Genomic DNA, 55,478 nt, shown 5'->3' with positions numbered 1-55,478 from the left:
ATCGCGAATCCGCTGAAGACCGCCATGCCCACCGCCGCCGAGTGATCCGGCGAGAAGGTGATCATGATCGCCGCCAGGGCCGCGAACGCGGCGCGCGCCAATTGCACGTGGCGCACCTCGAAGGTGCGGGATGCGGCTGCTGACGACACGGCGGGACTCAAGGGGCTGATCGAGCGCGAAAAGGGGATGCCACCAGTCTAGGTCGTGGCATCGGCGGGACCGGCCGGGGGACGTCTGGCATCGAGCATCGGATGCCCGGTGTCAGAGCGTGGCGAGCGCGTCCTCGAGATCCTGGATGAGGTCGTCGACGCTCTCGATTCCGACCGACAGGCGGACGACATCGTCGGGGACCGCCAGTTCGGTCCCGCGCACCGACGCATGGGTCATCTCGTCGGGGTAGTTGACGAGGGACTCCACCCCGCCGAGCGACTCGGCGAGCTGGAACAGTCGTGTCGACTCCGCGAATCGTCGTGCCGACGCCGCGTCACCGAGCGCGATCGAGACGATTCCGCCGAACGCCGACATCTGGGCGGCCGCGATGTCATGCCCCGGATGACCCGGCAGACCGGGGTAGTAGACCGTTTCGACCGCTCCATGCCCGGAGAGGAATGAAGCGATCGCCCCCGCGTTCTCGCTGTGCCGCTGCATCCGAAGGGCGAGGGTCTTGATTCCTCGGGTCGTGAGCCACGCATCGAGCGGACCCGATACCGCGCCCACCGCGAACTGGAAGAACTTCGCCTTCTCGTACACGGTGTCGTCGGCGAACACGAGAGCGCCGCCGACGACGTCGGAGTGCCCGCCGAGGTACTTCGTGKTCGAATGCACGACGACGTCCGCTCCGAGCGCGAGTGGGCGCTGCAGGGCGGGCGAGGCGAAGGTGTTGTCCACCACCACGAGGGCGCCCGCGGCGTGGCCGAGCCGCGCCAATCCGGCGATGTCGGTGATCCGCAGGAGCGGATTGCTGGGTGTCTCGACCCAGACGATGCGGGCAGGGCGGTCCTCGAGAGCCGCGGCGACGGCATCCAGATCGCTCATGTCGACGATGCGCAGGCCGACCCCCCATGGCCCGAGGATGCGGGCGATGAGCCGATACGTGCCGCCGTAGACGTCACTCCCGAGCAGCACCTCATCGCCTGGTCGCAGCGCGGAACGCAGCAGAGCGTCCTCTGCGGCGAGGCCGGAGGCGAACGACAGCGCCTGTGCACCGCCCTCGATCGCCGCGAGCTGGGTCTCGAGGGCGGATCGGGTGGGATTGCCGCTTCGCCCGTACTCGAACCCACGGCGGAGTCCGCCTATGCCATCCTGCGCATACGTCGTGGAGAAATGCACCGGCGGGATGACGGCTCCGGTCGTCGGGTCGAACGCCTGGCCGGCGTGCACCGCCAGACTGTCGAATCCTCGAGCCGGCAGCGGGTGGTCATCGGTCATGCGGTTCGTCTCCCGGTGGGTCGGTCGTGTCGTAGCCGTGGGCGGTCATCCAGTCGTCGTCGAAGAGCTTGCTCAGGTAGCCGCGGCCGTGATCGGGCAGGAGCACGACGACGACGGCGTCCGCCGGCAGCTCGGACGCGACCCGCAGCGCGCCGACGACGGCCATGCCGCTGGAGCCCCCGACGAGCAGGCCCTCCTCGCGGGCCAGGCGCCTGGTCATCGCGAACGACTCCGCGTCGGAGATCCGGTGGATCTCGTCGACGACCGAAGGGTCGTAGGCGGCCGGCCAGAAGTCCTCGCCGACGCCCTCGACGTCGTACGTGTGCACCGGGCCGCCGGAGTAGATCGACCCCACCGGATCGACCGCGACGATCCGGACGGCGCCTTCGGACGCCTCCTTGAGGTAACGGCCCGCGCCGGTGATCGTGCCACCGGTGCCGACACCGGCCACGAAGTGCGTGACGAGGCCGTCGGTGTCGCGCCAGATCTCGGGGCCGGTCGATTCGTAGTGGCTGCGCGGCCCGTTCGGGTTGGCGTACTGGTTGGGCTTGAACGCTCCGGGGGTCTCGGCGACGAGCCGATCTGAGACGCTGTAATACGAGCGTGGGTCGTCCGGCTCGACGGAGGTGGGCGCCACCACGACCTCCGCGCCGTACGCGCGAAGCACCGCCCGTTTGTCTTCGGCGACCTTGTCGGGAACGACGAAGATGCACCGATAGCCGCGCTGCTGCGCGATGAGCGCGAGCCCGACCCCGGTATTGCCGCTCGTCGGCTCGACGATGGTGCCGCCGGGCCGCAGCAGTCCGTCCCGCTCAGCCGCGTCGATGATGTTCGACGCGATGCGATCTTTGCTCGACCCGCCGGGGTTGAAGTACTCCACCTTCGCGAGCACGGTCGCACGAATGCCGTCGGTGACGCGATTGAGCTGCACGAGGGGCGTGCCGCCGATGAGATCGGCGACGCTGCGGGCGTATCGCAAGGTGTGTCCTGTTCGGCGTGTCCGGTTCCCGGCCCACGGTACCTCGGACGGTGCGCGGCGTCGATGGGGGCCGCGACCGCGGGCTCGGGCGCGGCGCTACAGCGCCCGCAGCCGCGGCGCGAGGTCGCGTTCGAAGAGGTGCATGAACCGCTCCTGGTCGTGCCCGGGGGCGTGGAACACGAGGTGCGTGAACCCCCAGTCGACATATTCCGCGACGGCGGCCACGATCTCGTCCGGGTCGGTCCCGACGATCCAGCGCTTCGCGATCTGCTCGATCGGCAGCGCGTCGGCGGCACGCTCCATCTCGCTGGGGTCGGTGATGTCGTGCTTCTGCTCCGCCGACAGCGAGAGCGGCGACCAGAACCGGGTGTTGTTCAACGCGGGCTCGCGCGACTCCTCGTAGGAGATCTTGATCTCGATCATCCGCTCGATGGTGGAGGCGTCCCGACCGGCGGCCGCAGCGCCCTCGGCGACCGCCGGGATCAGCTTGTCGACGTAAAGCTCGCGCCCCTTGCCGGAGGTGCAGATGAAACCGTCCCCAGCCCGTCCCGCGTACTTCGCCACGACCGGACCGCCGGCGGCGATGAAGATCGGGATGCCGTCGGCCGGGACGTCGTAGATGGATGCCTCGTGGGTCGAGTAGTACTCGCCGTCGAAGCTCACCCGGTGCCCTGCCCAGAGCTCCCGCATGAGGCGCACCGCTTCGCGGAGGCGGGCGAAGCGCTCCTTGAAGTCGGGCCAGTCCTGGGGACCTGCGCCGCGGAAGCCGGTGGCCACCTCGTTCAGGGCCTCGCCGGTGCCGACGCCGAGGAAGACCCGGTCGGGGTAGAGGCATCCGAGTGTCGCGAAAGCCTGAGCGACGACCGCGGGGTTGTACCGGAACGTCGGGGTCATGACGCTCGTGCCGATGCGGATGTGCGACGTCCGCTCGCCGACGGCGGCCATCCAGGCGAGAGAGAACGGGGCGTGACCGCCGGTGTTGCGCCACGGCTGGAAGTGATCGCTCACCGCAACCGACTCGAAGCCGTGCCGCTCGGCGGCGACCGCGATCTCGACGAGCTCGCGCGGGGCGAACTGCTCGGCTGATGCCTTGTATCCGAGTGTGAGAGTCATGACTCACTCCTTCTCTTCCGCGCGGAGCGCGGCCCGGGCGGCTGCGCCGCCCGCTTCGAATCCTGCTTCATAGCCCTGCCGGTGGGCCTCGTCGCTGCCCAGATGGAACATGTCCCGATCGCTCGCGCGGACGATGCTGCGGGCCCCCGGCAGGTCGAGGTCGCCGAGGTGGGCGCCGAGGCCCCGGACCACGGCGACCGGCGAACCCGACGTCTTGCCCTTGACGAGGTCGCCGGCGGCGGCGATCTCGTCGGCGAGGCACGGGCGGGTCACGATGAGCGGCCGGCCATGGCTGTCGGCGGTGCCGCCGAGCTCGTCGAACACGTGCACACCGGCAGCGCCGATCGCGATGTCGGTCTGACCCTCGCGCCACGGCCTGCCGAGGGTGTCGCTGACGATCACGCCGAGGCGTGCGCCGGTGCGCCGACGGAGGGCGCCGGCCAGCGCGACGGCTGACGCGTCGGGGTCGAGCGGCAGCAGGAGCACCGTGCCGTCCGGGGTGTTGGAGGCGTCCACCCCTGCGGCGGCCCCCACGATGCCGAGCCGGTTCTCGACGATGCGGGTCGGGTGCGCGCCTGGCCCTGGGCGGGTCGCAACGACCCGCACGGTCTCCTGCGTGATGGCGTCCTCGCGGTCGGCCGCAGCCATCATCCGACCCTCCGCCTTTGAGACGATCTTCGAGGTGACCACGAGGATGTCGCCGTCGACGAGCGGGATGCCGACCTGCGAGACGGACTCCAGGATCAGCGTCGCCAGATCGTCTCCGACCGCGACCTCCGGCATCCCCGTCAAGGCCCAGATCTGCAGCGGCCCGGCCATGAATCTCCCTCGCTGCGGCGAACTCGCCGTGTGGACGACGACGGCGCTGCGGGCACCGACGTTCAGATCCAGTATCGACGCCCCCGGACGTGCGGGACCAATCGAGTCGGTATCCGGTCAGTGTGCGGGAACCTCCGTGTGGACCCGCTCCCGGATGCTGCGCGCCGCCGTGCGGAACTTCCCCGGCGTGAGCCGCACGGCGACGACGGCCACCTGCTCGTCAAAGGCCACCCATGAGCCGCCTTCCTCCGGAATGGTGGCCGCGAACTGTGCGGCGGACACCGCATTGGACTCGGAGACCTGGCCGCCGAGGAACTTCGACCACAGCAGCGGGCACCGCTGCCGGAGAGTCTCGGCGTGGACGGCGCGCTTCCGGAGGGTCGTCTCGTCCATGCGCAGGCGCACCGCGATGTCCGCGACCGCGGCTCGAACCGCCAACGCTTGGCGGTCGCGACGGATCGCCTCGATGCCGCGGCCCCGCACATCGCTCCAGGCTGGATCGAGCGTCGGGTCAGGACCGACCCAGGGGTCCGGCATCGCCTCGGCGTCGCGGACGATCTCGGCCATCAACCTGTACTGCTCGGCGACGAGCGCCCGCAACGCGACCGAAAACCCCTCGATGACGTCCATCTCCCGGTCATGCTCCGCGGCGGGACCCGGCTTCCACCAGCCCTCATCACCGGCGCCGTCGGCGAGGTCCGCCTCGTCGATCCACTCGACGGACTCCGCATCTTCGGCGCGTGCGCCGATCGTCTTCAACGCATCATTTCCCGCCGGCATCGAATGAAACTCCATGACTTGAAGGTACGAATGCCCACCGACATTCGATTATCCAGTCGTTTTCGACGCCTCCGTCGCGCTCGAAAACGATCGAGCAGGATCGGAGAAGCGCCCCGCCGCCACACTGCCTAGCCTGAAGGAGGCGCCAGAAAGACGCGGCGCCCAGTGACTCAGACCGAAGGAGACCGAAATGGCCAAGACCGAGACATCCGCCGGGCTGTCCGATGACGAGCGTGAGGCCGTCAAGCAGCGCGCCAAGGAGCTTCGCGAGCAGGCGAAGGCCGGCAAGAACCGCGAAGCCGGCGACAAGTCGGTGCGCGATGCCATTGCGAAGCTCGACGACCCCGACAAGGCGATCGCCCAGGGCCTGTACGACGTCGTGACCGCGGTGGCACCCCACCTCGTGCCCAAGACGTACTACAGCATGCCGGGATTCGCGAACGACGAGGGCAAGATGGTCGTCTTCGTGCAGCCGGCCGGCAAGTTCAAGACCCGCTACTCGACCATCGGCTTCGAAGACCGCGCCCAGCTCGACGACGGCGACATCTGGCCGACCGCCTTCGCGGTGAACAGCTGGACGCCTGCCGTCGAGAAGCGCATCACCGATGCTGTGACGAAGGCCGTCGGCTGACAGCTCTGCTCCGCATCTCGGATGCCGCGAACCCGGCCGGGTCGCGGCATCCGTCGTTCATCACTCACGTCCGGACGATCACATCTTTCTGCGGCGCGTAATGCAGAGGTGAGGCGATGAAGATCGCCACCGCCAGCAGCCCGAGCGCCGTCCCGATCACCAGGATCCGCATCATGAGCACGGAGGTCCTCGCCCCGAATCGGCGTTGGGCAAGCGCCAGCAGCCCGAGCCCCGCGAGGCCTCCGGCCGTGTTGACGATCACGTCGGTGGTGTCGAAGCTGCCGATGGAGAGCACGTGCTCGATGATCTCCAGCACCAGGCTCGCTCCGACGAGCACGCCGGTCACGGCGAACCACTTCCACGTCGGCACGAGCAGCCCGAGATAGAGGCCGAACGGGATGAACAGCAGGAAGTTGAACACCACCTCGAGCGGCGCGCTGGCGTCGGCGTCGCCGTCAGGCACGAACGGGATCAGCTTGATGGGACGCGGGAGCAGCGCCGCCTCCCCGATCCACGGAACCTCGAGTTTCCAGAGCACGATCCAAGCGAGCAGGACGAGGTAGATCACGAAGAGGACGGGCAACAGCCAGCCGCGAGGTTCGCTCTTCGGATCAGACACCCTGCCATGATTCCCCATCTGCGGGTCGCCGCTCGCGTGCAAGGCAGCAAGATTGAACTCGAACCAGACGGAAGGGAGCGACCATGACATACCGCGTCGGATACTTCGTGGGCAGCCTGTCCTCGACCTCGATCAATCGGATCCTCGCGAAGGCGCTGATCGGGCTGGCACCCGACGACCTGGAGTTCACCGAGATCCCGATCCGCGACCTGCCGCTGTATAGCCCCGACTACGACGCGGACTTCCCTCCGGCAGCGCGCGCACTGAAGCAGGCGATCAGTGAGACGGATGCCGTGCTCTTCGTCACCCCGGAATACAACCGCTCCATCCCCGGCGCGCTGAAGAACGCCATCGACTGGGCATCGCGGCCGACGAGACCGACCTCGTTCGACCACATCCCGGCCGCGGTGATCGGGGCCTCCAGGGGGCCTATCGGCACCGCCCTCGCGCAGCAGAGCCTGCGCGGCGTGCTGAGCTTCTGCAACGCGCGTCAGATGACCGCACCCGAGGCGTACATCAGCTTCTCGCACGACGACTTCGCCGAGGACGGCACGGTCACCAACCCTCAGATGGAAGCCCGCCTGCGGACGTTCATGGCCGAATTCCGCGAGCACATCCAGCGGGTGCTCACCGTGCTGCCCCGGCAGGAGCAGGCACTCTCCTGACCCAGGCCGTCGACGGCCCCTTCCCCAGTCAGGTGCCGCAGTAGGTGCGATGCCGCGGTGCGCCGTCGGGGGCCGGCCGCGCGAAGCGTCGGTACTCGCTTCCGGAGCGCTCCGTGTAGGGATCGCGCAGCAGGTCGACCAGCTGCTCGAAGGGCGCGAGGTCGCCCTCGGTCGCGGCCGAAAGCACCTCCTCGACGATGTGGTTGCGGGCGATGTAGACGGGGTTCACGGCCCGGATGGCCGCGGCATCCGGTGCAAGCGCCGACCACCGGACCAGCCACGCGTCGAGCTCAGGGACCGATCCGAGGAAGCGTCCGCGCAGTGGCCGCTCATCACCCTCTGCGGCAGCGGCGAGATCTCGCCAGAAGCCTGTGAAGTCGACCCCGTGATCGGCGAGCAGGTCGAGAGCGGCGTGCGCGAGCTCGGCGGCGACCGAGGGGTCGACCCGGTCGTCGAGGCCCAGCTTCGCGCGGAACGCCGCGGCCCAGTGCGACCGATAGCGGGCGTCGAACCCGTCGACCAGCTCCGCGGCGATCTGCTGAGCCGTCGACGGGGCGTCGGCCAAGAGCGGCGAAAGCGCATGGCCGAGGTGCTCGAGGTTCCAGCGCATGATCGAGGGCTGCTGGTCGTAGGCGTAGCGGCCGAATCGGTCGATCGAGCTGAAGTACGCGCCTGGCTCGTACGCATCCAGGAATGCGCATGGACCGTAGTCGATGGTCTCCGCCGACACCAGGACGTTGTCGGTGCTGAGCACGCCGTGGACGAACCCGGTGCGCATCCAGTCGGCGGTGAGCGCTGCCACCGCGTCCACGACTTCGGCGAGCAGCGCGCGGTAAGGGTGCTCAGCGGCGGCCGCACGCGGGTAGTGGCGGGCGATCACGTGATCGGCGAGGCGGGCGAGCAGCGCCGGATCATCCTGCGCGCGCACGTACTCGAAAGAGCCGAACCGCACATGGCTGGTCGCGGTGCGCGCCAGCACCGCGCCCGGCAGCGTCTGCCCGCCGTGCTCGCGCGGGGCGCCGGTGCCCACGACGGCGAGCGCCCGGGTGGTGGGAACGCGGAGTGCCTGCATCGCCTCGCCCATCAGGAACTCGCGGAGCATCGGCCCGACCACGGCGAAGCCGTCGACCCGCGACATCGAGGTGGGTCCGATCCCCTTCAGATGCACGTCGCGCAGGCGTCCGGCGCGGTCGCGTCGCTCGCCGAGAAGCGCGGCGCGGCCGTCGCCGAGGATCGGCTGGAAGACCCCCCACTGGTGGCCGGCGTACACCTGCGCGACCGGGCTGGAACCCTCCCTGAACGACTCGCCGGTGAGGAAGCGGATGCCTGCGCGCGACCGCAGGTAATCGGGGTCGAGCCCGAGATCCCGGGCGACCTCCTCGTTCAGCGTGAGAAGCTGCGGCTGCGGTGTGCGGACGGGCGAGACGCGGTGGGAGAGCTCCGGGAGGTTCTCCGCCCACACGCGTTCGAGCACCGGTGGTTCCTGAGCATCGACGAGGGCGCCGCGAGCGCCGGGTCGCGTGACAAGATCCGCCGCGTCAGCCATGGAGGCAGTATTGCCGTCCGCGCCGCGATGACGCCGGAATGTGACGCCGCGGGACGTGCTGGCACCGCGGACGACGCGCTACTGACCGGGGCAGGTGCCTGGGTTCGGGACGTCAGTCCTCGGGGATCCGCCCGGAGGCACATCTGGGAACGTGACGTAGAGCACGTATCGGGTAGTGCCGTAGTTGACGACCTGATCCACTTCGCCGGGTCGTTCGATGAACGCCTGCCCCGCGCGGTAAGTCTCGATCTCGCAATGGTTGCCGACCGATTCGTAGACGGTGAGCTCGCCTTCCTTGACGACGATGATCGCGCCGCCCGGATGCGAGTGCCAGCCGGAGGAACCGCCCGGTTCAACGGTGATCGTCGCCATGGCGACATCTGTTCCGACGTGCAGTGGGATGGTTCCGTTCGACACGTTCGTCCCCCGCGTCAAGAGAGTCTGCGTCAGCTGTGATGGCGGCGTGGCGTGGACGGCTCCAGCTGACAGGGCGACGCCGGTGAGGCCGAGCAGCACGGCCAGAGCCCATCGTGATTTCACTCTTCCCCCAACCGTGGCGGACTTGGTCGTGCGGCGAATATTCGTTTCCATGTCACTCTCCCCCTAGGTGAGCGCGGAGCCGACCGGCGAGGATGTCTTCCTTGACCCCGTGGGCGCCGTCGCATTTGCGCTGACCATGCACCCGGTCGGTATCAGACGGATATCAGCGAACGCGGGCGGGTTCTGCGCCCGATAACGTCGGGCTATGAGCGATGTACTCCCCTTGAGCCCCGACGAACTGCTGACGACGACGCGCTCCGTGCGGCGTCGGCTCGACCTCGAGCGACCCGTCCCGGTCGACGTCGTCCGAGAAGCGCTCGAGGTCGCGCTCCAGGCGCCGACCGGGAGCAACGCCCAGACGTGGCACTGGATCATCGTCACCGACCCTGAGAAGCGCCACGCCATCGCCTCGCTGTACGCGCGATCGTTCGCCCGGTATCGCGCGTCCGGTGGCCGGACGTACGCCGACCCGACGCGCCAGGCGGTGCAGCAGCGGGTCTCATCGAGCGCCGACTACCTGGCGGAGCACATGGGCGACGTCCCCGTCCTCGTGATCGGCGCGATCTTCACGGGCGCCGAGGAGTTCGAGCCTGGAAGTCAGGCCGGCCTGTGGGGGTCGCTTCTGCCTGCCGCCTGGAGTCTGCAGCTCGCGCTGCGGGCGCGTGGCCTCGGAAGCGCCTGGACGACCCTGCATCTCGCGTACGAGCGTGAGATCGCAGAGCTCCTCGGCATCCCGCCGACCGTGCGCCAAGGCGTACTGCTGCCCGTCGCCTACACCGTGGGAACGGACTTCCGACCCGCGCACCGTGCGCCGCTCGACGACGTCCTGCACATCGACGGCTGGTGAGGGTCAGCGCGTCGATCCCTCGCGCGCCGAACGCGGGCCGTGGACAGTGACGGGACAGCCGGCGAGCTCGGGTGGGCCAGTCGTGTTCTCAGGCCGCGAGGGGCACCGGATCCGCGACGATCGCACGCACGGCCTCGCGGCCGGCACGGTTCGCGCCGACGGTGGACTGCGAAGGCCCGTACCCGATCAGGAAGAGACGCGGCTCGTCCGTCGCGCGCGTGTTCGCGACGCGGATTCCGCCGTCCGGTGTGCGCAGCCGCAGGGGCGCCAAATGGTCCAGCGCTGGACGGAAGCCGGTCGCCCACAGGATGACGTCCGCCTCGACGAGCGATCCGTCCGGCATGCGCACGCCGTTCTCCTCGATCGAGGAGAACATCGGATGCCGCACCAGCACTCCGCGCGCCTCGGCGGCGCGGGCCCACGGCGTCCAGTGCATCCCGGTCACCGAGATGACGCTCCCCGGCGGAAGCCCGCGACGCACGCGATCCTCGACGCCCGCGATCGCGGCGACCCGGGCAGGAATGTCGAAGGCCTCCTCGGACCACTCCGGCTCGCTTCGCGTCACCCAGAACGTTTCGGCGACGCGCGAGATCTCGTCGAGCAGCTGAACCGCCGATATCCCGGCGCCCACGATCACCACCCGCTTGCCGGCGAACTCCTCGGCCGAGACGTAATCCGCGACATGCAGTTGGCGCCCTCGGAAGCGACCCTGGCCGGGGTAGTGCGGCCAGAACGGGCGGGTCCAGGTGCCCGTCGCGTTGATGACGTACCGGGCTTTCCACACGCCGTGATCGGTTTCGACGACGAGTCGATCGTCGTCGCGTCGGACGGCGGTGACACGCACCGGGCGTCGCACGTCCAGGGCGAATTCCGCCTCGTACGCGGCGAAGTACGGTGGCAGCACATCCCGGCTCGCCGCGTGCGCATCGGCCGGCGGCACCGCGAATCCGGGCAGCTCATGGATGCCGTTGACCGTCGCCATCTTCAGCGAGGCCCAGCGGTGCTGCCACGCTCCTCCGGGCTCGCTGTTCGCGTCGAGCACGACGTACGTCTGATCTGCTCCGGTCGCGCGTTCGCTCGAAACGAATCCGCGTCGCGCGAGGTGGTAGGCAGCGGACAATCCGGCCTGACCCGCACCGATCACCACGACGTCGACAGGAGCGGGGTGCACATCGAGACCGAACGCCCATCGCCGCGGCCGGATTCCCAAGCCGCAGCTCGGACCTCATCGCGCCTGCATGGCCGGTGCGCGGCTAGTAGCCCGGCGGTCGTTTCTGGGGCGGGTCGTCTCCGTCGACATCCTCGTCATCGTCGGCGGCCAGCACCGCGATCGGCGGGATACCCATGACGAGGGCGACAAACTTCCCCCACGGCCCAACTGGACGCGCGGATTCCTCGGGCATCATCACTCCTCTGTCGAGGGACTGAAACTCAAGTTACCGCGTCGGTTCTCTGGCTGCGACGTCTCCGCGCAGATGCCGGAGCGAAGTCCCCTCGCCACTCGGCGGTCTGTGCGGCACGATGGAACCATGGCGACTGCCGCACGCGTGATCTCGGTGAGCCGCGACGATCAACATCGCTTCACGAAGCCGGCCCGGGAATCCATCACGCTTGTCGCCGGCCTCGGTGTGCAAGGCGACGCGCACTTCGGCGCGACAGTGCAGCATCTCTCACGGGTGCGACGCGATCCGACGCAGCCGAATCTCCGGCAGGTTCACCTCATCCATGCGGAATTGTTCGACGAGGTGACCGCCGAGGTCGCCCCGGGTGAGCTTGGCGAGAACATCACCACGGAAGGGGTCGACCTGCTGGGACTTCCTCGCGGAACGCGTCTGCGACTGGGCCTCGATGCTGTTGTGGAACTCACGGGTCTGCGCAACCCGTGCGTGCAGATCGATCGATTCGAACCGGGCTTGCTCAAGCAAGTCGTCGGCACGGATGCCGAGGGTCGCACGATCCGGAAGGCGGGAGTGATGGCGGTGGTGATAGCTGGCGGGGTGGTGAGGCCAGGTGATCCGATCGGGGTGGAGATCCCGCCCGCACCGTTCGAACCGCTCTTCCCGGTCTGACCCCAGGCGTCATTCAGCGGTCCCCCACGGTCCGCGTGCAGGGCCTCCGCCCGGCGGGTTCACTTGGCGAGGACCCGGCGCATCACTGGACGACTGGGGTAGGTGCGTCCGAGCTCGTGGAAGCCGGCAGCCGTGAACATCGCGAGAGTGCCGGTGAAGAGGGACGCGGGCGACGGATTCCCTGTGAGCCGGTCCTTGTCGACGGGGTGTCCGTCCACGACCGTGGCGCCGTGCGCGCGGGCGTGATCAACGGCTGCTTTCAGGAGCTCGGCCCCGATTCCGCGGCCACGTGCTTCTCGGCGCAGGTTGACACAGGTGACCCACCACGCGTCCGCGTCGTCTTCCAGCAAGCGCCGCAGCTCGGTCAGTCGCCAACTCAATTCGAACGGCCATGCGCTGATTCTCCTCAGTGGCGACGCCCGTCCGAAAGCCGGTCGGTGTGCGTGCTGCTCACTTGTCGTGGTGCACGATGTTGAACACGTTGCCATCGGGGGCACGGACGAAGAATCGATGCACGCCCCAGGGTTCGTGAGTCAGCGGGTACACGATCTCGTATCCGCGCTGCTTGACCTCTTCGTAGGCCGCGGTGACGTCCGGCGTCAGGATCGACGCGACGGGATCCAGCGGAGCGGATGCGTCCCGCGTGACGAGTTGGATATGTACGGTCTGGTCGTAAGTACTGGGCTCGGGGGCGGAGAATCGCGCGACCCAGCCCAGATTGAAGTCCTCCGCGCTGAGTCCGAGAAACTCCGTGTAGAAATCCCGTGCGGGCGGAATGTCAGCGACATGCAGATCGGCGATAACGCGAATGACTTCCATGCCGCCATGCTCGTCGCAGGCGGGATTCCTGTCGAGTCCGCAACACGGTCACTTCGGGCTCTCAGTCGGTCGGGTATAGGAGGTCAGCTCGCTCCCTTGGGCCGAAGTTGGCCTCGAAGTCGCGTTCGTTCGGGACCCACACGTCGTCCCAGAGACGTGAGTGGTCTCGACCGAGGTCGGCGTCACGTTTGATTCCTCGGGCTCGAGCGGTAGCCAGATCGAGGTCGCACCAGATGGTCAAGTCGAGCGCGCCGACCGCTTCCGGGTGGAAGAGGCCGATGAGGTAACCCTAGATAGCCCGCGGTGCCCCACCTGGCCGCATTCAACACACCGACCGTACGAGGGTCCCTCGATGGTCCCCCTCTGTGTTCGAAGAGCTGCTCGTGCGGCGCAGGTCAGCTCTGATCGGCGCTCGTCTGAATCGTCGAGCGCACGGCCCGCCGCAGCGCAGTCGCGTTGTCTCGGAGCCACTGCGCACGGCGGAGGATGCGGTCGCCGACACCTTCTTCCCACATGCGCTGCCAGCCTCCGCCGAACATCTCAGCGCGCGACTTCATGAGGAACCAGGAACGGTCGGCGCCGTTGATCGAGATCTCCACAAGGGTCGACCGGGCCGCGACATCCAGCCCATACGTCTCCACAATCAGCGAGCCTGTCTCGATCGGATCGAGATGCCGCGAGGCGACCTCTCGGTCCGGCTCCGGCATCCAACCACCCCACCACAGCAGCAGGTTCGCGACCTCCTCCGCACGACTGGCGGGGCGGATCATGTCGAAGTCGATCAGAGCCGCAGCGCGCGCGTCACGGAAGACGACGTTCTCCGGAGTGATGTCAAGGTGTGCGACCAGCGTCGGTGCCTCAGCGATCGAGGCAGGCATCCCGAGAACATCTGGCTGTCGCAGTCCAGTCGCCCAGCTGGGCACACCGAGCGGCTCCATCGCATCATCGAACGCGCGCACCAGCCGTGCCACGCTCGCGATACGCGCCGGATCCGCGACCCAGGCAGGCCAGGGACGGCCTGCGACCTGACCGTCGATGAAATCGAGGATGTCGCGGCCTTTCGCATCGACACCGTGAAACCGAGGAGCACCAGCGAACCGCACGGACTCGAGGTGCCCGAGGACCTGACGGACGGACTCCGATACCCCGCTCACCGGGCGGCGCACTGTGTCACCGACCCGCACCACGCCCTCCGTGACGTCGCCACCGGCCAGCGGTTCCTCGACGTCGTTCCCGCGTACCGTCACAACCCAAACCTAGAGAACGAACCGTTCTCCCATTGCCGTTCAGTTCGGTGATTCTCGGCGGATAGCCATGACGTCGCCCGCACGCGGTATGTTCGACGCCTCAGGAGGCGATGCGATGTCGACGACCCTCAGTTCAGAACCGAAACCGGCATCTGAGGGTGGGGACGCCCGTCGCCGTCGCGCGAAGATCGTAAAGCGCGGGTCGCTGTCGATTCTGGTGCTCACGATCGCCGGCTTCGTGATCGGCGCTCTCGTGATGTTCGGGTGGATGGTCAACGAAGCGCACTTCGACCGCCCGACTCAGGAGTTCGACGATTTCGAAAAACAGGTCGAGAGCCTCCCCGGCGTGGACGGCGTCGACAAAGAGCGATGGGTCGAAGCGCCGGCTTTCTCGAACCCGACGTCATGGATGTCCGTCGCCGTGGACGATGCTGGACTTCCAGTCCTGCTCGAAACGGCGTGCTCGACCGACTATCCCGACCCCGTCACGTGGTCGATTCGTGTAAGTACGCCCGCCGGAGCGGAGGTGCTGCTGCACGCAGTACCAACAGACCCCGACGCTGCCGACGGCGACGTGCGGTGTCCTGACTTCGGGCTCGACGCGGTGCCGCTCGTCGCTGAACTCGATCGGGTGGCTCCGGGTCTCGCTATCCAGCCTGCGCTCTGGGAGGACGACAGATTCGCCCTCGTCGCGCTGGAAGAGCAAGTTCCGGCGGGGTTCACTCACCTTCTGCCGCTCATCGAGCACGCCGACGATCTGCTCGCCGCCGCCGGTCTGGATGCGAACGATGCGGTCGAATTCAACTCGGCGAATCTCGGCTTCGTCCTCGAGCCAGGCGAGCGTGACGCGTACCTCGCGCTGCTCACCGAGCTCGCCGAGGATCGCGCGGTCAGCAGTTACTGGGCCGACAGCGGCACGTCGGTCGAGGGAATCGAGAAGGTGCAGATCGTCGCCCCGGACGAGCAGCACGCGGCGATCGAGGAAGTCATCCGCTCCTCCGGGCTGCACATCGCCGATCTCCCGGTGCGGTTCATCGAGCAATGAGCTTGCCGCATTAGATGAGTCGACTTGCGGAGGCCGATAGCCGGTGCTCAGCGGTCGTGGTCCTCGAGCGTTCGAGACCACGCAACCTCCCGCTGAAGCTGGCCGGTTTGGACGAAGAGTCGCACCTGATGCGCGTGTGGGAGCGCCTGGGCCAGCTCGTCGCGGTCAGCGCGGGTGAAGCCGAGCTTCTGCCAGAACGCACCTGATCGGCGCGAGAACAGCCATGCCTGTGTGGCTCCTGCCACCCGCGCCTGATCCATGGCGTACCGAGCCAACCGAGAGCCCGCGCCCCGAACGCGCTGTGGCGGCGACACCGCAACGCTGCGGATGAGCGCGTGTTTGCAGTCCTCACTCAACTCGAACCCCGTTGTGCCGATCACGTTGCCGCTCTCGTCACGCTCGATCCACAGATGAGTTGTCGGGTCCTCAAGTCCTGCCAGAGTCAGATCCACCTCGACCAGGAAGCTGCGCAATTGATCGATGTCGGCAGCCGACACACGCTCCAAAGTCACGACTCAATTCTGGACGGAGCGGAGCATCACGGATCGCGGCCGAGGTCGGCGGCTATTCCTCAAGAGCGGCTCTCAACATGCTGATCGCCTTCGGACCGACTCCGTGGAGAGTCGCAAGGTGATCGAGTCCAGCCTTCTTGACGTCATCCAAGTCCCGTACCCCCGCCTCGTCGAGGGCCCTCCTGGCAGGGGCACCGATGTTCGGCAGCCGGCGCTCAGCGTTCATGCGTGCACAATACGCTCCGCACCAACGGCTCGAGGTAGCGTGCGCTCGAGCGCCGGTCGTGCGGGCGGTGGTTCTCATGCAGAATGGCGCCATGCAGGCGGTGGTTGCACGTAGCCGAGCCAAGAGCCTGGCTGGCCTCCTGGGATGTGCGCTCTTCGTCGCGGCTTCTCTTGCGATCATCGCCGAGGGATCTGCTCTCACGCTGATCATCGGCACCGTTGGTGTCGTGACGTTCGTCGGATTCGGGATCGGCTGGATCGTCGTTCTCCTCAAAGCTGGTCCGGGTCTCGTCGTGGACGAGACCGGGTTCGAGGACACCAGTTCCCTCACGGCGGTCGCGCGGGTGCTCTGGGCAGATGTGACCCAGGTTTCGGAACTGAGCATCGCCGGCACGCCGTTGGTCGTCATCGGCGTCCGCGATCCGGGGCTCTACGTGACACGCCTGCGTGGACTGCCCCGCATTGCTGCCATCGCGAACAACCGTCTGTTCGGTTCTCCGGTCATCATCGCTGCAGTGAGTCTGAGGATCAGTTTCGCAGACCTGTCCACGCTGTTGGCCGAAGGCCTTCGGCACTACCGCCAACCTTGGCTTGAGATCCCGACCTAGGTCGTGGGCAGTAGGCGCGTTTCTTTGACGCTCGCGAGAGGGTCGCTCTCCGAGCGGCCCGGTGATCTTTGCCTGCGCGATAGTCGCTTTCGTTCTCGTGGGACTGGCTGGGTGATCAAACCGCAGGCGCGCGATGATGTCAGCGGGCCATTCGTGCGCGGATCGCGCCGTACGCACGCATCAGCTGGGGGACGACAAGGTACACCGCGAGGGGTACGACGATGAGGGTGAGCACGAAGGCTCGCGCGACCGGGTGCCAGTCGACGGAGATGGGTCCGATGAGCAGCATGCCGATCGCGACGAGCGGGAAGATCGCCAGCCACGTGATGGCCGCGCGGATGTGCACGGACGGCGGCTTTGGCGCTGACGGCGCGACGACCGGAGCGGCAGTGGTGTCTCGCACGCCAGGTGTGGTGGGTGTGGCCATCGGGGCTCCCTTTGGGTTCGACAGGTCGGGAACTGCAACGGAGCAGCCGAGACCGGCATTCCCGTTGGTCCTCCCATGTGCCGCCCGTACCCGTTCACCCGGCGTGCAGTGGGCGTCATGTGCCCGTGAACGAGCCGAAGTCCGGGCGAAGCTCCGCGCTGAGCTGGTCGATGCTCGCCGGGGTCACCTTCCAGCGTGACGCGTCGTCATCCTCGAACGTCAGGTCGTACCTTCCAGAGTCGCGATCGAACTGCACGAGGATCTTCAGCGGCGGTTCCTGCCCCGGCTTGTAGTTGCTCTCGCGCAGCGCGTCCACGGCGGGCTTGATCCCCGACGGGCGCGATGCGACCGCCGAGGCCGTGCCGGCGGGCGAGTAGGTGTAGCCGTGCGTTCCGCTGACCCGGCCTCCGCTGAGGTCGATGACCATCGCCAGCGATGACCAATCGTCGCCGTCTCCTCTCATGTTCTCGATCAGCGCGCGGATGAGATCAGCGGTTGCGTCGTCGGGCATGGGTCCATCCTGGATCGACATACGAGTCGTCAGTTCACGAGCGGCAAGGGATGAATGGGCTCAGCCTATGAGCCGGTCGACCTTGGCCCGTTGCTCTGCGACCGTTGTCACTGTCGCAGGGTCGACGGGCGCGAAGGTGTCAACGACGCTCTCGACTCCTTCAGGTGCGAAGCGGTAGGCGCTCAGACCGCCGCCTTGATCGCGGGCCATGCCACTGGGCCAGACGTCTGGCTGTGCGCCAGCCACGCCTATCCGCCACCCCAGCGGCTCCAGCTGCTCCCGGATCACGCACAGCGCCTCGAAGGCGTCGTTCTCACGCGCTGAAATGGAAGCGAACTCGGGTGAGGTGATCTCGACCACCCACGACCCCGACTCGTATCGCCACGCGACAGTGGCCTCGCTCGAGCTGCCGTCGCGGGTCACCTGGATCGTCTGCGGACTCTGGATCATCCGCTCATCCTCTCAGGCGACAATCTGCGTGGGCCGGGAGAGATCGGTCGAAATCTGCCTCGTCCACATGAGGACGATTGCGCCCAGTCAGGGGGCGAAATGTCCATATGGACATCGCGTGGACGAGTCATCCGCGAAAGTGGACAACTTCAAAAAAGACCTACAAAACAAGTGATGCAGGTTCCTGATCGACCTTGCGGGAAACGACCGGGAATCCGCGTTGGTTTGCGGCGGTCAGTACCTTCGCAGACCACGATAATTTGCGAATTCCTACACGAAGCCCGCGTTGAAAAGGGCACTGAGCCTCGCTCGCAAGCGGATCGTCGACCACGACAGTTCTGCTCGAGCGGCGCATGGTCAGCCCACAGTGACGGCCCGAGCCTCAGGCTCGGGCCGAGTCCTCGCGCCGCGTGCGGCGATAGCGGCTCTCGTCGGCGGCGAACACACCGCAGTACACGGCGCCGACCAACAGAGAGACTCCGCCCGCCAATAGGAAGCCGGTGCCAGCGAGGGATCTGAAGTCGGTCAGCATTCCGGCAACGAACATCAATCCGCCCCCGACGACGCAGAGCAAGGCGCCCCACCGCAATCCACCGAGGATCACCTGCCACGCCCGCGCCATACCGCCATCGTGCCAGCGTCACCGTTTGATGTCACGGCTATCACCCGCCGCCCGGAGACCGGTCAGTCGGCGCGACCTAAGTGCCCCTGGTCGGCGCGCGTGACGTAGGTCAGGAGCGGTACTCCCGTCGGAGAGGCAAACGACGCCGCAATATCCGCGAGCKACGCGCGCACGAACGGCAGAAATGAGTCCCGGCCCCAGGAGCGGACAGAGAACAAGGCCTCACGGTCGTCCCAGCGCAGAGCCGGCCGCTCGCCGATGTCCAGGACCGAGACCCCCACAGGCTGGTTCCTCGGCGCGAACGAGCGCCCGCCGGCTCCCGGCCGCGCGAGATCGATCATCAACGCTCGTAGCGCGTCGTCTCGGTGGCTGAACACCGCTATGTCCGTCGACGTGCCGCGGCTCCAGGACCGGAATGCCCACCGCTCCCCCTTCGGCTCGATGTACTGGCCCGTCTCCATGTCGGACCACCCGAACTGCCCGTCGCGGGAGAACGGCTTCTCCAGGTAGCCCCACCGGGCGTGGCACTGCAGCAGGCGGGCATCCGCGCCATCGGGATCGATCGTGTCGAGCACGTTGGCGACACCGGGTATCCGCCCCCGGCGCCAGCGCTGGAAGGTCTGCCTGTCGTGGAGGTTCGCGTACCCGATTGTGCGCTCATCCCCGGAGTGAGAGATCGGGTCAGAGCCCGTCGCCCAGACCTCTCCAGTCTCGCCATCGACGATGTACGGCCCGCTGCCGATGAGCATCGTCAGCACGTCGCCCGTGTCGAGATAGACCCGGGACTGCCGCGAGATCGTGAAGCCCCACGGCTTGGTCTCGACTCGCTCGTCGGCTTCCCGCCCCTCATCGAACGCTCGGCGCGTCCACTCTCTGACGACGTCGGGGGTCACCTCGAGCTCAGTATCGRTCATCTCGGCAGGCTACTGGCTGCAACCGGCGCGTGAGCGACCCCTAGGCGCCGTATCCCGGTCGGCTTGCGCGCCGTCCCGCTGGGACTACGAGCCGGTGTTCCGCTCTAGCCATTGGTCGATGTCGGCCAGCTCATCCCGGATCTTTTGCCGCTCTTGCGGCGTGAAACGTCTGACCTGCATTGCAAGTACCGATTCAGCCGCGATCGGACTTAATCCAAACGTTCGCTGCACCGCGCCCCGCAGCTCCTGACCGTCACCCTGCACAGCCGAGCAGACCTCAACCAGTTCTGCGAGTCGACCCAGCACCTCGATGTAGGCCGCGATGATCTCGCGGCGCCCCATTGCATTCTGTCGTTCGTCCGACATTCGGCCACCCTACCGATGCGACAAACGGTTCCTCGCTACCGACGGCGCACTGAACGGCCCTCAGCGGGCCAGTTCGTGGCGTGCGAGGACGGTGATCCACTTCTCCGCCGATGTCGGCTGGGTGGAGTCAACGATCTTGAGCGGCGTCCACCCTGCGTCGCGGACCACGGCTTCTAGGGCGTCTTCCTGCCAGTAGGTGAAGTGCCTTCGGGCGTCCAGCTTTTGGCTCGACCAGCCCTCGCCCTCACCCTTCTTGAACGACGCCACAAGCACGCCGCCCGCTCGCGTTGCTCGACGCGCCACCTCAAGCACACCTGCCAGCCGCGCACGGGGCACATGCAGAAGGACCGCGTTCGCGAACACCGCGTCATACGGTCCGCCGAAGTCGCGCGCGTCGAGTTTCAACACCCGAGCGGCATGACCGGCCGCATTGAGTCTTTCGACGAACGCGGCCGCACCGTCCGTCCGGTCGACGATCAGCCCGGCAGCCTCCAGCGCCACGGCGTCCCTACCGGGACCGGTACCCAACTCGAGCACACGATCCCCGGCCGCGGTCAGCCCGATCAGGTCATCGACAAGGGGCGACCGAGCGTTGGACGTGCGATCGACGTACTGCGTCGCGTGCTCCTCATACGCGTTCAGCGTCTCGACGGCGGGGTCCACGGGCTCCATCACATCATCCTCGCGTCCGATGCGACCACCGCAAAGGGCTGTTCCCTCGAGCGGGTCCTCGAGCGCGACGGCGCTTGTTCGTAGACGGACTCCTCAGTGACCGGCTGCCGCACCTGAGGGAACGGCTCTGGGCCGGGCAGACCGGGCACGATCGCAAGGGGCGCTGGCTGCCCGCCGAGATTCCCGTAGGACCCGCCCGCGACACAAGTCGCACTTAGGCCCGCCAAACGCAGCAGGCATCCCGAGGCGCTGAGCACCGCCCAGGCATGGCTTGCCCCGTTTCATCGAGGTCGACGACTGCGCCCGGTCAGGGGCGAAATGTCCATATGGACATCACGTGGCCATTTAGCCGCGAAATGGACATTTCAAAGAATCCCTACAAAAACAAGTGAGCTAGAGCCCGACCGCCATGTCGGTGAAGCGCGAGAAGTGACCCTGGAACGCCACCGTCACGGTGTCGGTGGGCCCGTTGCGGTGCTTGGCGACGATGAGGTCGGCCTCGCCGGCGCGGGGGTTCTCCTTCTCGTACGCGGCCTCGCGGTGCAGCAGGATCACCATGTCGGCGTCCTGCTCGAGCGAACCCGATTCACGCAGGTCGGAGAGTGCGGGCTTCTTGTCGGCACGCTGCTCCGGACCACGGTTCAGCTGCGACAGCGCGATGACCGGAACACCGATCTCCTTCGCGAGCAGCTTCAGGGCACGCGAGAACTCGCTGACCTCCTGCTGCCTCGATTCCACGCGCTTGCCCGAAGTCATGAGCTGGAGGTAGTCGATGACCACCATCTTGAGCCCGACCCGCTGCTTGAGCCGGCGGCACTTCGCGCGGATCTCGACGAGCGTCATGTTCGGGCTGTCGTCGATATACAACGGGGCGTCGTTGATGCGTCCGCGCACGGAGGCGATCGTCGTCCAGTCGCGCGAATCGAGCGTGCCCTTGCGCATGGCCTGCAGCGGCACCGATGCCTCGGCCGACATCAGGCGCATGGCGATCTCGCTGCGCCCCATTTCCAGGGAGAAGAAGATCGTGGGCAGGTCGTGCTTGATGGATGCCGCGCGCGCGAAGTCGAGCGCGAGCGTCGACTTTCCGAGCGCAGGGCGGGCGGCGATGATGATCAACTGTCCCGGGTGCAGCCCGTTGGTGAGCTGGTCGAGCTGCGCGAAGCCGGTGGGGACGCCGGTCATCTGCCCATCGCGACCGCGCGCCGCCTCGATCTCATCAACGGCAGCGTCGACGGCGATCGTGAGGGGGACGTAGTCTTCGGCCGCATCGGCGCCGGTGACGCCGTAGATCTCCGCCTGGGCGTTGTTAACCAGGTCGAGCGCCTCGCCCTGACCGGAATAGCCCATCTGCACGATGCGGGTGCCGGCCTCGACCAGACGGCGCAGCAGCGCGCGCTCGGCGACGATCGTGCCGTAGTAGCCGGCGTTCGCCGCCGTCGGCACGATCGAGGTGAGGGTGTGCAGGTAGTCGGCGCCGCCGGCACGCTGGAGCTCGCCGGTCTTGATGAGCTCGTCGGTGACCGCGACCACGTCGGTGGGCTCGCCGTGCGAGTACAGCGAGAGGATCGCCTCGAAGATCAGCTCGTGCTTCGGGATGTAGAAGTCCGTGCCGCGCAACGTCTCGATGACGTCGGCCACGGCGTCCTTCGACAGCAGCATGCCGCCGAGTGCGCTCTGCTCCGCCAGCAGGTCGTGAGGCGGGGTGCGCTCGTGCTCGCGGGGTCCGCCCATGCGCTCTTCGGAGATGTCGGCGATCGACATAGGCAAGTCCTTCGGGTCGTACATCGGGCGTTCTCGGGCGGTCGCGGAGGTTCGGGCAGGCGCGCATGAGCGCAGATCGACGGATGCCGCGGCATCCGTTCCTCCTGCTCTCAGGAGAGCACCCACCCCCGACATCCGACCTTGGCATCGAGGCTCCCCGGGGGGCCGCACCCCACGCTAGATAGGGGGCATCGCCACCGCAACTGAGCCTGTGGATAACTCTGTGGAATGCCTGCGCGAAACGCCGGGTACCCTGTGCACAACACCTGTGGACAACGTCGTGTTTCGGGTTCGTTTCGCCTGATTATTCGTATGCTGACCTGGGGTTATTAGGCTAACAGGGGTGTGGAGGACAACGGGGTTGAAGTAATCGTTGAAGGTTTCGCCGATCGCGCCTACCTGTGCACAGATCCGTGGAAAGCACAACTCCGAAGAGGCTTTCCCCGTTAGCGATTCGGCACTGTACACGCACCCCTGCAGCGACTATCTTGGGGCCGAAAAACGACGGATGCCGCAGACCCGAAGGTCTGCGGCATCCGTTGCTTCGACCCCTTCGACAAGCTCAGGGACCGAATAGGAACTACTTCGCGGCAACCACCTGCAGGGTGATCACGGCGGTCAGGTCGTCGCGCAGACGGACCGTGGCCTCGTGCTCGCCCACCGACTTGATCGGCGAGGTGATGTGGATCTTGCGCTTGTCCAGGTCACCGAGACCCGCAGCCTTGACGGCGTTGGCGATGGCCTCGGTCTTGACCGAGCCGAACAGGCGGCCTTCAGCGCCGGCCTTGACCGGCAGCTTGACCTTGTTCGACTCGAGGGCGTCCTTGAGCGCGACGGCCTCTTCGTGGTCGTGGATGGCGCGGGACTCGCGGGCTGCGCGAATCGACGCGACCTGCTTCTCGCCGCCACGTGACCACGTGACAGCGAATCCCTGGGGGATGAGGTAGTTGCGGGCGTACCCGTCCTTGACCTCGACCACGTCACCGGCTGAGCCCAGCCCGGCGACCTCGTTCGTGAGAATCAGCTTCGACATATCCAGTCCCTACCTGCCGGCGCCGGCGTAGGGCAGAAGCGCCATCTCGCGCGCGTTCTTGATTGCGCGAGCGATGAGACGCTGCTCCTGCACGTTGACACCGGTGATGCGACGGGCGCGGATCTTCCCACGCTCCGAGATGAACTTGCGAAGCGTGGCGACGTCCTTGTAGTCAATGACGCCGACGCGGGTCGGCTTCGCGGGAGCGGCGGTCTTGCCGCCCTTCCGCGGCTTGCGGCGGTCGCCGCTCGACTTTCCAGCCATGGTTTTCCTTTACTTGAAGAGAGATCGGATGCCGAGGCATCCGGAATTCGTTAGAACGGGGTGTCGTCGCCGTAGGCGGTGCCAGGAGTGCTCCAGGCGTCCGCGCCACCGCCGGTGGATGACCCGGGGGTCGACCACGGCTCGTCCGCAACCTGGGCACGAGACTGACCGCCGCCGGAGCTGCCACCCGCGGCACGCGTCACCTGTGCGGTGGCGTAGCGCAGCGAGGGGCCGATCTCGTCGACCTCCAGCTCGATGGCAGTGCGCTTCTCGCCCTCGCGCGTCTCGTAGGAGCGCTGCTTGAGGCGACCGGTCGCGATGACGCGGGAGCCCTTCGTCAGTGAGCCTGCGACGTGCTCGGCGAACTCGCGCCAGACGCTCGCGCGGAGGAACAGCGCTTCGCCGTCCTTCCACTCGTTCGCCTGACGGTCGAAGTTGCGCGGGGTCGACGCGATGGTGAAGTTCGCGACGGGGAGTCCGGCCTGCGTGTAGCGCAGCTCGGGATCAGCCGTGAGGTTTCCCACCACAGTGATGATCGTCTCGCCGGCCATGATCGTTACGCGTCCTGCTTGGCGGGCTTCGCGGGGCGGGCAGCCTTGCGGGCGGCCTTCTCGGCGGAGCGCTCGGCCTCGGCGGCGACCATCGCGATGGCCTCTTCCGCACGGAGCACCTTGGTGCGCATGACCAGCTCGCTGAGGTTCAGCTGACGGTCGAGCTCGTTGGTGGCGGCGCTCGTCGCGGTGAAGTTGACGACGGCGTAGATGCCTTCGGTCTTCTTCTGGATCTCGTACGCGAGACGGCGCTTGCCCCAGATGTCGACCTTGTCGATCGAGCCACCATCAGTTGTGATGACCTTCAGGAACTTGTCGAGGCTCGGGGCAACCGTGCGCTCATCGATCTCGGGGCTCAGAATGACCATGAGTTCGTACTGGTGCGTCACTAACCCACCTCCTTCGGACTAGAACGGCTGTCGGGCATTTCCCGGCAGCAGGAGGGTGTGTGCACGTCGTCACGGGCTTACGCGAACAGAGTCGCAACCGGACAACCTTGACAGTCTAGCGGATGCCTGGTTCCCGGCCGAATCGGGATGCTCCGGGCGCTCACACCGCGGCGGGCTTGCCGACCTTGTAGAAGAGGAACGGCACGGCCGACACCAGGCAGCTCAGCGCCGGCACGAGGGTGATCGCGATGAACACGGTGTTCTGCATCTGCGGGGTGACCGTGACCCCGGCTTGGTAGCCCGCGATCACCACGAAGGCGCCGAACACGAGCACGGCGAGGGCGTTCATGACCTTCGAGACGAACGTCAGCGTCGAGAACGAGATGCCGTCGTTGCGCACTCCGGTGCGGCGCTCGACGTCGTCGACCGCGTCGGCGAGCATCGTGGTCTGCACAACGAGGAACACCCCGAGCGTGAGCCCGGTCAGGAAGATGAAGATCATGATCGCGATGATGCTGGCGAATCCGACGAGGTACATCGCGACGTAGAAGACAGCCCCGGCGAGCGAGCTCCAGAGGATGAGCGACTTGCCGCTCAGCCGCCTGAGCAGCAGCGGGGTGAGGAACGACGAGAGCACCATGCCGACGATGATGGCCGCGCCGATCAGGGTGAAGTACGCCGCGTTCCCGTAGGCGATCACGACGAACACCGCGCCGCCGGCCTGCACGATGTAGCGCCCGAATCCCAGGACTGAACCCAGCAGCACCATCAGCAGGGGCGTGTTCTTGAAGAGCGTGCCGAACAGCTCCTTGAAGGACAGCCGCTCGCGCTCGCCCTGTGCCTTCTCGCGCGTGTTGAAGAACGCCAGGAGGAACATGCCCATGCCGACGACAGATGCCACAGCCACCGCGATCGTCCAGCCCGTGGCCGTGGTCTCACCGTTGAAGCTGAAGGCGAGCGCGAGCCACGGCATCCCGAGCGTGGCAAGACCGAGCGCGATCGCGCCGAACGCGCGCACGTGGGAGATCACGCCGGTGCGCTCGGTCGAATCCGGGAAGGCCGACCCGATCAGGCCCCAGAAGGGCACGTCGCAGATCGTGTACGCGAACCCCCACAGGAAGTAGCAGACGCCGAAGAAGACGAGCTTTCCCGCCTCCGAGACATCCGGGATCGCGAAGAGGAGCGTCGACAGCACGGCGACGGGCGCGGCCGAGAAGAGGATGTACGGCCGCATCTTGCCCCACCGCGTCCGCGTCATATCGACGAGGCTGCCCATGACGGGGTCGCTCACCGCGTCGACCAGCTTCGCGACCGTGATGATCGCGGTGACCACGGCCAGACCCTGCACGCTGATGTGGGCGTACTGAATCAGGTACACGAGGATGAACGTCGTCACCGTGGTGAGCACGATGTTCTGCCCGAAGCCGGCGACCACGATCGACGTGCGCTGGGTGCGCGGTGTGAGCGTCGGCGGCGTCAGCGTCACGGTGTCGGTCATCGGGGGGTCTCCAACAGGATCGTCTTGATCTCGAACGGCCCGAACTCGAGGTTCGCGAGGTCGACGGCGGTCTCGCTGATCGGCAGCTCCATGAGGTCGGTCTCCGTCGCTCGCGTGTGCGCGATGGTGGTGCGGAGCGCCGTCGAGGCGGGACGGCCGAGGCTTTCGTAGAGCCGCACGATGATGCCGCTCCCGTCCTCGGCGGGCTTGAGGGTCTCGACGATCACGGCGTCGCCGGTCGTTGCGGCCGCGGTCTCGAACAGGGCGCCGTCGGCCACGAGCAGCGGATTGTTGAGTCGATAGCCCTCGGCGATCACGGTGGCGAGGTCGCCCGGCGCGAACGGCATGAAGGCGTAGGTGAACTCGTGGGTGCCGCGGTCCGCCGTCTTGTCGGGGAACGTCGGCGCGCGCAGCAGGTTCAGGCTCAGCAGGCCGTCCTTCGCCCGATGGCCGTACTTGCTGTCGTTGAGCAGAGCGAAGCCCGCCTCGTCGTCCTGCACCGCGATCCACTTGTGCGCGCAGATCTCGAACTGGGCCTTCTCGACCGAATCGCGCTCGGTCGTCGGCCGTCCGATGTGGCCGAACTGGATCTCGCACAGCGCTTCGGGGCCGTAGTGGGTCGGGAAGAACTCGGCGCGCAGCATCCGATGCTTCTCATGCCAATCGACGTGCGTCTCGAATCGCACCACCGGGCTGCCCGCCTCCAGGATCACGCGCTGGTGGATCGTGACCTTCGGCGCGCGGTATGCGTGGTGACGCACCACCCGCGCCCCGTCGATGCTCGTGCGGACCTCGCTGACGGTGAGCGTCTGCGACTTCTTCTCGCGGTAGCCCTGATCGATGTCCCACGCGTCGAAGGGGAACTGAAACGGGTCCTCGAACACGACGAGGCGGTTCAGGCCCGCCCCAGCATGCTCCGTGCCGCTCGCATCCGTGCACGAGATGATCTCGCCGGTGGCGTCGAACTGCAGAGTGAGGATGCCATTGGTGATCGTGTCGGCGGTGGTCGCGAGTGAATCGAACGCGGCAGCGGGCGTCAGGGGTGCGGCGGAGTAAGGACCGACGTCGGCCTGCAGCCACTCGCCGTCGACGGCGACGAGCTCGCGTCGCGCGAAGCCGGTGAGGTTGATCGCGGAGCGACCCTGCCCGGCCGGCAGCTCAGCCACCAGGTCGGCGATGTGCGCATCGAGTTCGGCGTCCACCGACTGGTACGCCTCCACGGCCTCGGTATTGACCCTGGTGATCGACGAACCCGGAATGATGTCGTGGAACTGGTTGAGCAGCAGCACCTTCCAGTGCGCGTCGAGCGCCTCGGTGCCGCCACCGGTCAGCGCGGCGAGCGCCTCGGCGTTGTGCAGCTTGCGCTCCACGAGCCGGTTGTACTTCTTGATCGCGCCCTGGGTCGTGTACGTGCCCTGGTGCGTCTCGAGGTACAGCTCGCCGACGTGGGTGTGCGTGATCTCCTGCAGCTCGAGCGCGCGGAAGAAGCGGTCGGCCGTCGAGTACTCGACGCGCGGCAGCCCGCGGAGGTTCTGCTCACGCCGGGTGAGCTCGAGGTGCACCTCGCCCGGCCCCCCGCCGCCGTCGCCCGCGCCGTAGACGAGCAGCGCCGATTCGAGATCGCGCTCGGGATACCGCTGCACGCCCTTGAGGAGGCCATCGGCCGCGGCGCGGCTGTTGTAGTCGCCCTCCGGGGGCATGTGCACGAGCACGGTCGACCCGTCGATGCCCTGCCAGTGGAAGGTGCGATGCGGGAACACGTTGACCTTGTTCCACGACAGCTTGATCGTCTGGAACCAGTCCATCCCGCTCTTGCGCAGGATCTGCGGCAGGTTGCCGTTGTACCCGAACGTGTCGGGCAGCCAGCAGATCCGCATGGCCTCGCGGTCGAGCCCGAACTCCTCCTCGAGGAACCGCCGCCCGTGCAGGGCCTGGCGCACCAGCGACTCCCCGCTCGGCAGGTTGGTGTCGGGCTCTACCCAGAACGCACCCTGGAGTTCCATCCGGCCGGCGGCGACGGCATCCTTCATCCGCTCGAAGAGGGCGGGATGCTCCTGCTTCATCCACTGCATCTGCTGCGGCTGGCTCGTGCCGTAGATGTAGTCATCCGTGCGGTCGATGTTCTTGAGGGCGTTCGCGTACGTGCGCGCGGCCTTGCGGCGCGTCTCGCGCAGCGGCCACAGCCAGGCCATGTCGAGGTGGCCATGGCCGACGGCGCTGTAGACGAAGTCGCTATCGGATGCCGCGGCCAGCGGCCCCGCGAGTGCGTCCCGCGCGGCCTGGGCGTCGCCCGCAGTGAAGCGACCGTACGCCACCCGCAGGGCGGCGTTCAGCTCAGCGGCGAGCGCGGCGTCTTGGGTGGCATCGGCGAGCACCGCGAGCGTGAGGTAGTCGTAGTAGAGGTCGAACACCGCGTCGTCGCGGCGGGCGAGATGCGCGTCGTGGAACTTGGCCTTGCCGAAGTCGTAGAGCAGCCAGCCGTTGTAGGCGACGTCGGCGTAGAACTCGATGTGCCCGGTGCTCGTGTCGACGCCGTGCACGGGCCGGTGCTGGCCGCCGCTGTGCGGCAGGTCGCCCTGGATCCATACCGTGCTGACCGAATCGAGCACCTCGCCGGCCGCGGAGTAGATGAGTCCCTCGCCGCGGATGCCGAGCATCGCGACAGCATCAGCCGCGCCCGCGGGCACGTCGCCGGTGATGCGCAGCCAGGCGCAGTCGAACTTGGCGCCCCACGCGGCGCCGTTGCGGAGCGGGCGGAAGGCCCCGCGGTCGAGGTCGGCGAACGGGATGGGCTCGTCGGAGCGCAGCACCTCGGCGCGCAGCGGCGCGAGGACCGTGTAGATGCGCTCGCGGATGCGGCGGAGGCGGCCGTACTCGCGCGGCTGCCGCAGCGCGTAGCCGCCGAGATCAGCGATCAGACCAGGCATGTCGAAACTCTCCCACCGCGCACTCCGTTGTGGTGCCCTCGGTGGGACCGCGCGCTTCGCTCGAATCACCCTACCCGCGGCGCCAAACCGGTCAGTTGTGCGTGTGAACAACCCGTCCGGTCGAGAGGTCCGAGGCGAGCTCAGCGGAACGCCGGGATGCCGGTCAGGTGCTGCCCGAGGATGAGGGTGTGCACCTCGTCGGTGCCCTCATATGTCCGCACCGACTCGAGGTTCGCGGCATGCCGGATCGGGCTGTTCTCGATGAGGATGCCGTTGCCGCCGAGGATGGTCCGCGCCTCGCGCGCGATCGCGATGGCCTCCCGCACGTTGTTGAGCTTGCCGAGCGAGATCTGCTCCGGCCGGAGCCGCCCCTGGTCCTTGAGGCGGCCGAGATGCAGCGCAAGGAGCGCCCCCTTCTGCAGCTCCACGGCCATGTCGACGAGCTTCTGCTGGGTGAGCTGGAACCCCGCGATCGGCCGGCCGAACTGCTCCCGCGACAGCGAGTACCGCAGGGCCGCCTCGAAGCTGTCCCGCCCGGCACCGAGCGCCCCCCACACGATTCCGTAGCGCGCTTCACTCAACCCGGAGAATGGCCCGCGCAGCCCCTCCGCCCCGGGCAGCAGGGCCGCGGCCGGCAGCCGCACCCCATCGAAGTGCAGCTCGCACTGGATCGAAGCGCGCATCGACAGCTTCGGCTCGATCACCGTCGCGCGGAAGCCCGGCGCGTCGGTCGGGACGAGGAATCCGCGGATGCCGCCCTCGGTCTGGGCCCAGATCACGGCGACCTGCGCGATCGACGCCAGCCCGATCCACCGCTTCGAGCCGCTCAGCACCCAGTCGGCGCCGTCGCGCCGCGCGAACGTCTTCATGCTCGCGGGATCGGAGCCCGCGTCGGGCTCGGTCAGGCCGAAGCATCCGATGACCTCGCCGCGCGCCATCCGCGGCAGCCACTCCTGCTTCTGCGCCTCGGTCCCCCAGCGATGGATCGACCCCATCGCGAGCGACCCCTGCACCGACACGAACGTGCGGATCCCGGAGTCGCCGGCCTCGAGCTCGAGCGCGGCGAGGCCGTACGCGACGGCGCTGCGGCCGGGGCATCCGTATCCCTCGAGGGTCATCCCGAGCACGCCCAGTTCGCCGAGTTCGGGAACGAGATCAGCCGGGAAGACGGCGCGGTCGAACCAGTCAGCGATGTACGGCCGGATCCGCTCGTCGACGAAGCCGCGCACCCGGTCGCGCACCGCCCGCTCCTCGTCGCTCAGCAGCGCGTCGATGCCGAGGACATCGGATGCCGCGCGCAGCGCCTCGAGATCGTCCGGGTTCCTCGGTTCCATGCGCCACTCCTTCGCTCGCTGGTTCGATCATGCCGTGATAGCGTTCCTGCGATCGTGAACCGTTGACAGGAGGTGAGTCCCATGAAGGCAGTATCCACAGTGGGCGCTCCCCTGCAGTCCACGATCGCGCGACTGACGTAGTCGCCACCGGGAGCGCCAGACAGGCAATTCGCGAAAGGCGACTCCCATGAACACCACCCCTTCTTCCTCTCTGCACCCCACCGAGCGCGCGCTCGTCCTCGGCGGCGGCGGATCGGCCGGCAACGCCTGGGTGATCGGCGTCATCGCCGGCCTGGCCGAAGCCGGACTCGACGTGACCACGGCCGACCTGACCATCGGCACATCATCCGGATCGACGAACGCGGCTCAGCTCGCCGGTGCGACCCCGGGTGAGCTCTATGCCGAGACCATCGCCGCGGTCCCTCCGCAGCGGCCCGCTGCGGGTGAACCCGAGCGCCGACGCGCGGCCCCGATACCGGTGACCGACCATCTGGAGAGATTCCGCGCGATCATCGCGACCTCGACGGACGCCGCCGACATGCGCCGCCGCATGGGTGCGATGACGCTCGAGAACGATGCGGCATCGGACGGCTCCGGGAGTGCACGGTGGCGCGACATCGTCGCCGCCCGCCTTCCCCGCCCGGAGTGGCCGGACCGGACGATCTTCATCACGGCCGTCGACGCCCGCACCGGTGAGCCTGTCGTGTTCGACCGTCACAGCGGCGTCGACCTGGTGGACGCCGTCGCCGCCAGCACCTCCGGCGGCGCATCCGCCTACCGGATCGGCGACGGTCGCTATATCGACGGCGGCTACCGCTCCAACGCAGAGAACGCCGATCTGGCAGCCGGCTGCGGGCGGGTGCTGGTGCTGTCGCCGCTGAGCGGCAGATCGCTGCATCCGTCTGAGTGGGGCACCCATCTCGCCACCCAGGTCGACGACCTCCGCGCAGCGGGGAGCCGGGTCGAGGCGATTTTCCCGGACAGCGGCGCCGCGCCCCTGTTCGGTGAGAATGCGATGGATGCGTCGCTGCGGGCGCCCGCTGCCCGCGCCGGGTACGACCAGGGAAGAGCCCTCGCCGAGCCGCTCGCGGAATTCTGGCGCTGACACCTGCACGAACCATCGCGCGTCCCCCGCTACGTTGGGCGCATGGATCCCCGCCCGCTCACCGAGCCCGTGGACCGCGCGGCCGTCACCGCATACGCGCGCCGGCTGCGGCAGGAAGGTCGGGCGCCTCAGGCGTTCGGCGGCATCGCCGTAGTCATCACCGCCTTGGTGATCGTCGTCTTCGTGTTCGTGTTCGGCACGACGTTCCTCTCGATCGCCGGATCGGTCATCGCTCTCAGCGCGGGCGGCGCACAGACGGGCGGTCCCGCGGCGGCGGTGTTCCTGGTCGTGCCGTTCCTCATCATGGCGGCGATCGCCGTCGCGGTCGTGTTCGGTGTCATCCGCGCCCTCAGCGGCACGAGCGAGCGCTGGTACCGCCTCGACCGATTCGCGCGGGCGAACGGAATGTCGTATCTGCCGCACGTGGCGGCGCCCCGCCTGCCTGGAATGATCTTCGGCCTCGGCGAGTCCCGCCAGGCGACGGATCTCGTCCGCGGCGAGCGTCCGCGGTTCGTCGAGTTCGGCAACTACTCGTATTCGACCGGCTCAGGCAAGAGCCAGACCACCCACCAGTGGGGCTATGTCGCGGTCAAGCTGGACGTGCCGCTGCCGAACATCGTGCTCGACGCGACCAGCAACAACTCGTTCCTCGGATCGAACCTCCCGTCGGCCTTCGACCGCAAGCAGCGGCTCGAACTCGAGGGCGACTTCAATGAGCACTTCGCGCTGTACTGCCCGGTCGGCTACGAGCGCGATGCGCTCTACCTGTTCACCCCCGACATCATGGCGAGGTTCATCGACCACGCGGCGGCGCTCGATGTCGAGATCGTCGACGACTGGCTGTTCCTGTACGGCCAGCGGTCCTTCTCCACGCTGGATCCGGCAACCTGGGCGTGGCTGTTCTCCGTGGTGGGTGCGCTGCTAGACAAATTCGCGCAATGGTCGCGCTGGCGCGATGAACGACTGGCGACGGATGCCGCGGCCGCGGCATCCGTCACGTCATCGTCGGCCGGCGCCACCGTGGGAACCGCAGTGCCCTTCACCCCGCCTGCTGCGCTGCTTCGACCGCCGCCAGGCGTGGCGCCGCCCGGCCGCCGTCTCACGAAGGGCGTCAGATGGTTCACCGTCGTGTTCATCGTCGTCTTCGTGGCCATCTGGCTGTTCCAGATGTTCGCCGGCGGGATCCTCGCGCTGCTGTCCTGACTCCGTCAGCGCAGACGCGTGATGAGCCGGTGCACCGGCGCGACCAGGAGAAGCAGGAACATCGCCCAATACCCCACGTCCTTGAACACCAGCGCGACGGCGAGCGCGAGCAGGAACAGCGCCAGGGTCACCAGGTCCGCCGTCAACCCGCTGCGCAGGCGCGATTCGGGGATGTCATGGAGCAATGGATGCCGCAGCACATACAGGCGGCTCAGGAACATCACGAGGCTGGTCAGGGCGAGGGTGCCGATGTAGAGGACCTCCTGCCCGGCATCCGTCTCGAGTTGACCGAGCAGAGCGGTGGGGATCGGCAGCCAGACGATGGTGAACATCCACGCGATCGTCAGCCAGAGGAGGCCGTTCGTCACTCGATGGATGCCGGCGAAGAGACGGTGGTGGGTCAGCCAGAAGTTCGCGATCAGCACGAAGCTGAGGACGAAGCTGAAGAGCTGGCCGGTGTTCTGGGGTTGGGTCAGCCACTCGAACGAGGTGAGGTGGTCGGCGGCGGCATCGCCCACGCTCTCCATGAGCGGCAGGATGAGCAGCGTCATCGCGATGGCCACGACGGCATCGCAGAACGCCTTCAGCCGTTCGGCCGGGAGGGTCGCCGCGGACGCCGCGCCGGACGCCGGCGCTGTGCGCTCCGAGTTGTCGGTCATGACCGCTACGGTAGCGGCCGCTCTGCCGTGGTCGGGAAACGTGACGCAGCCTCGGCCTTAGTCTCGACGCCAGGCGCTCATCGGTGGGAAGGGCGATCCGGGCAGAGTATCGCAGTCGGATGACTGGGCGTGGTTGGTCACACCCGTTGCGGTAGCGGGCGCAACTCGGTCAGAGCTCGCGCGTCGCGTTCCATGCAGCGCGGCGAGCGGCCTGCTCTTCGGGATCGGGCACCGGGAGCGACGCTATGAGACGCTTCGTGTACGGGTCCTGCGGGTTGCCGAGCACCTGAGCGGTCGGACCCTCCTCCGCGATCACTCCGTTGTGGAGCACCACGATCTTGTGCGCGAGCATGTCGACGACGGCGAGATCGTGCGTGATGAAGAGGGTTGCGAACCCGAACTGCGCCTGCAGTTCCTGGAAGAGCTCGAGGACCTTCGCCTGCACCGAGACGTCGAGGGCACTCGTCGGCTCGTCGGCGATCAGCAGCTTCGGGTCGAGAGCGAGAGCCCGGGCCAGCGAGGCCCGCTGGCGCTGACCGCCCGAGAGCTCGTGCGGGAATCGATCGCCGAACGCCTTCGGCAGCTRCACGGCCTCTAGAAGCTCGTCGACCTTGGTTCGCACCGCGACCGCGTCTCGCTCGGAGCCGTGGACGATCAACGGCTCTGCGACGTTCTGCGCGATCGTGATGAGCGGGTTGAAGCTGGTCGCCGGGTCCTGGAACACGAAGCCCAGCTCCTTGCGGTGCGGCCGGAACTGCCGCTCCTTCACCCCGCGCATCTCGACGCCGAGCACTCGAAGCGATCCATCGGCAACCGGTGTCAGGCCCGCGATCGCGCGGCCGATGGTGGTCTTGCCCGATCCGCTCTCACCGACGAGTCCGAGGACCTCACCGGGCGCGATCGAGAAGCTGACGCGGTCGACGGCGCGGAACATGGATCGGCCGAATCGTCCGGCGTACTCGATGACGAGTTCGTCCGCGACGACGACAGGCTCTGCAGCGGTGTCTGATGAGGGGAGCTGTCGGTCGGTGATCTCGAGACGGGGAACCGCAGCGAGTAGGCGCTTCGTGTAGTCGTGCTGCGGCGCCGCGAACAGATCGCGCGCGGGAGCGGTTTCGACGATCTCGCCGTTCAACATAACCGCGACGCGGTCTGCGAGATCGGCGACGACGCCCATGTTGTGCGTGATCAGGACGATCGCGGTGCCATCCTCGTCGCGCAGCGTGCGCAGCAGTTGGAGGATCTCCGCCTGTACGGTCACGTCGAGAGCAGTCGTCGGCTCGTCGGCGACGATGACGGTCGGGTCGAGCGCGAGCGCCATCGCGATCACGATGCGTTGCTTCTGTCCGCCGGAGAACTGATGGGGGTAGTCGTTCACCCGGTGCTCGGGGTCGGGGATGCCGACACGTCCGAGCATCTGGACAGCACGCGCCTTTGCCTCGGACTTGGAGTACTTCCCGTGCGCCCGCAGACCCTCAGCCAGCTGCCAACCCACCGTATAGACGGGATTCAGCGCGGTGGAAGGCTCCTGGAAGATCATCGCGGCTTTCGTGCCGCGCACTTCCCGCATCTCCTTCTTGTCGAGCCCGATGACCTCGGTGCCGTCGAGGAGGACGGTGCCCTGCATCAGAGCGGTCTCGGGTAGCAGGCCGAGGATGGTCCGGGCGGTCACGGTCTTGCCACTGCCCGACTCGCCGACGATCGCCAGCACTTCGCCGCGGCGAACATCGAGTGACACTTTGCGAACGGCGCGAACGTCTCCGCCATCGGTGGCGAACGTCACATCGAGGTCGCGGATCTCCACCGCGAGGGCATCGGATGCTGTGGGTACGGCAGCCATCACTCGACCTCTCCCATGAATTCGCGGGTCGCCGGCTGGGACGCGGCGACGGCGTCGGCCGGAGTCTGCTTGGTCGCACGAYGACGCGCCCGCAGGCGCGGGTCGGCCAGGTCGTTCAGGCTCTCTCCGATGAGCGTCATCCCCAGGATCGCGAGGACCAGAGCGGTGCCGGGCGGGATTGCCGTCCACCAGATGCCCGCGGATACGTCGCCGATCGATTCCTTGAGGTCGTAGCCCCATTCAGCGGCCGCCGTCGGCTCGATGCCGAAGCCCAGGAAGCCCAGGGCGGCGAGAGTCGCGATCGCCTCCGAGGCGTTCAAGGTCACGATGAGCGGCAGTGTCCGCGTGGCGTTGCGCAGGACGTGCACGAACATGATGCGTGGCGTCGAGGCGCCGATGACCTTGGCTGACTCGACGAAGGCCTCCGACTTGACTCGAACCACCTCGGACCGGACGACGCGGAAGTACTGCGGAATGAACACGACGGTGATCGAGATCGCGGCCGCCATGATGCCCGGCCAGAGACCGGATTGACCCCCACTGATGGCGATGGCAGCCACGATCGCGAGCAGGAGGGTCGGGAAGGCGTAGATCGCGTCGGCGACGACGACCGCCGTTTTGTCCATCCACCCGCCGAGATATCCCGATACGAGCCCGAGCAGGATGCCGATGAACACCGAGAGGATCAGGGCGACGACGACGACGAGGAGCGACGTCTGGGCACCCCAGATCGTGCGCGACAGCACGTCATAACCACCGACGGTCGTTCCGAGCCAGTGCTCCGGGCTCGGTGGCTGTTGGGCGCCGAAGAGCCCGTCCGGACCGCGCAGCTGGGCGAAGCCGTACGGCGCAAGCCATGGTGCGAAGATCGCGAGCAGAGCGAAGAAGCTTGTGAGCGCAAGGCCCGCGATGAGCATGCCGCGCTGCAGACCGACGCTCTGCCGCAGCTGATGCACGACGGGCAGGCGGGTGAAGATGCCAGACTTCGCCATCTCAGTACCTCACCCTCGGGTCGAGGAAGGCGGCTATGACGTCCACCGCGAAGTTCGTGAGCGCGACGAGGATGGCGATGAGCGCGACGATGCCCTGAATGGCGACGAAGTCACGGGAGCCGAGGTACTTCGCGAGCTGGAACCCGAGTCCCTGCCATTCGAAGGTGGTCTCCGTGAGGACGGCACCCCCGAGGAGCAGGGCGATCTGCAACCCGATGACCGTGATGATGGGGATGAGGGCGGGCTTGAAGGCATGTCTCCGGACCAGCCGGTATTCGCTCACGCCACGTGAGCGCGCCGCGTCGATGTAGGGCATGTTGTGCGTGCCGATGACGTTGGTCCGAACCAGGCGAAGGAAGATGCCCGCCGTCGCGAGCCCCAGCACCATGGCGGGCAGAACGGCGTGAAGCAGGACGTCCTGCACATAGGCGGGATTGCCCGACGCGATGGCGTCGATGAGGTAGATGCCGGTGCCGCCCTGACGCTCGAGCGCGATCTCGGTGCGCACGCTCGCGCGACCGCTCACCGGGAACCAGCCCAGCCAGACCGAGAAGACGAGCTTCGCGAGGAGGCCGGCGAAGAACACCGGCGTCGCGTAGAAGAGGATCGCGCTCACGCGGAGGCCGGCATCCGTGCCGCGATCGCGGCGGGCTGCTGCGACCATTCCGAGGGGTATGCCGACGACCAGCGCGATGATGAGCGCATACATCACGAGCTCGAAGGTGGCCAGTCCGTATTGGACGACGACCTCGGTCACCAGCCGATTGTCAGTGAGCGTCGTGCCGAAGTTGCCGGTGAAGACCTTACCGAGGTACTCGAGGTACTGGACGATCGCCGGCCGGTCATAGCCCGCGTCGTGGATACGCTCCTGAAGCTGGTCGGCGGGCAGCCGGCCGCCCAGCGCCGCCGTGATGGGGTCGCCCGTCAGTCGCACGAGGAAGAAGACGAGCGTCACGAGGATGAAGATCGTCGGGATGATCAGGAGGAACCGCACCAAGATGTAGCGGCCGAGCGTCCCACCGGAACGCGCCCGCCGGCGCGCGAGAAATGTCGGAGGCTGGTCGATCGACGCAACGACGTCACTCGTCATGGGGGGAGCCTATCTGTGAGGGTGCAAAGCGCCGCACGCCGATGAGGCGGCCCGCACGCGAGCCGCCCCATCGGTCATCGTTCGACTACTTCGTGAGAGGTGCGAACCGGAACTTGAACGACGCGTCGAGGATGACCCCGTCAACGTCGGCACCGGCCACGGCCACCTGGGCACCCTGCAGCAGCGGAACGGTCGAGAGGTCGTTCGCCACGAGCTCTTGGATCTGCTCGATGTCCGCGGTGCGGGTCGCCGGGTCGGTCTCGACTGCCTGCTCCAGGATGAGGTCGTTGACTTCGGGGTTGTCGTAGTGGTTCCCGAGGAAGTTCTCCTTCAGGAAGAACGGCGTGAGGTAGTTGTCGGCGTCGGAGTAGTCCGGGAACCAGCCGAGCTGGTACGCGGGGTACACGTCGGCCGTGCGGTCCTTCGAGTACTGGACCCACTCGGTCGACTTGAGGTCGACGGCGAACAGACCGCTCTCCTCGAGCTGCGACTTCACGAGCGCGTACTCGTCTCCCGACGACGGGCCGTAGTGGTCCGGGCTGTACTGCAGACTCAGCGCGACCGGGGTGGTGACTCCGGCTGCCTCGAGGGCGGCCTTTGCCTTGTCGACATCCGGGCCGCCGTCGCCGTCGCCGTAGAGGCCCTTCAGTGCGTCAGTCGCGCCGGCGAAGCCCTCGGGCACGTAGGAGTACAGCGGGGTGTAGGTGCCCTTGTAGACCTGCTCCGAGATCTCCTGCCGGTCGACGAGGTCGGCCACGGCCTGACGGACCGCGAGCGCCTTGGCCGTATCGGCTTCGGGGGTCGTGGCGCCGTAGGGCTGCGTGTCGAAGTTGAAGACGATGTAGCGAATCTCGCCGCCCGGGCCGTTGACGACCTTGACCGCGTCGTTTCCGCTCAGGTCGTCGACGTCGGTCGACGAGAGGCTGCGGTATGCGACATCCACATCGCCTTCCTGAACCGCGAGCTTCAGGTTCGAGGACTCGGCGAAGTAGCTGAGGATCACGCCGCCGTTGACCGGCGCAGCGAGCAGACCCTGGTAGTTCTCATTGGGAGTGAACTCGACGGTCTTGTTGAAGTCCCACGACGTGATCGCGTACGGTCCGCCGAACGCGTTGGCGTCGACGATGTCCTGGTCGGCCGTGAGCGCGTCGGCCGAGAAGACCTCGTCGTCGACGATCGCGCCAGGGAAGCTCGTCAGGATGAAGGGGAAGATCTGGTCGTTCTCTGCCTTCATGTGGAAGACCACCGTGGTGTCGTCCACCGCCTCGACGCTGTCGAGGTTGTAGAGCAGGCTCGAGGCGCCATTCGGGTCAGCGATCGCGAGGTTTCGGTCGAACGAGAACTTGACGTCAGCAGACGTCAGGTCGTTGCCGTTCGCCCACTTCAGACCGGCCGGGAGCTTCACGGTGTACTCCGTGGGCGAGGTGAACTCGGCGCTCTCGGCGAGGTCGGGGACGACCTCGTTGCTGTTGTAGTCGGTGTTGACCAGGTACGGGAAGACCTGGGTCTGGACAGCGAGCGAGCCGTTGTCGTACGAGCCTGCGGGGTCGAGGGTCGTGACCTTGTCGGTGGTGCCCACGATGAGCGGCTCGCCCGAGGCGTCCGCGGATTCAGTGTCCCCGCCGCCACCGGCGCAGCCGGCGAGGAGGAGGGCGGAAGCGCCGAAGGCGCCGATGGCGAGGCCGAGACGGCCGCGCCTGCTGTGGTGCAGTGACATAGTGCTACCTCTGCTGGGAAGGGATGGGCCGTCGGATGAGTGCGACCCTGCCGCTATCCTTGTTCGCCGCGCGCCCGATCGGCAATCCGGTGAACGTATCGTAACCAGACCGAAACGCAAGGCCTGCGGGGCGATCAGTCCAGAGCTGCGTTGACCGCCGACGTCAGCGCCGCGAACCGCGCGTTGTCGGCGAGGTCCTCGACCAGCACTGCGCGACCCGAGGCGTCCGCGAGTGGGACCTGCCAGTTCGGGTACTCCAGGTCGGTCCCTGGCTGATTCTGCACTCGACGCTCGCCGACCGCGTCGACGAGTGACACACCCAGGAGCCGAGACGGCGAAGCGGTGAGGAAGACGTGCAGTGCCTCGACGATCTCCTGCTCGGTGGCGTCCAGGCCGATGAGCCCCCGCTGCCGCAGGATCGAGAGCATGGTGTCGCGCTCGCGCGCGGCATCCGCCCGTTCCTCGGCGACCGGACGCGTCAGCAGCCCCAGACGCGCGCGCAGGTCGACATGCTCGCCCGCGAGGTAGCCCGCTGTGGGCGGCAGATCGTGGGTGTTCACCGTCGCGAGCAGCGCCTCGCGGTAGTGCTCCGGCGGTGTCGGGCCGCCGTTCTCGTGCTCGAACCACAGCACGGAGGTGCCCAGGATGCCGCGGGACGACAGGTAGTCGCGCACCCACGGCTCGACGTTTCCGAGGTCCTCCCCGATCACGACGGCACCCGCGCGATGCGCCTCGAGCGCGAGGACCCCGATCATGGCCTCATGGTCGTACCGCACATACGTGCCGGCCGCCGCGCCGAGCTCCGCCGGGATCCACCACAGCCGGAAGAACCCGATGATGTGGTCGATGCGCAGGGCGCCGGCGTGCCGCAGCAGGGTGCGGATCATGTCGCGCAGGGGGGCGTAGCCCGAGTGTGCGAGCGCATCCGGCAGCCACGGGGGCTGGTTCCAGTTCTGCCCGAGCTGGTTGTACATGTCGGGCGGCGCCCCCACGAGCATCCCCTGGGCGTACGTCTCACGAAGGGACCAGGCATCCGACCCCTTCGTATGCACGCCCACCGCAAGGTCGTGCATGATCCCTATGCGCATCCCGGCGTCCTTCGCCGCCGCCTGCGCCGCGCGCACCTGTTCGTCCGCGACCCATTGCAGCCACGAGTGGAACGCCACCCGCTCCGCGAGCTCGGCCCGCAGCCGCGCGATGAGCGGCGATCCGATGTCCCATGCCTCGTCAGGACGCTCCTCGCCCTCGGCGAGCCGGCCGGCGTAGTGTTCCTCGAGAGCGCACCAGAGCGCGAAGTCGGCGAGGGGACGACCCTCCCGCGCTACGAAGGCGTCGAGCGAGGACTGCCTGCCCGGCGTGCGGGGTGCGGCGAAGACGATCTCGAGCGCCGCGCGCTTCGCCAGCCACGCCGCATCACGATCGATGCGGGACGCATCCGTGTTCGATCCCGACACCGTCTCGCGGACTCGCGCGATCACCGCACGATCCTCGGTCGACAGATATGACGCCTCGCGGATGTCCTCGGGACGGACATAGAGGGGCGCCAGGAAGCGACGAGTCGCGGGCAGGTACGGCGAGGGCTCGATGCGGGGGGTGACCTCCGCCGCGTGGATGGGATTGACGAGGAGGAAGTCGGCACCATGCGTTCCGGCGATCGCGGCGATGTCGCCGAGATCTGCGAAGTCGCCGATGCCCCATGAGCCACGCGAGCGCACCGAGTACAGCTGCGCCATGAGCCCCCACGCCCTGCCACCGTGCCGTCCAGGCGGCACCGGCAGCCGGTCGGGGGTGACGACGAGCGGGGCGGCGGCCGTGCGATCGTCGCTATCCGCGCCGAACGGCCGCTGCCGGGCGTGGACCGTGTGCCACCCGAGGGGCAGATCCGCGGGCAGCGGCACGCTGACGTGCCACACCACGACGCCATCGACGATCCGCGAGTCGGGACGCTGATCGGGAATCGGGATGCCGCGCCACGACCCGTCTTCCAGTTCGACGGTCAGGGTGACGTCGTGAGCGTCCGCGACGTGCACGCTGAGCTCGCCGGATCCCACGCGAACGACCAGCGATGGCGGCAGCAGCTCGCGCCAGAGTCGTTCCTCAGCATCGGCGATGGCCTGCTCGGCCTCGGCGTCCGTCTCAGCTGTCACGCCCATGGCCCGCAGCACGGCCCGCAGAGTCGTGGCCGGCACCTCGACGCGATCGCCGAAGAACGACCAATATGACGTGGCGACGCCGCGGCTCTCGGCGAGCGCCACGAGCGCGGCCGTCGGGTCGTCTGCTTCGGTGGTTCCGCTCATCGTCTTGTCGTCCTCCCAGACCTGGCACCCACCCTGCCAGGCCGAAGCGCCGGGCGCGATCTCAGCCCTCGACCGACACGCTTGGAGAGAACGCTTCCGCGCTTCGCGCACTACTGCGCATTCCGTGGTACTGTCCATCGCATAGTGAGTCGCGAGGAGGCGGGATGGATACCACCCAGCTGTTGAAGGGGGTGCTCGACGCCGCCGTGCTTGCCGTCGTCCAGCACGACGACGCGTACGGGTATGACATCGTCCGGCGCCTCCGGGATGCCGGACTCGGCGACGTCGGCGACGCCTCGGTCTATGGCACCCTGCGCCGGCTCTACAGCGCGGGCGCGCTGTCGAGCTACGTCGTTCCGTCCGACGGTGGGCCGCACCGCAAGTACTACGCGATCAACGCGCAGGGCCGGGAGATGCTCGCCACCCAGCGCGTGGAGTGGGGAAGCTTCGYTGCCGCGATGTCGGGCCTGCTCGACGTTCCAGCTCCCGCCACCAAGACCCTGCGCACGATCGGAGAGAACCGATGACCGCGACGACCACGGCCCCAGAGATCGCCGCCTTCGCGGCATCCGTCCGCCGGCATCTCGACGACCTGCCCGCCGATGACGTCGACGATCTCGTCGATGGCCTCGAAGCCGATCTTCTCGAGCAGGCCGCCGAGAGCGAGGGCTTCGAGATTCCGGATGCCGCGACGTACGCTGCAGAGCTGCGCGCGGCCGCGGGGCTCCCGGAGCGGGCCGAGACGCCGGCGCCTGGCCCGACGGTGCGGGAACGGGTGATCGCGTCCGGCGCTGGCATGCTTCGGCGGATTCGCGCGAATCGTGCAGGAGCGTGGACGATCGACCTGCTCGTCGCACTCCGCCCGGTGTGGTGGCTGCTGCGCGGCTGGGTGCTGTACTTCGGCCTGGGCATCGTGACCGGGATCGGAACTCTGCTGCCCGCGAGCGCCGCGGCGGTCGTGCTTTTCGCCGCGATGATGCTGCTGAGCATCCAATGGGGCCGTGGTCGCTGGTTGCCCTTCGCGTGGCTGCGGGTGGTGCGCGTGATCATCGACATCGCGGCGGTGATCTTCGTGCCGGTTCTGCTCGCTGCCCTCATGTCATACATGTCGGGTCCGAGTGGCGGGGTCGAGTATGTCGACACCAGTCAGCCCGGCCTCACCATCGATGGCGAGCGCATCCGGAACATCTTCGTGTACGACGCCGACGGCACTCCACTCACCGACGTGCAGCTCTTCGATCAGTCCGGCCGGCCGCTCACCACGGTTGGTGATGCGGGCGGAACGACGCCGGTCGACGACTACTTCCTGTACGGCGGCGGCCCCGTCCCCGTCGCGTTGTCGGTACCCGGTCGTGCCCCGATCTGGAACGTATACCCCCTCGCTGAGCTGCCGGCCGATGCTCCCGTCGACGACACCGGCAACCCGGACACGTCGAAGGCGACGACGCCGATCTTCCCGTTCCCCTTCGTCCCGGCGGTTCCGGTCACGGCAGCGGATGCCGCCACTCCGGCCGTCACCCCCGCCGCCACGCCGGAGCCGACTCCCGCGGTGACACCGTGATCGCCGAAACGCAGACGGCCGCGATCACCGAGGCGCCCGCCCACGAGGCGATCGTGGATCCGGCATCCGTTCTCACGCCAAAGGGGGTGGTGAGCATCGACGTCACGTTCCTCGTGCGGGCTGCCCTGGCCGCCAGCCCCTGACCCCGCGAGGGCGGGTCAGCCGCGAGCGGCCCACCAGTCGCGCAGGCGCCGCTCGGCCTCTTCCTCGCCGATGCGGCCCTCATCGAGGCGGACGTCGAGGAGGAACCGATACGCCTCGCCGACCTCGCGGCCGGGGCCGATGCCGAGCACCTCCTGGATGCGGTTGCCGTCGAGCTCGGGACGCATCGCGTCGAGCTCCTCCTGCTCGGCCAACTCGTCGATGCGCCGCTCGATGTCGTCGTACGCATGCGCGAGCCGCGACGCCTTGCGCTGGTTGCGGGTCGTCACGTCGGCGCGGGTGAGGATGTGGAGTCGATCCAGTTCGGCTCCGGCATCCCGCACATACCGGCGCACGGCCGAATCGGTCCACGCGCCTTCGGAATAGCCGAAGAACCGCAGGTGCAGCTCGATGAGCCGGCTGACGACATTCGTGGTGTCGCTGTCGAAGCGCAGGGCCTGCAGGCGTTTGCGGGCCAGTCGCGAGCCGCGCACGTCGTGGTGATGGAAGGTCACGCCGCCGCCCGGCTCGAGCTTTCGGGTCGAGGGCTTGCCGATGTCGTGCAGCAGGGCCGCCAGGCGCAGCGGCACGTCGGGCGCGGCATCCGGATTCCTCATGCGCTCGAGGGCGATCGCCTGCCGCAGCACGGTCAGCGAGTGTTCGTACACGTCCTTGTGATGGTGGTGCTCGTCGATCTCGAGGCGCAGTGCCGAGACCTCGGGAAGGAACTGGTCGATGAGGCCGGTCTCGACGAGGAGACGGATGCCGCGCACCGGGTCGTCGGTCTGCAGAAGCCGCACAATCTCGCCCTGGACGCGCTCCGGGCTCACGATCGAGAGGGTGGATCGCAGTTCGGCGATGGCCGCTTCGGTCCCCGATTCGACGATGAAGCCCAGCTGGGCGGTGAAGCGGGCGGCGCGCAGCATGCGGAGGGGGTCGTCGCCGAAGCTGACCCGCGGATCGGCCGGAGTGCGCAGGAGCTGGGACAGCAGGTCTTCGACCCCGCCTGTCGGATCGACCAGGGTGCGCTCGGGCACCCGCAGCGCCATGGAGTTGACCGTGAAGTCGCGGCGCACGAGGTCCGCTTCGAGGGAGTCGCCGAACGCGATCGTCGGCTTGCGCGTCACCCCGTCGTAGCTGTCGGCACGGTAGGTGGTGATCTCGACCTGCTCGCCCGCGATCCGGGCGCCGATCGTGCCGAACGCGCGCCCGATGTCCCAGTGCGCGGAGCTGATCGGCTTGACGATCCGGAGGATGTCGTCCGGGCGGGCATCCGTGGTGAAGTCGAGGTCGTTCGTCGCGTGGCCGAGAAGTGCGTCCCGCACCGGGCCGCCGACGATCGCGAGCTCGAACCCTGCGTCGGCGAACGCGCGGGCGAGCTTCGCCACCACGGGAATCTCGGCGAGCGCGCCGAGGCGGGCCACGCCCTCGGCCATCTTGAGCATGCTTCGAGCCTACCGAGGCCTGCCTCAGAGAACGGTGGGGGTCAAGGCAGGCGCAGGAAGCCCGTGAAGACCAGTTCGCGCACCCGCGGCAGGATGTCGGCGCGCAGGAGCGCGGCGTCCACCTCGAGGAGGTCGGCGATGGCATCGATGAGCACGCCGACCGCGAGGTCGCCATCGCACGCGCCGACGAGCGCCGCCGTGCCGGGGTCGACCTGCAGCGTGCGGCCGAACCCGCCGCCCTGCCGCAGTTCGATCACCTGCGGTGCCTCATCGCCGGGCAGCTGGTGGCGCGCCTCGGTGACATCGGAAGCGACGACGAGGACGGATGCCGCGAGCCCCGCGTCGTCGAGCGCCGCGAGCCTGTCGTGTGCGGCGAGGGCCTCGCCGAGGTGACCGCCGAGGCTTCTGCCCACCGGAAGCGGTTGGCCGAGCCGCTCGTATCGCTCGAGACTCGGCGCGCCGACCGGACGACGCAGCAGCACGTAGCCGAACCCGATCGTCGAGACCCCGCGGGAGGCGAAATCGTCGAGCCAGGCGTCGATCAGCTGCGCGTATGCCGGGGTGCCGGGCAGCGTTCCGCCGTCCCGGATCCACAGCTCCGCATACGAGAGCGGGTCGAGCACTTCGCGCTCGACGACCCATGCCTCCAGGGGAACAGCGGATGCCGCGACCCACCCGCGCACCCGGTCGAGACCATCGAGCCCGTCGCGCGTCTCCCAGTTTCCGAGCAGCTGGGCGACGCCCCCTGGCTCGAGATGCATCCCGACCTGGGAGACGAACGCCTCGACCAGGGCGTCGCCGACCAGCCCGCCGTCGCGATACTCGTAGTCCGGCACTCCGGCGGCGCGCGGGGTGATGACGAACGGCGGATTCGAGACGATCCGGTCGAAGCGCTCGCCCGCGACCGGCTCGAACAGGCTGCCCGCGCGCGTCTCGATGGCGTCCACCCCGTTGAGCAGCGCGTTCAGCCGAGTGAACGCCAGGGCGCGGGCGGAGATGTCGGTCGCCACGATGCGGTCGACGGTCTGGCGTGCACGGAGGGCCTGGATGCCGCATCCGGTGCCGATGTCGAGTCCTCGACCCGCGGGCGTCTCGAGCTGCAGGCCGGCGAGCGTGAGCGACGCACCGCCCGCGCCGAGCACGTGCGACTCCGGCAGCGGACCGCCCAGCGCCGCCTCATCGAGGTCGCTCGCGATCCACCACCCGGTGCCGGCGGAGGCGTCGCCCGAGGCGTCGGCGAACGGCTGGGGGCGCACGAGCGCGAGGGGACGGATGGCGGAGCCCTCCGGCGTTACGACGTGCTCTGCGAGTCCGAGTGCGACGAGGCCATCCGCGCCGGTGCGAGGGAGCGCAGCGTCGACGAGCTCCGCCGGCTGCGGCATCCCGAGCACCAGTATTCGGCCGAGGACCGCGAGCGGGTCCGCGCGATCGCCCAGCGCGCGATCAGCCGGCCGCCGCAGTCCGCGTGCGATCGCGTCGTCGGCGACGTCGCCCCACGCCGACCGCAAGGCCTCGGCATGGAATCCCGCGTCGCGCAGATCCGCAGCGAAGGCGGCGCACCGGGCAGGATCAGGGTCGGCAGGAAGCGGTGTCGGCACCAGGCCATTCAACCGTGCCGACCTGACACCGCGTCCAGGACCGGTGAACTGCGAGCGGCGATCAGGGGTCTCATCGGGGCGGACCGTAGAATCGCACAGACCGTGCGGCCCGCAATCGCACAGGAGCGAACCCCCATCATGACCGTTGCCCCCGAGCCGCCCGTGCGCCCCGCACGGCGGTTTCGTGCACGCACGAGGGGTCTCATCGCCGGCCTCGTCGCCGCTGCAGCGCTGGTCGCGTCGCCGCTTTCGGCGGTGGCTGACACGACGCCGTCACCCACCCCGAGCCCCACGCCGGGAGAGGCGATCTTCACCCTCGCCCCTGTCGGCAACGGCATCCTCAGGCCGGGGGAAGCGCTGTACGCGTCGGTCACGCTGGAGAACGGCACGGCTGCCTCGGTAGAGCCCGGGAACCTCGCGCTCGAATTCTCCGACGAGGCGCTCGCCACCCGCGCCGCACTCGACTCCTGGCTCGCCGGCGAGACGGCGGACGTCGCACTGACGGAGGTGGCGTCCGAGGTCATCGGCGCCGTCGGTCCTGGTGCCGAACAGACCGACAGCCTGGTGGTCGCCGCCGACGCGCCCGGCCTGAGCGGGCTCACGCCGGGCGTCTACCCGCTCGTCGCCACGCTCACGACCGCCACCCGCACTTTCACGTCGACGAGCGCGATCATCGTGCCGGACGACTCCGCCTCGCCGATCGGACTGGGCATCGTCGTGCCGATCACGGCCCCGGCGACCGCGGAGGGGCTCCTGACGGCACTCGAGCTCACCGACCTGACCGCCCCCAACGGCTCCCTCACCGCCCAACTCGACGCCGTCGACGACACCGAGGCGATCCTCGCGGTCGACCCGGCCATCCCCGCCGCGATTCGCGCGCTGGGCACCTCCGCCCCACCCAGTGCGCTCAGCTGGCTCGCCCGACTGGAGGGGCTCGCCAACTCGCGTTTCGCCCTGCAGTTCGGAGACGCGGATGTCGCGGCCGAGGTGCAGGCCGGGCTCGTGCCCCCGCTTCAGCCGACCTCGTTGCAGGCCTATCTGGCACCGGTCGACTTCGCACCGGTGACCGAACCGTCGCAAGAACCGACGCCCACCCCCAGCCCCTCGGTCGACCCCCTCGCTCCGGTCTATCCCGACCTCGACACCCTCCTCGACATCGGCGCAGGGCGGGCGGGAGTGTTCTGGCCGGCGACCGGCACCGCAGGCGCCGCGGTCGTCGAGACGCTCGGGGCACTGACGGTCGACGACCAGCACGGGCTCACGATGATCCCGTCCGAGACGACCGCGCAGGGTGCGGACGGCTCGACCGTGGCGGCGCGCGGCTCCGACCACGATGCGGGTGCCTTGATCTACGACTCCGCCGTCTCCCGCGAGCTTCACGAAGCGTCGCTTCAGGGCGAATCCGCCATCCGCGGCGCGCACCTCACCGCGGCGACCGCGTATCTCGCGTTCGCGGTCGGCGAGACCGACGGAGCCCCGCTCCTGGTCACCCTCGATCGAGGCGAGGACCGCTCGCGGGTCGCCCTGCGGACTGCGATCACGACCGCCCTGGGCGCGCCCGCCGTGAAGCCCATCACGCTCGGCGGTGTCGTGAACTCGACTGCCGCCTCGGTCGCGGTCGACGACGCAGCGGTCGACGACGCACGCGTGGCCACGGCATCCGCCCTCGCATCGGAGGAAGCCGCCCTCACCCAGTTCGCCACCATCCTCAGCGACCCGTCTCTGCTCACCGGACCCGAGCGGGCCGAGATCCTCCAACTGCTGGGCAACGCGTGGATCCCCACGCCCGAGCCATGGAATGCGGCGGTGATCGCACACCGTGCCGAGACCGCCGAGACGCTCGACTCGGTGGGCATCCTGCCGCCGAGTCAGATCCAGCTCATCAGCTCCGGTGCCGGCATTCCGGTGTGGGTGCGCAACGACCTCCCGTACCCGGTGACCGTGCAGCTGCTGGCATCCCCTGACGATCTCCGCCTCGAAGTTCAGCCGGTCACCGTGGTCACGGCCCTGCCCAACAGCAACACACGGGCCGAAGTGCCGGTTCAGGCGCAGATCGGCAACGGCGACGTCACGCTCACGCTCTCCCTCCAGAGCACTGCGGGCGTCGCCATCGGGCAGCCGCAGTACGCGGATGTCCACGTCCGCGCCGACTGGGAGGGGATCGGCATCGTCATCCTCGCGATCCTCGCCGGTGGTCTGCTCGTCCTGGGTCTGGTGCGCACCCTCCTGCGCCGCCGTAACGCCCGACGCTCAGCAGAAGTCGCGTCCGACGCTCCTACCCCCGAGGATCCCGCCCCGTGAGCGGTATCGCGCGGGCGAGCGTCCTGATCGGCGCCGGCACGATCGTCTCCAGAGTCACCGGGCTGCTGCGCACCATCGTGCTGGTCGCCGCGGTCGGCGCCATCGGCTTCGCCGGCGACGCGTTCGCGGTCGCCAACCAGCTGCCGAACAACATCTACGTGATCATCTCGACCGGACTCCTCACGGCCGTGATCGTCCCGCAGATCGTGAAGGTCAGCGCCCACGCCGACGGCGGCCAGGCGTTCATCTCGAAGCTCCTGACGCTCGGCACCGTGGTCCTCATCGTCACGACCGGCCTGGCTATCGCGATCGCACCGTGGCTCGTCGCGATCTACGCTCCGGACTTCACGCCTGACCAGCTGGCGCTCGCCACCGCGTTCGCCTATTGGTGCCTGCCCCAGATCTTCTTCTACGGCGTCTTCGCACTGCTCGGCGAGATCCTCAACGCCCGGCGGGTGTTCGGCCCGTACACGTGGGCCCCGATCGTGAACAACCTCGTCTCGATCACCGGGTTCACACTCTTCATCGTGATCTTCGGCCCCGGCCAGACCCAGGTCGAGGACTGGACCCCTGAGATGATCGCGCTGCTCGCGGGAACAGCAACGCTCGGCATCGTGATCCAAACCGTCGTCCTGCTCCTCTTCTGGCGACGGGCCGGGCTGCACCTGCGCCCCGATTTCCGCTGGCGCGGTGTCGGCCTCAACCAGCTCGGGCGGCTGGCCGGCTGGACGTTCCTCATGGTGATCGCGGGGCAGCTGGCTGGATGGATCCAGTCGCGGGTCCTGTCCGGGGCATCCGGAGAGGCGGCGGCGAACCTCGTCGTGCTGAACGCCTGGCTCATCTTCATGCTCCCGTACTCGATCATCGTGCTCTCGATCGGGACGCCGTACTTCACGCAGCTCAGCGAGCACGCCCATGCCGGACGCGACGACGATGTCCGCGGCGACATCGGCCGCAGCATCCGCACCCTCGGCCTGTTCATCGTGATCGCGACGGCCGCGCTCATGGCCGCCGCGATCCCCGCCTCGCGCATCTTCACCGACTCCGCCGACCAGGCCGTCGATGCCGCGCTGGTGCTGATCTGCTTCCTGGTGGGGCTCGTGCCGTTGGCCGTGCTGTTCGTCATCCAGCGCACGTTCTACGCCTACGACGACACCCGCACCCCGTTCTTCTTCACCCTGCTGCAGTGCACGCTCGTGGTCGTGACCGCTCTCGTCGCGGCGTGGATCCTCCCCGTCGACGTGCTCGCCGCCGGTGTCGCGCTCGGTCAGTCCCTGTCGAGCCTCGTTCAGGTGATCGTTGCGACATTCCTGCTGCGCCGGCGCCTCGGCCGCATCGCCGTGCGGGTGTGGATGCTGTCGCTCGGCCGGTTCGCGCTCGCAGCCGTCCCGGCGGGCGCCGCAGGCTGGCTCATCTTCGAGCTCTCCGGAGGCGTCGAGGGATGGATGGCGTCGGATCGGCTTCTCGGAGCGATCGGGACGCTCGTCATCGGCACCGTCTCCGTCCTCGTCTACGCAGGGTTCCTGGCGCTGCTGCGGGCGCCGGAACTCGGCCCGGCCGTGGCGATGATCAAGGGCATGCTGCCCGGACGCCGCTGACACACCCAGGTTTCGTGGAATGCCACGCGGCTACCATGTGTTGAGGCATCCGGAACCATCAAAGGAGGACGCACGTGCGTCAGGTGATCATCATCGGGTCGGGTCCGGCAGGCTACACGGCGGCTATCTACGCTGCCCGCGCGAACCTCAACCCCCTCGTCGTGGCAAGCTCCGTCGAAGCAGGTGGCGAGCTGATGAACACGACGGATGTCGAGAACTTCCCCGGTTTCCCCGAGGGAATCCAGGGCCCCGACCTCATGACCAAGATGCAGGAGCAGGCCGAGCGCTTCGGTGCCGAGGTGCTCTACGACGATGTCATCGAGCTCGACCTCGACGGTCCCGTCAAGCGCGTGAAGCTCGGCAGCGGCGCCTCCCACGAGGCGGAATCCATCGTGTTCGCCACCGGATCCGCCCACCGCAAGATCGGCATCGCCAGTGAAGACCGACTGTCGGGTCGCGGCGTCTCGTACTGCGCCACCTGCGACGGATTCTTCTTCCGCGAGCGCGTCATCGCGGTCGTCGGCGGGGGCGACTCCGCGATGGAGGAGGCGACCTTCCTGACGAAGTTCGCCTCGAAGGTCTACGTGATCCATCGCCGCGGCGAGCTGCGTGCCTCCAAGATCATGCAGGACCGCGCGTTCGCGAACCCGAAGATCGAGTTCGTCTGGAACAGCGAGGTCTCAGAGATAATCGGGACGGATGCCGTCACCGGCGCCGTGCTCACCTCGACGGTCGACGGCTCCACCCGTGAGCTGCCGCTCGAGGGTGTGTTCGTCGCGATCGGCAACGACCCCCGCACCCACCTCGTGCACGGCAAGCTCGAACTGACTGCCGAGGGAACGGTCTGGGTTGACGGGCGCTCGTCGCGCACGTCAGTGACCGGAGTGTTCGCGGCCGGCGACGTCATCGACCCGACCTATCGACAGGCCGTCACGGCCGCCGGCAGCGGGACGGTCGCCGCCCTCGACGTCGAGCACTACCTCGCCGCCCTCGGCGAAGCCGGCGCACCCGATGTGAACGCCGACCAGATCGACGCCCACGTACGGGTCGACGCCGCCTGAGCCCCACCGTCGCATCGTCGGTGCAGGCTCGGGAACACTCTCGCGCCCATCGACGTTCCACCGAACGAGAAGACTTCCACAAAGGAGAACACATGACTGCCAAGTCGACCACCTCGCAGACCTGGAAAGAGGACGTGCTGGAGGCCGACGGCCCCGTGCTCGTGGACTTCTGGGCGGAATGGTGCGGGCCGTGCCGGATGGTCGCGCCTGTGCTCGACCAGATCCAGGCCGAGCACCCCTCGAAGATCACGGTTCTGAAGCTCAACGTCGATGAGCACCCCGACCTGGCGATGAAGTACCAGATCACCTCGATCCCCGCGATGAAGGTGTTCAGCAAGGGCGAGGTGCAGACCACGATCATCGGCGCCAAGCCGAAGTTCGCCCTTGAGCAGGACCTCGCGGAGTACCTCGCGTAGACCTTGACATTGACGAAATCCCCGGTGCGCCTTTCCTGCGCTCACCGGGGATTTTCGCATACATGCTTCGATCGGCATCCATCGACATCTGAAGAGTTTTGCCTCAGACTGTCGATCTGGGCCCCGACCGTTCGACGTGCAGTGTGAGGCAGGCGTTCAGGCCCCTCCGAGCGCAGGCTCGTACACCGAGAAGGAGCAGGAACATGCGTTACATGATGATCATGCAGGTCGAGCCCGAAGCAGCCGCCCGCGCCTCAGAAGACCTCGACATGGAGCAGGTGGTCGCCGTGATGGGCGCCTACAACGAGGAGATGCAGAAGGCCGGCGTGTTCCTCTCCGCCGAGGGCCTCGCCGATGCGAGCGAAGGTTTCCGCGTCGACTTCTCCACGGTGCCGCCGGTTGTCACGGACGGCCCCTATGCGGAAGCGCGCGAGGTCTTCACGGGATTCTGGATCCTCGAGGTGGCCACTCGCGAGGAAGCCGAGCACTGGGCGAAGAAGTGCCCACTGGGCCCCGGGGTGAGTCTCGAGGTGCGGCGTGTCAACGAATTCTCCGAAGTCGACCTGCCCGAGGACAACGAATGGCTCCAGAAGGCCCAGGAGTGGCGCGCGGCTCAGGTGTGAGCTCAGGACGCGTCGGCACGCACCACCGCATCCCAGCGGCGGTGCGTGTTCGCGTCGCCGAGCAGCCGCCACACCGCACGGGTGAGTTCCGGATACTCGAGGGCGATCTGTCGCAGCACGCGATAGTGGCGCGCCGCGTTGGGGCGCGCTCCATCGTTCGCGGCGATGTTCTCGGCGCGCAGCATGAACACCACGAGTTCATCGACGCTCGGCAGGTCTTCCATGAAGTCCCAGGGGTCCTCACCGGCGCGCAGGCGCTCGTGGACGACGGCGGCGAGTTCGTCGGATGCCTCGGCACGAAGCAGTTCCAGGCTCGCCCTGCGGCGGTGGGGCGTCTCGTCCAGTCCCATGCCACCAGCCTACGTCGACCGTCCGGAGACGCCGCTCACCATGGGTGACGACCGCACCCGTCGCGCCGTCGAAGCCGTCTGGCGTGCCGAATCCGCACGCATCGTGGCCGCGCTGACCCGGTACACAGGCGACTTCTCGTGGGCGGAGGATCTCGCCCAGGCGGCGCTCCTCGATGCGCTCGTGGCGTGGCCCGAGAGCGGAATCCCGGACAATCCGGGAGCCTGGCTGATGACGGTCTCCAAACGGCGCGCCGTGGACGGCTGGCGGCGCCGGGAACGGCTCGAAGAGCGCGAAATCCTCCTGGGAAACGAGCTCATCGGGGGCGAACACCGGGATCCGGTGGCGCAGGCAGGGGATCCGGATCGGATCGACGATGACGTCCTGCGGCTGGTGTTCATCGCCTGCCACCCGGTCCTCGCCCCACAGGCACGGCTTGCCCTCACCTTGCGCACCGTGGCCGGCCTCACTACCGAGCAGATCGCGCGGGTGCTGCTGATCACCATCCCCGCCACGCAGCAGCGCATCGTGCGGGCGAAGCGCGCCCTCGCCGACTCAGGCGTGCCGTTCGAGGTGCCCGCGCGCGCCGAGCGGCCCGCACGGCTCGCGAGCGTCCTCCAGGTCTTCTATCTGCTCTTCACCGAGGGCTACGCGCCCACGGACGGCGCACACCCGGTGCGGCCCGATGTCGCACGTGAAGCGGTGCGCCTGGGGCGCCAGCTCGCGGCGATCACGCCGGACGAGCCCGAGGTGTTCGCGCTGATTGCACTCATGGAGTTCCAGTCGTCGCGGTTCGCCGCCCGGATCGGCCCGGACGGGCTGCCACTGACCCTCGCTAAGCAGGATCGCTCGCGCTGGGACCGCTCCGCGATCGAGCGGGGCCGTGCCGCGCTCGCGCGCGCCGAATCTTTCGACCGAGGACTCGGGTACTACGGTCTCCAAGCCGCCGTCGCGGCCTGCCACGCGCTGGCTCCCACGCCCCAGGACACCGACTGGGCGCGCATCGTCCGGCTGTACGACGCTCAACTGGAGCTTGCACCGTCCCCCGTCGTGCGGCTCAACCAGGCGGTGGCCATCTCGATGGCGCAGGGCCCAGAGGTCGCACTGCCGCTCGTGGATGCCCTGTCAGCGGAACTCGGTGACTTCCGCCCGCTGCACGCCGTCCGCGCAGAGCTGCTCGAGAGTTTGGGACAGGCGGATGCCGCGGCATCCGCCTTCCGCATGGCGGCCGCTCTTCCCGGCAACGACTCCGAGGCCACCCTGCTGCGCCGCCGGGCTGCCGAACTAGAGGACGCTCAGCGCGCGCCGTAGTCCGATTCGCCCAGTTCGTCGAGAATCCGGTTGAGATCCTGGATGCTCGCGAAATCTATGCTGATCTGGCCTTTTCTGGCGCCAAGAGCGATGCGGACGCGGGTGTTGAGGCGATCGCCGAGGCGTTCGGCCACCTCGTCGAGATGCGCCCGTCGCGCCCCGGGCTGAGGCTTGATCGGTCGCGTCGCCACGGCTTCCGGGGTCTTCGCGGCGGCTTCGGCGGCCCGCACCGAGAGATCCTCGTTGACGATCTTGTCGGAGAGCCGCTGCATGGCCTCGGGGGTGCCGAGCGAGAGGATCGCGCGTGCGTGACCGGCGGTGAGCACCCCGGCGGCCACGCGCTGCTGCACCGGCAGCGGAAGCTTCAGCAGGCGGATCGTGTTGCTGATCTGCGGACGGGAGCGCCCGATTCGGCCGGCGAGCTCTTCCTGCGTGATGCCGAAGTCCTCGAGCAGCTGCTGGTAGGCGGACGCCTCCTCGAGTGGGTTCAGCTCCGAGCGATGCAGGTTCTCGAGCAGCGCATCACGCAGAAGATGCTCGTCGGCGGTGTCGCGGACGACGGCGGGGATCGAGTCGAGGCCGGCCTCCCGCGCCGCACGCGTGCGGCGCTCGCCCATGATCAGCTCGTAGGTGCCGTCACCGCGGTCGCGCACGATGACAGGCTGCAGCACGCCGAATTCGCGCACACTGTGGACGAGTTCGGCGAGGTCATCCTGGTCGAAGTGCGTCCGCGGCTGGCGCGGGTTGGGAACGATCGTGTGCGGATCGATGTGCACGAGCCGCGCGCCGGGCACCTCGACCAGATCGGGGGCAGCTTGCTCGATCTCTGTGTCGGTGTCGGTGTCGTCGCTGATTCTGGGGTTGAGGGACGCCCCAGGGAAGAACACGTCGACGGGACGCGCCTCGGTGCTCTCACTGGTCGGGATCAGGGCGCCGATCCCCCGCCCCAGGCCGGTTCGCTTGGCCATCAGTCCCCCTTGGTCGCGGATTCGCTGTCCCGCTTGATGATTTCGACCGCGGCTTCGCGGTACGCCACAGCTCCAGCCGACTGCCCATCGTAGGCGATCACCGTCTGGCCGAAGCTCGGCGCCTCTGAGACCCGCACCGAGCGCGGGATCACGGTGCGAAGCACTTCGTTGGCGAAGTGCTCGCGGACTTCCTCGGCGACCTGCTGCGCCAGGCGGGTGCGCCCGTCGTACATCGTCAGGAGGATGGTCGAGAGGCGAAGCTGCGGATTCAGGTGCTTCTGGATCATCCGCACGGTGCTGAGGAGCTGACTGAGGCCCTCGAGTGCGTAGTACTCGCACTGAATCGGGATCAGGAGCTCGCGCGCAGCCGTGAAGGCATTGATCGTCAGCAGTCCGAGCGACGGGGGGCAGTCGATCAAGACGAAGTCCAGTCGCTCTTCGAGCCCCCGAAGGTAATCGTCGAGCGCGGTGCGCAGCCGATGCTCTCGAGCAACCTGCGAGACCAGCTCGATCTCAGCGCCGGCGAGGTGGATCGTGCTCGGCGCGCACAGCAGGTTGGGAGACTCGGGACTGGTCTGAATGATGTCCGCGAGCGAGAAGTCGTCGATCAGCACGTCATAGATCGAGGGAATGTCTGCGGTATGCGGCACCCCGAGCGCGGTGGAGGCGTTGCCCTGCGGGTCGAGGTCGATCACAAGGACCTTCGCCCCGATCGCTGCCAGCGACGCCGCGATGTTCACGGTGGTGGTGGTCTTGCCCACCCCACCCTTCTGGTTCGAAACCGTCAGGATGCGGGTCTGGCCACTCAACGAGATGGAGACCGCTTCGAGGKCACGGCGGCGGGCCGTCAGATCGGCGAGTTCGCGAGCCAGTGGGGTGTCGTCGATCGAGAAGGGTGCGGCGGCCCCCGCGTTCTCGGGTTGTTTCACGTGAAACACCCTCCCTTTCGCGTGCCGTCGGAACTCCTCGTCCACTCTAGTCGCGCCCGCCCCC

At 68.0% G+C, this 55,478-nt stretch carries 58 protein-coding genes (1 of these 58 running past the window's edge); 17 read left to right on the top strand and 41 right to left on the bottom strand.

Annotation, left to right across the window (positions count from 1 at the left end; all coding sequences use genetic code 11):
- From AC1DVT_RS00290 to AC1DVT_RS00265, 6 genes are all read right to left on the bottom strand, one after another.
- Positions 1-149 carry the beginning of an acyl-CoA synthetase gene (locus AC1DVT_RS00290; protein WP_457099712.1) on the bottom strand. It extends 529 nt beyond the left edge of the window, so 149 of the gene's 678 nt are visible here — the first part of the coding sequence; it begins with the start codon at positions 147-149; the stop codon falls past the left edge of the window.
- Positions 150-261: 112 nt separating this feature from the next.
- Positions 262-1,428 (bottom strand): cystathionine gamma-synthase, encoded by a 1,167-nt coding sequence (locus AC1DVT_RS00285; protein WP_477385518.1) that lies wholly within the window; start codon positions 1,426-1,428, stop codon positions 262-264.
- A complete protein-coding gene (locus AC1DVT_RS00280) occupies positions 1,418-2,407 on the bottom strand; it encodes a pyridoxal-phosphate dependent enzyme (protein ID WP_477385516.1) in 990 nt (329 codons plus the stop codon). The genes AC1DVT_RS00285 and AC1DVT_RS00280 overlap by 11 nt, the downstream gene beginning before the upstream one ends.
- 96 nt (positions 2,408-2,503) lie before the next feature.
- Positions 2,504-3,520 carry a glucose-6-phosphate dehydrogenase (coenzyme-F420) gene (fgd, locus tag AC1DVT_RS00275; protein WP_477385514.1) on the bottom strand — a complete coding sequence of 339 codons (1,017 nt, stop codon included), beginning with the start codon at positions 3,518-3,520 and terminating at the stop codon, positions 2,504-2,506.
- Between the two features lie 3 nt (positions 3,521-3,523).
- Positions 3,524-4,339, bottom strand: coding sequence for a coenzyme F420-0:L-glutamate ligase (gene cofE, locus AC1DVT_RS00270; protein ID WP_477385512.1), 816 nt, complete (start codon positions 4,337-4,339; stop codon positions 3,524-3,526).
- Between the two features lie 117 nt (positions 4,340-4,456).
- Complete coding sequence (locus tag AC1DVT_RS00265; RefSeq protein ID WP_477385510.1) at positions 4,457-5,134, bottom strand: hypothetical protein; 678 nt, start codon at positions 5,132-5,134, stop codon at positions 4,457-4,459.
- Between the two features lie 175 nt (positions 5,135-5,309).
- Between AC1DVT_RS00265 and AC1DVT_RS00260 the strand changes: the two genes are divergently transcribed.
- Positions 5,310-5,750 (top strand): iron chaperone, encoded by a 441-nt coding sequence (locus AC1DVT_RS00260; protein WP_477385508.1) that lies wholly within the window; start codon positions 5,310-5,312, stop codon positions 5,748-5,750.
- Between the two features lie 64 nt (positions 5,751-5,814).
- Here AC1DVT_RS00260 and AC1DVT_RS00255 read toward each other — a convergent pair whose 3' ends face one another.
- Positions 5,815-6,369 carry a VanZ family protein gene (locus AC1DVT_RS00255; protein ID WP_477385506.1) on the bottom strand — a complete coding sequence of 185 codons (555 nt, stop codon included), beginning with the start codon at positions 6,367-6,369 and terminating at the stop codon, positions 5,815-5,817.
- Positions 6,370-6,452: 83 nt separating this feature from the next.
- Here AC1DVT_RS00255 and AC1DVT_RS00250 point away from each other — a divergent pair, with 83 nt between their 5' ends.
- Positions 6,453-7,034, top strand: a complete 582-nt coding sequence (locus AC1DVT_RS00250) for an NADPH-dependent FMN reductase (protein WP_477385504.1) — start codon at positions 6,453-6,455, stop codon at positions 7,032-7,034.
- Between the two features lie 28 nt (positions 7,035-7,062).
- Here the strand turns inward: AC1DVT_RS00250 and AC1DVT_RS00245 are convergent, their stop codons facing one another.
- Entirely contained in the window at positions 7,063-8,580 is a 1,518-nt protein-coding gene (locus AC1DVT_RS00245) for a protein adenylyltransferase SelO (RefSeq protein ID WP_477385502.1), read from the bottom strand.
- Between the two features lie 78 nt (positions 8,581-8,658).
- A complete protein-coding gene (locus AC1DVT_RS00240; protein WP_457099722.1) occupies positions 8,659-9,171 on the bottom strand; it encodes a cupin domain-containing protein in 513 nt (170 codons plus the stop codon).
- Positions 9,172-9,325: 154 nt separating this feature from the next.
- On the opposite strand from AC1DVT_RS00240, the gene AC1DVT_RS00235 reads away from it, so the two are divergent.
- On the top strand, positions 9,326-9,967 hold the full coding sequence (locus AC1DVT_RS00235; RefSeq protein WP_477385500.1) for a nitroreductase family protein: 642 nt from the start codon (positions 9,326-9,328) through the stop codon (positions 9,965-9,967).
- 88 nt (positions 9,968-10,055) lie between these two features.
- On the opposite strand, the gene AC1DVT_RS00230 is transcribed toward AC1DVT_RS00235, so the two are convergent.
- Both AC1DVT_RS00230 and AC1DVT_RS00225 read right to left on the bottom strand, forming a co-directional pair.
- A complete protein-coding gene (locus tag AC1DVT_RS00230) occupies positions 10,056-11,138 on the bottom strand; it encodes an NAD(P)-binding domain-containing protein (protein ID WP_477385498.1) in 1,083 nt (360 codons plus the stop codon).
- A gap of 82 nt (positions 11,139-11,220) precedes the next feature.
- Positions 11,221-11,370, bottom strand: a complete 150-nt coding sequence (locus AC1DVT_RS00225; RefSeq protein WP_457099725.1) for a hypothetical protein — start codon at positions 11,368-11,370, stop codon at positions 11,221-11,223.
- A gap of 126 nt (positions 11,371-11,496) precedes the next feature.
- On the opposite strand from AC1DVT_RS00225, the gene AC1DVT_RS00220 reads away from it, so the two are divergent.
- Positions 11,497-12,036 (top strand): MOSC domain-containing protein, encoded by a 540-nt coding sequence (locus tag AC1DVT_RS00220; RefSeq protein WP_477385496.1) that lies wholly within the window; start codon positions 11,497-11,499, stop codon positions 12,034-12,036.
- A gap of 59 nt (positions 12,037-12,095) precedes the next feature.
- Here the strand turns inward: AC1DVT_RS00220 and AC1DVT_RS00215 are convergent, their stop codons facing one another.
- The 3 genes from AC1DVT_RS00215 to AC1DVT_RS00205 form a co-directional block, all read right to left on the bottom strand.
- Positions 12,096-12,386 (bottom strand): GNAT family N-acetyltransferase, encoded by a 291-nt coding sequence (locus tag AC1DVT_RS00215; protein ID WP_477385494.1) that lies wholly within the window; start codon positions 12,384-12,386, stop codon positions 12,096-12,098.
- Positions 12,387-12,486: 100 nt separating this feature from the next.
- Entirely contained in the window at positions 12,487-12,855 is a 369-nt protein-coding gene (locus tag AC1DVT_RS00210; RefSeq protein WP_477385492.1) for a VOC family protein, read from the bottom strand.
- Between the two features lie 395 nt (positions 12,856-13,250).
- On the bottom strand, positions 13,251-14,102 hold the full coding sequence (locus tag AC1DVT_RS00205) for a phosphotransferase (RefSeq protein WP_477385490.1): 852 nt from the start codon (positions 14,100-14,102) through the stop codon (positions 13,251-13,253).
- Between the two features lie 115 nt (positions 14,103-14,217).
- Between AC1DVT_RS00205 and AC1DVT_RS00200 the strand changes: the two genes are divergently transcribed.
- Positions 14,218-15,147, top strand: a complete 930-nt coding sequence (locus AC1DVT_RS00200; protein ID WP_477385488.1) for a hypothetical protein — start codon at positions 14,218-14,220, stop codon at positions 15,145-15,147.
- Between the two features lie 47 nt (positions 15,148-15,194).
- Here AC1DVT_RS00200 and AC1DVT_RS00195 read toward each other — a convergent pair whose 3' ends face one another.
- Positions 15,195-15,644 (bottom strand): GNAT family N-acetyltransferase, encoded by a 450-nt coding sequence (locus tag AC1DVT_RS00195; RefSeq protein WP_477385486.1) that lies wholly within the window; start codon positions 15,642-15,644, stop codon positions 15,195-15,197.
- 332 nt (positions 15,645-15,976) lie between these two features.
- On the opposite strand from AC1DVT_RS00195, the gene AC1DVT_RS00190 reads away from it, so the two are divergent.
- Entirely contained in the window at positions 15,977-16,492 is a 516-nt protein-coding gene (locus AC1DVT_RS00190) for an STM3941 family protein (RefSeq protein WP_477385484.1), read from the top strand.
- 139 nt (positions 16,493-16,631) lie between these two features.
- On the opposite strand, the gene AC1DVT_RS00185 is transcribed toward AC1DVT_RS00190, so the two are convergent.
- The 15 genes from AC1DVT_RS00185 to AC1DVT_RS00115 all read right to left on the bottom strand — a co-directional run bounded on the left by AC1DVT_RS00185 (position 16,632) and on the right by AC1DVT_RS00115 (position 30,211).
- Positions 16,632-16,919, bottom strand: a complete 288-nt coding sequence (locus AC1DVT_RS00185) for a putative antibiotic biosynthesis monooxygenase (RefSeq protein WP_477385482.1) — start codon at positions 16,917-16,919, stop codon at positions 16,632-16,634.
- Positions 16,920-17,034: 115 nt separating this feature from the next.
- A complete protein-coding gene (locus AC1DVT_RS00180) occupies positions 17,035-17,430 on the bottom strand; it encodes a hypothetical protein (protein ID WP_477385480.1) in 396 nt (131 codons plus the stop codon).
- A gap of 60 nt (positions 17,431-17,490) precedes the next feature.
- On the bottom strand, positions 17,491-17,880 hold the full coding sequence (locus AC1DVT_RS00175; RefSeq protein ID WP_477385479.1) for a hypothetical protein: 390 nt from the start codon (positions 17,878-17,880) through the stop codon (positions 17,491-17,493).
- A gap of 382 nt (positions 17,881-18,262) precedes the next feature.
- A complete protein-coding gene (locus AC1DVT_RS00170) occupies positions 18,263-18,502 on the bottom strand; it encodes a hypothetical protein (RefSeq protein ID WP_477385478.1) in 240 nt (79 codons plus the stop codon).
- 62 nt (positions 18,503-18,564) lie between these two features.
- Positions 18,565-19,416, bottom strand: coding sequence for a hypothetical protein (locus AC1DVT_RS00165; RefSeq protein ID WP_477385476.1), 852 nt, complete (start codon positions 19,414-19,416; stop codon positions 18,565-18,567).
- An 84-nt stretch (positions 19,417-19,500) separates the two neighbouring features.
- Entirely contained in the window at positions 19,501-19,782 is a 282-nt protein-coding gene (locus tag AC1DVT_RS00160) for a hypothetical protein (RefSeq protein WP_457099739.1), read from the bottom strand.
- A gap of 60 nt (positions 19,783-19,842) precedes the next feature.
- Positions 19,843-20,454 (bottom strand): class I SAM-dependent methyltransferase, encoded by a 612-nt coding sequence (locus AC1DVT_RS00155; protein ID WP_477385474.1) that lies wholly within the window; start codon positions 20,452-20,454, stop codon positions 19,843-19,845.
- A 393-nt stretch (positions 20,455-20,847) separates the two neighbouring features.
- Positions 20,848-22,215, bottom strand: coding sequence for a replicative DNA helicase (dnaB, locus tag AC1DVT_RS00150; RefSeq protein ID WP_457099750.1), 1,368 nt, complete (start codon positions 22,213-22,215; stop codon positions 20,848-20,850).
- Positions 22,216-22,795: 580 nt separating this feature from the next.
- The gene (gene rplI / locus AC1DVT_RS00145) at positions 22,796-23,248 is read right to left on the bottom strand and encodes a 50S ribosomal protein L9 (protein ID WP_457099751.1); all 453 of its coding nucleotides are present in this window, start codon (positions 23,246-23,248) and stop codon (positions 22,796-22,798) included.
- 9 nt (positions 23,249-23,257) lie between these two features.
- Complete coding sequence (gene rpsR / locus AC1DVT_RS00140; RefSeq protein WP_457099752.1) at positions 23,258-23,512, bottom strand: 30S ribosomal protein S18; 255 nt, start codon at positions 23,510-23,512, stop codon at positions 23,258-23,260.
- Between the two features lie 50 nt (positions 23,513-23,562).
- Positions 23,563-24,063: a single-stranded DNA-binding protein gene (locus AC1DVT_RS00135; protein ID WP_457099753.1), complete on the bottom strand. Its 501-nt coding sequence runs from the start codon at positions 24,061-24,063 to the stop codon at positions 23,563-23,565.
- 5 nt (positions 24,064-24,068) lie between these two features.
- Positions 24,069-24,452 (bottom strand): 30S ribosomal protein S6, encoded by a 384-nt coding sequence (gene rpsF / locus AC1DVT_RS00130; protein WP_477385471.1) that lies wholly within the window; start codon positions 24,450-24,452, stop codon positions 24,069-24,071.
- 160 nt (positions 24,453-24,612) lie between these two features.
- Positions 24,613-25,950 carry an MFS transporter gene (locus tag AC1DVT_RS00125; protein WP_477385469.1) on the bottom strand — a complete coding sequence of 446 codons (1,338 nt, stop codon included), beginning with the start codon at positions 25,948-25,950 and terminating at the stop codon, positions 24,613-24,615.
- A complete protein-coding gene (locus AC1DVT_RS00120; protein WP_477385467.1) occupies positions 25,947-28,877 on the bottom strand; it encodes an alpha-mannosidase in 2,931 nt (976 codons plus the stop codon). Before AC1DVT_RS00120 ends, AC1DVT_RS00125 begins: the two co-directional genes overlap by 4 nt.
- Before the next feature lie 140 nt (positions 28,878-29,017).
- The gene (locus AC1DVT_RS00115) at positions 29,018-30,211 is read right to left on the bottom strand and encodes an acyl-CoA dehydrogenase family protein (RefSeq protein ID WP_477385465.1); all 1,194 of its coding nucleotides are present in this window, start codon (positions 30,209-30,211) and stop codon (positions 29,018-29,020) included.
- 187 nt (positions 30,212-30,398) lie between these two features.
- Here AC1DVT_RS00115 and AC1DVT_RS00110 point away from each other — a divergent pair, with 187 nt between their 5' ends.
- Positions 30,399-31,316: a patatin-like phospholipase family protein gene (locus AC1DVT_RS00110; RefSeq protein WP_477385463.1), complete on the top strand. Its 918-nt coding sequence runs from the start codon at positions 30,399-30,401 to the stop codon at positions 31,314-31,316.
- Between the two features lie 42 nt (positions 31,317-31,358).
- The gene (locus AC1DVT_RS00105) at positions 31,359-32,519 is read left to right on the top strand and encodes a hypothetical protein (RefSeq protein ID WP_477385461.1); all 1,161 of its coding nucleotides are present in this window, start codon (positions 31,359-31,361) and stop codon (positions 32,517-32,519) included.
- Positions 32,520-32,524: 5 nt separating this feature from the next.
- On the opposite strand, the gene AC1DVT_RS00100 is transcribed toward AC1DVT_RS00105, so the two are convergent.
- The 6 genes from AC1DVT_RS00100 to malQ form a co-directional block, all read right to left on the bottom strand.
- Entirely contained in the window at positions 32,525-33,178 is a 654-nt protein-coding gene (locus tag AC1DVT_RS00100) for a TMEM175 family protein (RefSeq protein ID WP_477385460.1), read from the bottom strand.
- 169 nt (positions 33,179-33,347) lie between these two features.
- Positions 33,348-35,018, bottom strand: a complete 1,671-nt coding sequence (locus AC1DVT_RS00095; RefSeq protein ID WP_477385458.1) for an ABC transporter ATP-binding protein — start codon at positions 35,016-35,018, stop codon at positions 33,348-33,350.
- Positions 35,018-36,010 carry an ABC transporter permease gene (locus AC1DVT_RS00090; RefSeq protein ID WP_477385456.1) on the bottom strand — a complete coding sequence of 331 codons (993 nt, stop codon included), beginning with the start codon at positions 36,008-36,010 and terminating at the stop codon, positions 35,018-35,020. Before AC1DVT_RS00090 ends, AC1DVT_RS00095 begins: the two co-directional genes overlap by 1 nt.
- 1 nt (position 36,011) lies before the next feature.
- Positions 36,012-37,100 carry an ABC transporter permease gene (locus tag AC1DVT_RS00085; protein WP_457099763.1) on the bottom strand — a complete coding sequence of 363 codons (1,089 nt, stop codon included), beginning with the start codon at positions 37,098-37,100 and terminating at the stop codon, positions 36,012-36,014.
- Positions 37,101-37,185: 85 nt separating this feature from the next.
- Positions 37,186-38,817: an ABC transporter substrate-binding protein gene (locus AC1DVT_RS00080; protein WP_477385454.1), complete on the bottom strand. Its 1,632-nt coding sequence runs from the start codon at positions 38,815-38,817 to the stop codon at positions 37,186-37,188.
- 134 nt (positions 38,818-38,951) lie between these two features.
- Entirely contained in the window at positions 38,952-41,114 is a 2,163-nt protein-coding gene (gene malQ, locus AC1DVT_RS00075; RefSeq protein ID WP_477385452.1) for a 4-alpha-glucanotransferase, read from the bottom strand.
- A gap of 164 nt (positions 41,115-41,278) precedes the next feature.
- Between malQ and AC1DVT_RS00070 the strand changes: the two genes are divergently transcribed.
- Genes AC1DVT_RS00070 through AC1DVT_RS00060 form a run of 3 tightly spaced genes read left to right on the top strand, consistent with a single transcriptional unit; the run spans position 41,279 to position 42,818 of the window.
- Positions 41,279-41,641 carry a PadR family transcriptional regulator gene (locus tag AC1DVT_RS00070; protein ID WP_477385450.1) on the top strand — a complete coding sequence of 121 codons (363 nt, stop codon included), beginning with the start codon at positions 41,279-41,281 and terminating at the stop codon, positions 41,639-41,641.
- Entirely contained in the window at positions 41,638-42,675 is a 1,038-nt protein-coding gene (locus AC1DVT_RS00065) for a hypothetical protein (protein WP_477385448.1), read from the top strand. The genes AC1DVT_RS00070 and AC1DVT_RS00065 overlap by 4 nt, the downstream gene beginning before the upstream one ends.
- Positions 42,672-42,818, top strand: coding sequence for a hypothetical protein (locus AC1DVT_RS00060; protein ID WP_477385446.1), 147 nt, complete (start codon positions 42,672-42,674; stop codon positions 42,816-42,818). Before AC1DVT_RS00065 ends, AC1DVT_RS00060 begins: the two co-directional genes overlap by 4 nt.
- A gap of 15 nt (positions 42,819-42,833) precedes the next feature.
- On the opposite strand, the gene AC1DVT_RS00055 is transcribed toward AC1DVT_RS00060, so the two are convergent.
- The gene (locus tag AC1DVT_RS00055) at positions 42,834-44,261 is read right to left on the bottom strand and encodes a CCA tRNA nucleotidyltransferase (protein ID WP_457099770.1); all 1,428 of its coding nucleotides are present in this window, start codon (positions 44,259-44,261) and stop codon (positions 42,834-42,836) included.
- Positions 44,262-44,302: 41 nt separating this feature from the next.
- Positions 44,303-45,862 carry a DUF7059 domain-containing protein gene (locus AC1DVT_RS00050; protein WP_477385520.1) on the bottom strand — a complete coding sequence of 520 codons (1,560 nt, stop codon included), beginning with the start codon at positions 45,860-45,862 and terminating at the stop codon, positions 44,303-44,305.
- Positions 45,863-45,997: 135 nt separating this feature from the next.
- Here AC1DVT_RS00050 and AC1DVT_RS00045 point away from each other — a divergent pair, with 135 nt between their 5' ends.
- From AC1DVT_RS00045 to AC1DVT_RS00025, 5 genes are all read left to right on the top strand, one after another.
- Entirely contained in the window at positions 45,998-48,160 is a 2,163-nt protein-coding gene (locus tag AC1DVT_RS00045) for a DUF6049 family protein (RefSeq protein WP_477385444.1), read from the top strand.
- Complete coding sequence (gene murJ / locus AC1DVT_RS00040; protein ID WP_477385442.1) at positions 48,157-49,758, top strand: murein biosynthesis integral membrane protein MurJ; 1,602 nt, start codon at positions 48,157-48,159, stop codon at positions 49,756-49,758. The genes AC1DVT_RS00045 and murJ overlap by 4 nt, the downstream gene beginning before the upstream one ends.
- 74 nt (positions 49,759-49,832) lie before the next feature.
- Positions 49,833-50,819 carry a thioredoxin-disulfide reductase gene (trxB, locus tag AC1DVT_RS00035; RefSeq protein ID WP_477385440.1) on the top strand — a complete coding sequence of 329 codons (987 nt, stop codon included), beginning with the start codon at positions 49,833-49,835 and terminating at the stop codon, positions 50,817-50,819.
- A 92-nt stretch (positions 50,820-50,911) separates the two neighbouring features.
- Positions 50,912-51,235, top strand: coding sequence for a thioredoxin (gene trxA / locus AC1DVT_RS00030; RefSeq protein ID WP_457099775.1), 324 nt, complete (start codon positions 50,912-50,914; stop codon positions 51,233-51,235).
- Between the two features lie 203 nt (positions 51,236-51,438).
- Positions 51,439-51,858, top strand: coding sequence for a YciI family protein (locus AC1DVT_RS00025; protein WP_457099776.1), 420 nt, complete (start codon positions 51,439-51,441; stop codon positions 51,856-51,858).
- Between the two features lie 2 nt (positions 51,859-51,860).
- Here AC1DVT_RS00025 and AC1DVT_RS00020 read toward each other — a convergent pair whose 3' ends face one another.
- Positions 51,861-52,208: a tryptophan synthase subunit alpha gene (locus tag AC1DVT_RS00020; RefSeq protein WP_457099777.1), complete on the bottom strand. Its 348-nt coding sequence runs from the start codon at positions 52,206-52,208 to the stop codon at positions 51,861-51,863.
- Between AC1DVT_RS00020 and AC1DVT_RS00015 the strand changes: the two genes are divergently transcribed.
- Entirely contained in the window at positions 52,207-53,517 is a 1,311-nt protein-coding gene (locus AC1DVT_RS00015; RefSeq protein ID WP_477385437.1) for an RNA polymerase sigma factor, read from the top strand. The genes AC1DVT_RS00020 and AC1DVT_RS00015 overlap by 2 nt on opposite strands.
- Here AC1DVT_RS00015 and AC1DVT_RS00010 read toward each other — a convergent pair.
- Both AC1DVT_RS00010 and AC1DVT_RS00005 read right to left on the bottom strand, forming a co-directional pair.
- Entirely contained in the window at positions 53,502-54,485 is a 984-nt protein-coding gene (locus AC1DVT_RS00010; protein WP_477385435.1) for a ParB/RepB/Spo0J family partition protein, read from the bottom strand. The genes AC1DVT_RS00015 and AC1DVT_RS00010 overlap by 16 nt on opposite strands.
- Positions 54,485-55,414: a ParA family protein gene (locus tag AC1DVT_RS00005; RefSeq protein ID WP_477385433.1), complete on the bottom strand. Its 930-nt coding sequence runs from the start codon at positions 55,412-55,414 to the stop codon at positions 54,485-54,487. Before AC1DVT_RS00005 ends, AC1DVT_RS00010 begins: the two co-directional genes overlap by 1 nt.
- Positions 55,415-55,478 lie beyond the last annotated feature (64 nt).

This window comes from Microbacterium sp. P2_F9 (assembly GCF_056403635.1).
This window is presented reverse-complemented; position numbering and strand designations above follow the sequence as displayed.

What these genes read in the sequence shown, in the direction of transcription:
- fgd (WP_477385514.1), bottom strand. Translation starts at nt 3,520, where the DNA reads ATGACTCTCACACTCGGATACAAGGCATCAGCCGAGCAGTTCGCCCCG.
- cofE (WP_477385512.1), bottom strand. Translation starts at nt 4,339, where the DNA reads ATGGCCGGGCCGCTGCAGATCTGGGCCTTGACGGGGATGCCGGAGGTC.
- AC1DVT_RS00265 (WP_477385510.1), bottom strand. Translation starts at nt 5,134, where the DNA reads ATGGAGTTTCATTCGATGCCGGCGGGAAATGATGCGTTGAAGACGATC.
- AC1DVT_RS00260 (WP_477385508.1), top strand. Translation starts at nt 5,310, where the DNA reads ATGGCCAAGACCGAGACATCCGCCGGGCTGTCCGATGACGAGCGTGAG.
- AC1DVT_RS00250 (WP_477385504.1), top strand. Translation starts at nt 6,453, where the DNA reads ATGACATACCGCGTCGGATACTTCGTGGGCAGCCTGTCCTCGACCTCG.
- AC1DVT_RS00245 (WP_477385502.1), bottom strand. Translation starts at nt 8,580, where the DNA reads ATGGCTGACGCGGCGGATCTTGTCACGCGACCCGGCGCTCGCGGCGCC.
- AC1DVT_RS00240 (WP_457099722.1), bottom strand. Translation starts at nt 9,171, where the DNA reads ATGGAAACGAATATTCGCCGCACGACCAAGTCCGCCACGGTTGGGGGA.
- AC1DVT_RS00235 (WP_477385500.1), top strand. Translation starts at nt 9,326, where the DNA reads ATGAGCGATGTACTCCCCTTGAGCCCCGACGAACTGCTGACGACGACG.
- AC1DVT_RS00225 (WP_457099725.1), bottom strand. Translation starts at nt 11,370, where the DNA reads ATGCCCGAGGAATCCGCGCGTCCAGTTGGGCCGTGGGGGAAGTTTGTC.
- AC1DVT_RS00220 (WP_477385496.1), top strand. Translation starts at nt 11,497, where the DNA reads ATGGCGACTGCCGCACGCGTGATCTCGGTGAGCCGCGACGATCAACAT.
- AC1DVT_RS00210 (WP_477385492.1), bottom strand. Translation starts at nt 12,855, where the DNA reads ATGGAAGTCATTCGCGTTATCGCCGATCTGCATGTCGCTGACATTCCG.
- AC1DVT_RS00200 (WP_477385488.1), top strand. Translation starts at nt 14,218, where the DNA reads ATGTCGACGACCCTCAGTTCAGAACCGAAACCGGCATCTGAGGGTGGG.
- AC1DVT_RS00190 (WP_477385484.1), top strand. Translation starts at nt 15,977, where the DNA reads ATGCAGGCGGTGGTTGCACGTAGCCGAGCCAAGAGCCTGGCTGGCCTC.
- AC1DVT_RS00185 (WP_477385482.1), bottom strand. Translation starts at nt 16,919, where the DNA reads ATGGCCACACCCACCACACCTGGCGTGCGAGACACCACTGCCGCTCCG.
- AC1DVT_RS00180 (WP_477385480.1), bottom strand. Translation starts at nt 17,430, where the DNA reads ATGCCCGACGACGCAACCGCTGATCTCATCCGCGCGCTGATCGAGAAC.
- AC1DVT_RS00175 (WP_477385479.1), bottom strand. Translation starts at nt 17,880, where the DNA reads ATGATCCAGAGTCCGCAGACGATCCAGGTGACCCGCGACGGCAGCTCG.
- AC1DVT_RS00170 (WP_477385478.1), bottom strand. Translation starts at nt 18,502, where the DNA reads ATGGCGCGGGCGTGGCAGGTGATCCTCGGTGGATTGCGGTGGGGCGCC.
- AC1DVT_RS00160 (WP_457099739.1), bottom strand. Translation starts at nt 19,782, where the DNA reads ATGTCGGACGAACGACAGAATGCAATGGGGCGCCGCGAGATCATCGCG.
- AC1DVT_RS00155 (WP_477385474.1), bottom strand. Translation starts at nt 20,454, where the DNA reads ATGGAGCCCGTGGACCCCGCCGTCGAGACGCTGAACGCGTATGAGGAG.
- dnaB (WP_457099750.1), bottom strand. Translation starts at nt 22,215, where the DNA reads ATGTCGATCGCCGACATCTCCGAAGAGCGCATGGGCGGACCCCGCGAG.
- rplI (WP_457099751.1), bottom strand. Translation starts at nt 23,248, where the DNA reads ATGTCGAAGCTGATTCTCACGAACGAGGTCGCCGGGCTGGGCTCAGCC.
- rpsR (WP_457099752.1), bottom strand. Translation starts at nt 23,512, where the DNA reads ATGGCTGGAAAGTCGAGCGGCGACCGCCGCAAGCCGCGGAAGGGCGGC.
- AC1DVT_RS00135 (WP_457099753.1), bottom strand. Translation starts at nt 24,063, where the DNA reads ATGGCCGGCGAGACGATCATCACTGTGGTGGGAAACCTCACGGCTGAT.
- AC1DVT_RS00125 (WP_477385469.1), bottom strand. Translation starts at nt 25,950, where the DNA reads ATGACCGACACCGTGACGCTGACGCCGCCGACGCTCACACCGCGCACC.
- AC1DVT_RS00120 (WP_477385467.1), bottom strand. Translation starts at nt 28,877, where the DNA reads ATGCCTGGTCTGATCGCTGATCTCGGCGGCTACGCGCTGCGGCAGCCG.
- AC1DVT_RS00115 (WP_477385465.1), bottom strand. Translation starts at nt 30,211, where the DNA reads ATGGAACCGAGGAACCCGGACGATCTCGAGGCGCTGCGCGCGGCATCC.
- AC1DVT_RS00110 (WP_477385463.1), top strand. Translation starts at nt 30,399, where the DNA reads ATGAACACCACCCCTTCTTCCTCTCTGCACCCCACCGAGCGCGCGCTC.
- AC1DVT_RS00105 (WP_477385461.1), top strand. Translation starts at nt 31,359, where the DNA reads ATGGATCCCCGCCCGCTCACCGAGCCCGTGGACCGCGCGGCCGTCACC.
- AC1DVT_RS00100 (WP_477385460.1), bottom strand. Translation starts at nt 33,178, where the DNA reads ATGACCGACAACTCGGAGCGCACAGCGCCGGCGTCCGGCGCGGCGTCC.
- AC1DVT_RS00085 (WP_457099763.1), bottom strand. Translation starts at nt 37,100, where the DNA reads ATGACGAGTGACGTCGTTGCGTCGATCGACCAGCCTCCGACATTTCTC.
- AC1DVT_RS00080 (WP_477385454.1), bottom strand. Translation starts at nt 38,817, where the DNA reads ATGTCACTGCACCACAGCAGGCGCGGCCGTCTCGGCCTCGCCATCGGC.
- malQ (WP_477385452.1), bottom strand. Translation starts at nt 41,114, where the DNA reads ATGAGCGGAACCACCGAAGCAGACGACCCGACGGCCGCGCTCGTGGCG.
- AC1DVT_RS00065 (WP_477385448.1), top strand. Translation starts at nt 41,638, where the DNA reads ATGACCGCGACGACCACGGCCCCAGAGATCGCCGCCTTCGCGGCATCC.
- AC1DVT_RS00055 (WP_457099770.1), bottom strand. Translation starts at nt 44,261, where the DNA reads ATGCTCAAGATGGCCGAGGGCGTGGCCCGCCTCGGCGCGCTCGCCGAG.
- AC1DVT_RS00045 (WP_477385444.1), top strand. Translation starts at nt 45,998, where the DNA reads ATGACCGTTGCCCCCGAGCCGCCCGTGCGCCCCGCACGGCGGTTTCGT.
- trxA (WP_457099775.1), top strand. Translation starts at nt 50,912, where the DNA reads ATGACTGCCAAGTCGACCACCTCGCAGACCTGGAAAGAGGACGTGCTG.
- AC1DVT_RS00025 (WP_457099776.1), top strand. Translation starts at nt 51,439, where the DNA reads ATGCGTTACATGATGATCATGCAGGTCGAGCCCGAAGCAGCCGCCCGC.
- AC1DVT_RS00015 (WP_477385437.1), top strand. Translation starts at nt 52,207, where the DNA reads ATGCCACCAGCCTACGTCGACCGTCCGGAGACGCCGCTCACCATGGGT.
- AC1DVT_RS00020 (WP_457099777.1), bottom strand. Translation starts at nt 52,208, where the DNA reads ATGGGACTGGACGAGACGCCCCACCGCCGCAGGGCGAGCCTGGAACTG.
- AC1DVT_RS00010 (WP_477385435.1), bottom strand. Translation starts at nt 54,485, where the DNA reads ATGGCCAAGCGAACCGGCCTGGGGCGGGGGATCGGCGCCCTGATCCCG.